Source organism: Mesorhizobium sp. WSM4884 (assembly GCF_029625675.1).
GTDB lineage: Bacteria > Pseudomonadota > Alphaproteobacteria > Rhizobiales > Rhizobiaceae > Mesorhizobium.
On record NZ_JARTVO010000007.1, the window covers coordinates 1 to 56,514 of the forward strand.

General features: G+C 64.5%; 55 protein-coding genes (1 of these 55 only partly in view). 38 read left to right on the forward strand and 17 right to left on the reverse strand.

Annotated elements, in window-relative coordinates; all coding sequences use genetic code 11:
* The first annotated feature begins 395 nt into the window (after positions 1-395).
* Positions 396-845 (forward strand): universal stress protein, encoded by a 450-nt coding sequence (locus P9236_RS12920; RefSeq protein WP_278075011.1) that lies wholly within the window; start codon positions 396-398, stop codon positions 843-845.
* Positions 846-913: 68 nt separating this feature from the next.
* On the opposite strand, the gene P9236_RS12925 is transcribed toward P9236_RS12920, so the two are convergent.
* Positions 914-1,969: a D-alanyl-D-alanine carboxypeptidase family protein gene (locus P9236_RS12925; protein ID WP_278075012.1), complete on the reverse strand. Its 1,056-nt coding sequence runs from the start codon at positions 1,967-1,969 to the stop codon at positions 914-916.
* Between the two features lie 410 nt (positions 1,970-2,379).
* On the opposite strand from P9236_RS12925, the gene P9236_RS12930 reads away from it, so the two are divergent.
* From P9236_RS12930 to P9236_RS12945, 4 genes are all read left to right on the forward strand, one after another.
* Positions 2,380-4,188, forward strand: coding sequence for a methyl-accepting chemotaxis protein (locus P9236_RS12930; protein ID WP_278075013.1), 1,809 nt, complete (start codon positions 2,380-2,382; stop codon positions 4,186-4,188).
* 227 nt (positions 4,189-4,415) lie between these two features.
* Positions 4,416-5,525: a hypothetical protein gene (locus P9236_RS12935; RefSeq protein WP_278075014.1), complete on the forward strand. Its 1,110-nt coding sequence runs from the start codon at positions 4,416-4,418 to the stop codon at positions 5,523-5,525.
* Positions 5,526-5,862: 337 nt separating this feature from the next.
* Positions 5,863-6,474, forward strand: coding sequence for a nucleoside triphosphate hydrolase (locus P9236_RS12940; RefSeq protein ID WP_278075015.1), 612 nt, complete (start codon positions 5,863-5,865; stop codon positions 6,472-6,474).
* Positions 6,475-6,624: 150 nt separating this feature from the next.
* The gene (locus P9236_RS12945) at positions 6,625-6,948 is read left to right on the forward strand and encodes a hypothetical protein (RefSeq protein WP_278075016.1); all 324 of its coding nucleotides are present in this window, start codon (positions 6,625-6,627) and stop codon (positions 6,946-6,948) included.
* Positions 6,949-6,964: 16 nt separating this feature from the next.
* On the opposite strand, the gene P9236_RS12950 is transcribed toward P9236_RS12945, so the two are convergent.
* The 3 genes from P9236_RS12950 to P9236_RS12960 all read right to left on the reverse strand — a co-directional run bounded on the left by P9236_RS12950 (position 6,965) and on the right by P9236_RS12960 (position 9,305).
* Positions 6,965-7,669 (reverse strand): glutathione binding-like protein, encoded by a 705-nt coding sequence (locus P9236_RS12950; RefSeq protein ID WP_278075017.1) that lies wholly within the window; start codon positions 7,667-7,669, stop codon positions 6,965-6,967.
* Positions 7,670-7,837: 168 nt separating this feature from the next.
* Positions 7,838-9,046 (reverse strand): beta-ketoacyl-[acyl-carrier-protein] synthase family protein, encoded by a 1,209-nt coding sequence (locus P9236_RS12955; RefSeq protein WP_278075018.1) that lies wholly within the window; start codon positions 9,044-9,046, stop codon positions 7,838-7,840.
* A gap of 4 nt (positions 9,047-9,050) precedes the next feature.
* Positions 9,051-9,305: an acyl carrier protein gene (locus tag P9236_RS12960; protein ID WP_278075019.1), complete on the reverse strand. Its 255-nt coding sequence runs from the start codon at positions 9,303-9,305 to the stop codon at positions 9,051-9,053.
* 195 nt (positions 9,306-9,500) lie between these two features.
* Between P9236_RS12960 and P9236_RS12965 the strand changes: the two genes are divergently transcribed.
* The 4 genes from P9236_RS12965 to P9236_RS12980 all read left to right on the forward strand — a co-directional run bounded on the left by P9236_RS12965 (position 9,501) and on the right by P9236_RS12980 (position 11,451).
* Positions 9,501-10,358, forward strand: coding sequence for an urease accessory protein UreD (locus P9236_RS12965; RefSeq protein WP_278075020.1), 858 nt, complete (start codon positions 9,501-9,503; stop codon positions 10,356-10,358).
* A 27-nt stretch (positions 10,359-10,385) separates the two neighbouring features.
* Entirely contained in the window at positions 10,386-10,688 is a 303-nt protein-coding gene (locus P9236_RS12970) for an urease subunit gamma (RefSeq protein WP_059188709.1), read from the forward strand.
* Between the two features lie 10 nt (positions 10,689-10,698).
* Positions 10,699-10,953: a DUF1272 domain-containing protein gene (locus tag P9236_RS12975; protein WP_278075021.1), complete on the forward strand. Its 255-nt coding sequence runs from the start codon at positions 10,699-10,701 to the stop codon at positions 10,951-10,953.
* 192 nt (positions 10,954-11,145) lie between these two features.
* Entirely contained in the window at positions 11,146-11,451 is a 306-nt protein-coding gene (locus P9236_RS12980) for an urease subunit beta (protein ID WP_278075022.1), read from the forward strand.
* A gap of 20 nt (positions 11,452-11,471) precedes the next feature.
* Here P9236_RS12980 and P9236_RS12985 read toward each other — a convergent pair whose 3' ends face one another.
* Both P9236_RS12985 and P9236_RS12990 read right to left on the reverse strand, forming a co-directional pair.
* Positions 11,472-11,915 carry a hypothetical protein gene (locus P9236_RS12985; protein ID WP_278075023.1) on the reverse strand — a complete coding sequence of 148 codons (444 nt, stop codon included), beginning with the start codon at positions 11,913-11,915 and terminating at the stop codon, positions 11,472-11,474.
* A gap of 240 nt (positions 11,916-12,155) precedes the next feature.
* Positions 12,156-12,521 carry a hypothetical protein gene (locus tag P9236_RS12990; RefSeq protein ID WP_278075024.1) on the reverse strand — a complete coding sequence of 122 codons (366 nt, stop codon included), beginning with the start codon at positions 12,519-12,521 and terminating at the stop codon, positions 12,156-12,158.
* 188 nt (positions 12,522-12,709) lie between these two features.
* Between P9236_RS12990 and ureC the strand changes: the two genes are divergently transcribed.
* From ureC to P9236_RS13030, 8 genes are all read left to right on the forward strand, one after another.
* A complete protein-coding gene (gene ureC, locus P9236_RS12995; protein WP_278075294.1) occupies positions 12,710-14,425 on the forward strand; it encodes an urease subunit alpha in 1,716 nt (571 codons plus the stop codon).
* A 93-nt stretch (positions 14,426-14,518) separates the two neighbouring features.
* On the forward strand, positions 14,519-15,112 hold the full coding sequence (locus P9236_RS13000; protein ID WP_278075025.1) for a hypothetical protein: 594 nt from the start codon (positions 14,519-14,521) through the stop codon (positions 15,110-15,112).
* A 59-nt stretch (positions 15,113-15,171) separates the two neighbouring features.
* Positions 15,172-15,801 (forward strand): glutathione S-transferase family protein, encoded by a 630-nt coding sequence (locus P9236_RS13005; RefSeq protein ID WP_278075026.1) that lies wholly within the window; start codon positions 15,172-15,174, stop codon positions 15,799-15,801.
* Positions 15,770-16,345: an urease accessory protein UreE gene (locus P9236_RS13010; RefSeq protein WP_278075027.1), complete on the forward strand. Its 576-nt coding sequence runs from the start codon at positions 15,770-15,772 to the stop codon at positions 16,343-16,345. The genes P9236_RS13005 and P9236_RS13010 overlap by 32 nt, the downstream gene beginning before the upstream one ends.
* Complete coding sequence (locus tag P9236_RS13015) at positions 16,338-17,009, forward strand: urease accessory protein UreF (RefSeq protein ID WP_278075295.1); 672 nt, start codon at positions 16,338-16,340, stop codon at positions 17,007-17,009. The genes P9236_RS13010 and P9236_RS13015 overlap by 8 nt, the downstream gene beginning before the upstream one ends.
* Positions 17,006-17,446 (forward strand): DUF3995 domain-containing protein, encoded by a 441-nt coding sequence (locus P9236_RS13020; protein WP_278075028.1) that lies wholly within the window; start codon positions 17,006-17,008, stop codon positions 17,444-17,446. The genes P9236_RS13015 and P9236_RS13020 overlap by 4 nt, the downstream gene beginning before the upstream one ends.
* A complete protein-coding gene (gene ureG, locus P9236_RS13025) occupies positions 17,443-18,075 on the forward strand; it encodes an urease accessory protein UreG (RefSeq protein WP_278075029.1) in 633 nt (210 codons plus the stop codon). The genes P9236_RS13020 and ureG overlap by 4 nt, the downstream gene beginning before the upstream one ends.
* A gap of 142 nt (positions 18,076-18,217) precedes the next feature.
* Positions 18,218-18,985 carry a class II aldolase and adducin N-terminal domain-containing protein gene (locus P9236_RS13030; RefSeq protein ID WP_278075030.1) on the forward strand — a complete coding sequence of 256 codons (768 nt, stop codon included), beginning with the start codon at positions 18,218-18,220 and terminating at the stop codon, positions 18,983-18,985.
* Between the two features lie 361 nt (positions 18,986-19,346).
* Here P9236_RS13030 and P9236_RS13035 read toward each other — a convergent pair whose 3' ends face one another.
* Complete coding sequence (locus tag P9236_RS13035) at positions 19,347-19,979, reverse strand: HAD family phosphatase (protein ID WP_278075031.1); 633 nt, start codon at positions 19,977-19,979, stop codon at positions 19,347-19,349.
* 203 nt (positions 19,980-20,182) lie between these two features.
* Between P9236_RS13035 and P9236_RS13040 the strand changes: the two genes are divergently transcribed.
* Entirely contained in the window at positions 20,183-21,142 is a 960-nt protein-coding gene (locus P9236_RS13040) for a sugar-binding transcriptional regulator (RefSeq protein WP_278075032.1), read from the forward strand.
* A gap of 66 nt (positions 21,143-21,208) precedes the next feature.
* On the opposite strand, the gene P9236_RS13045 is transcribed toward P9236_RS13040, so the two are convergent.
* On the reverse strand, positions 21,209-21,394 hold the full coding sequence (locus P9236_RS13045; protein WP_278075033.1) for a hypothetical protein: 186 nt from the start codon (positions 21,392-21,394) through the stop codon (positions 21,209-21,211).
* A 110-nt stretch (positions 21,395-21,504) separates the two neighbouring features.
* On the opposite strand from P9236_RS13045, the gene gcvA reads away from it, so the two are divergent.
* The 9 genes from gcvA (at position 21,505) to P9236_RS13090 (ending at position 31,476) form a co-directional block, all read left to right on the forward strand.
* Positions 21,505-22,413, forward strand: coding sequence for a transcriptional regulator GcvA (gene gcvA, locus P9236_RS13050; protein WP_278075034.1), 909 nt, complete (start codon positions 21,505-21,507; stop codon positions 22,411-22,413).
* A 169-nt stretch (positions 22,414-22,582) separates the two neighbouring features.
* Positions 22,583-23,893, forward strand: coding sequence for a sugar ABC transporter substrate-binding protein (locus P9236_RS13055; RefSeq protein WP_278075035.1), 1,311 nt, complete (start codon positions 22,583-22,585; stop codon positions 23,891-23,893).
* 139 nt (positions 23,894-24,032) lie between these two features.
* On the forward strand, positions 24,033-24,905 hold the full coding sequence (locus P9236_RS13060) for a sugar ABC transporter permease (protein WP_278075036.1): 873 nt from the start codon (positions 24,033-24,035) through the stop codon (positions 24,903-24,905).
* 10 nt (positions 24,906-24,915) lie between these two features.
* Positions 24,916-25,740 (forward strand): carbohydrate ABC transporter permease, encoded by an 825-nt coding sequence (locus P9236_RS13065; RefSeq protein WP_278075037.1) that lies wholly within the window; start codon positions 24,916-24,918, stop codon positions 25,738-25,740.
* 40 nt (positions 25,741-25,780) lie between these two features.
* Positions 25,781-26,785, forward strand: coding sequence for an ABC transporter ATP-binding protein (locus P9236_RS13070; RefSeq protein ID WP_278075038.1), 1,005 nt, complete (start codon positions 25,781-25,783; stop codon positions 26,783-26,785).
* A complete protein-coding gene (locus tag P9236_RS13075) occupies positions 26,782-27,552 on the forward strand; it encodes an L-iditol 2-dehydrogenase (protein ID WP_278075039.1) in 771 nt (256 codons plus the stop codon). The genes P9236_RS13070 and P9236_RS13075 overlap by 4 nt, the downstream gene beginning before the upstream one ends.
* A gap of 158 nt (positions 27,553-27,710) precedes the next feature.
* Positions 27,711-29,189 (forward strand): mannitol dehydrogenase family protein, encoded by a 1,479-nt coding sequence (locus P9236_RS13080; protein WP_278075040.1) that lies wholly within the window; start codon positions 27,711-27,713, stop codon positions 29,187-29,189.
* Positions 29,190-29,209: 20 nt separating this feature from the next.
* Positions 29,210-29,893 carry an HAD-IA family hydrolase gene (locus P9236_RS13085; protein ID WP_278075041.1) on the forward strand — a complete coding sequence of 228 codons (684 nt, stop codon included), beginning with the start codon at positions 29,210-29,212 and terminating at the stop codon, positions 29,891-29,893.
* Positions 29,890-31,476 (forward strand): FGGY-family carbohydrate kinase, encoded by a 1,587-nt coding sequence (locus P9236_RS13090; RefSeq protein ID WP_278075042.1) that lies wholly within the window; start codon positions 29,890-29,892, stop codon positions 31,474-31,476. Before P9236_RS13085 ends, P9236_RS13090 begins: the two co-directional genes overlap by 4 nt.
* Positions 31,477-31,488: 12 nt before the next feature.
* On the opposite strand, the gene ugpC is transcribed toward P9236_RS13090, so the two are convergent.
* The 6 genes from ugpC to P9236_RS13120 form a co-directional block, all read right to left on the reverse strand.
* Positions 31,489-32,577 (reverse strand): sn-glycerol-3-phosphate ABC transporter ATP-binding protein UgpC, encoded by a 1,089-nt coding sequence (gene ugpC / locus P9236_RS13095; protein ID WP_278075043.1) that lies wholly within the window; start codon positions 32,575-32,577, stop codon positions 31,489-31,491.
* Between the two features lie 3 nt (positions 32,578-32,580).
* Positions 32,581-33,627 (reverse strand): NAD(P)-dependent alcohol dehydrogenase, encoded by a 1,047-nt coding sequence (locus P9236_RS13100; RefSeq protein ID WP_278075044.1) that lies wholly within the window; start codon positions 33,625-33,627, stop codon positions 32,581-32,583.
* Positions 33,628-33,641: 14 nt separating this feature from the next.
* The gene (locus P9236_RS13105; RefSeq protein ID WP_278075045.1) at positions 33,642-34,469 is read right to left on the reverse strand and encodes a carbohydrate ABC transporter permease; all 828 of its coding nucleotides are present in this window, start codon (positions 34,467-34,469) and stop codon (positions 33,642-33,644) included.
* Positions 34,466-35,332, reverse strand: coding sequence for a sugar ABC transporter permease (locus P9236_RS13110; RefSeq protein WP_278075046.1), 867 nt, complete (start codon positions 35,330-35,332; stop codon positions 34,466-34,468). Before P9236_RS13110 ends, P9236_RS13105 begins: the two co-directional genes overlap by 4 nt.
* 113 nt (positions 35,333-35,445) lie before the next feature.
* A complete protein-coding gene (locus P9236_RS13115) occupies positions 35,446-36,720 on the reverse strand; it encodes an extracellular solute-binding protein (protein ID WP_278075047.1) in 1,275 nt (424 codons plus the stop codon).
* A 241-nt stretch (positions 36,721-36,961) separates the two neighbouring features.
* A complete protein-coding gene (locus tag P9236_RS13120) occupies positions 36,962-37,879 on the reverse strand; it encodes an AraC family transcriptional regulator (RefSeq protein WP_278075048.1) in 918 nt (305 codons plus the stop codon).
* A 237-nt stretch (positions 37,880-38,116) separates the two neighbouring features.
* Here P9236_RS13120 and P9236_RS13125 point away from each other — a divergent pair, with 237 nt between their 5' ends.
* Entirely contained in the window at positions 38,117-39,520 is a 1,404-nt protein-coding gene (locus P9236_RS13125) for an MATE family efflux transporter (RefSeq protein WP_278075049.1), read from the forward strand.
* A 51-nt stretch (positions 39,521-39,571) separates the two neighbouring features.
* Here P9236_RS13125 and speB read toward each other — a convergent pair whose 3' ends face one another.
* The gene (gene speB / locus P9236_RS13130; protein ID WP_278075050.1) at positions 39,572-40,627 is read right to left on the reverse strand and encodes an agmatinase; all 1,056 of its coding nucleotides are present in this window, start codon (positions 40,625-40,627) and stop codon (positions 39,572-39,574) included.
* Positions 40,628-40,873: 246 nt separating this feature from the next.
* Here speB and pncB point away from each other — a divergent pair, with 246 nt between their 5' ends.
* The 7 genes from pncB (at position 40,874) to P9236_RS13165 (ending at position 48,823) form a co-directional block, all read left to right on the forward strand.
* Positions 40,874-42,178: a nicotinate phosphoribosyltransferase gene (pncB, locus tag P9236_RS13135; protein ID WP_278075051.1), complete on the forward strand. Its 1,305-nt coding sequence runs from the start codon at positions 40,874-40,876 to the stop codon at positions 42,176-42,178.
* Positions 42,179-42,361: 183 nt separating this feature from the next.
* Complete coding sequence (locus P9236_RS13140) at positions 42,362-43,822, forward strand: hypothetical protein (RefSeq protein ID WP_278075052.1); 1,461 nt, start codon at positions 42,362-42,364, stop codon at positions 43,820-43,822.
* A 207-nt stretch (positions 43,823-44,029) separates the two neighbouring features.
* A complete protein-coding gene (locus P9236_RS13145) occupies positions 44,030-45,334 on the forward strand; it encodes an ABC transporter substrate-binding protein (protein ID WP_278075053.1) in 1,305 nt (434 codons plus the stop codon).
* A 214-nt stretch (positions 45,335-45,548) separates the two neighbouring features.
* Complete coding sequence (locus P9236_RS13150) at positions 45,549-46,430, forward strand: branched-chain amino acid ABC transporter permease (RefSeq protein WP_278075054.1); 882 nt, start codon at positions 45,549-45,551, stop codon at positions 46,428-46,430.
* Entirely contained in the window at positions 46,427-47,389 is a 963-nt protein-coding gene (locus tag P9236_RS13155) for a branched-chain amino acid ABC transporter permease (protein ID WP_278075055.1), read from the forward strand. Before P9236_RS13150 ends, P9236_RS13155 begins: the two co-directional genes overlap by 4 nt.
* The gene (locus P9236_RS13160) at positions 47,386-48,114 is read left to right on the forward strand and encodes an ABC transporter ATP-binding protein (protein WP_278075056.1); all 729 of its coding nucleotides are present in this window, start codon (positions 47,386-47,388) and stop codon (positions 48,112-48,114) included. The genes P9236_RS13155 and P9236_RS13160 overlap by 4 nt, the downstream gene beginning before the upstream one ends.
* Positions 48,107-48,823, forward strand: coding sequence for an ABC transporter ATP-binding protein (locus tag P9236_RS13165; protein WP_278075057.1), 717 nt, complete (start codon positions 48,107-48,109; stop codon positions 48,821-48,823). Before P9236_RS13160 ends, P9236_RS13165 begins: the two co-directional genes overlap by 8 nt.
* A gap of 31 nt (positions 48,824-48,854) precedes the next feature.
* On the opposite strand, the gene P9236_RS13170 is transcribed toward P9236_RS13165, so the two are convergent.
* A complete protein-coding gene (locus tag P9236_RS13170; RefSeq protein ID WP_278075058.1) occupies positions 48,855-50,276 on the reverse strand; it encodes a sodium:proton antiporter in 1,422 nt (473 codons plus the stop codon).
* A 261-nt stretch (positions 50,277-50,537) separates the two neighbouring features.
* Positions 50,538-51,152, reverse strand: coding sequence for a bifunctional nicotinamidase/pyrazinamidase (pncA, locus tag P9236_RS13175; RefSeq protein WP_278075059.1), 615 nt, complete (start codon positions 51,150-51,152; stop codon positions 50,538-50,540).
* A gap of 232 nt (positions 51,153-51,384) precedes the next feature.
* On the opposite strand from pncA, the gene P9236_RS13180 reads away from it, so the two are divergent.
* The 3 genes in view from P9236_RS13180 to P9236_RS13190 are tightly spaced (each overlapping or abutting the next) and all read left to right on the forward strand, a layout consistent with a single transcriptional unit that may run on beyond the window.
* Positions 51,385-52,242: a xanthine dehydrogenase family protein subunit M gene (locus P9236_RS13180; protein WP_278075060.1), complete on the forward strand. Its 858-nt coding sequence runs from the start codon at positions 51,385-51,387 to the stop codon at positions 52,240-52,242.
* A complete protein-coding gene (locus P9236_RS13185) occupies positions 52,239-55,124 on the forward strand; it encodes a molybdopterin-dependent oxidoreductase (protein ID WP_278075061.1) in 2,886 nt (961 codons plus the stop codon). Before P9236_RS13180 ends, P9236_RS13185 begins: the two co-directional genes overlap by 4 nt.
* Positions 55,121-56,514, forward strand: partial view of a 6-hydroxynicotinate reductase gene (locus tag P9236_RS13190; RefSeq protein ID WP_278075062.1) — the 5' portion only. 151 nt of this gene lie beyond the right edge of the window; the window shows 1,394 of its 1,545 coding nt (coding positions 1-1,394); the start codon lies at positions 55,121-55,123; the stop codon falls past the right edge of the window. Before P9236_RS13185 ends, P9236_RS13190 begins: the two co-directional genes overlap by 4 nt.

The window sequence follows — 56,514 nt, forward strand, 5'->3', positions numbered from 1 at the left end:
AAGAACAACACAGCCGCCAACCACGCCATACTTCGGCGCCTCGCCCTCAATGTTCTTAGAGCCGATCCCGAAACCATCCCTCTCAGCCACAAACGTCTCAAAGCACGATGGGCTGACCAAGATCTGCTCCGCCTCTTCACTCATATGCGATAGCCCTACCTCGGGGAGAGGTCAGCCGAGCGAAGCGGAGGCTTGGGTGAGGGCGAGCGCCGTCGGCGATTGTCCGATCCCCATGCTGGAGCAATTGTCTCCGCCGGCTGGCCTTGATGCGGATCAAGTTGGCCCCTGTGGCGTGCCTGATAGGCAAACTATATCGAGGTAAGCCTGACGCCTCCATGCCCAATCAGGCTCCCGCCACCAGGGGCGCGTCGCCCCGCAGAAGAGGGACCGCCATCATGTACAAGCACATTCTGATCGCCACCGACGGCTCGGAGCTCGCCGGCAAGGGCGTCGCCCACGGCCTGGAGCTGGCCAAGGGCCTCGGCGCCGCCGTTACCTTCGTCACCGTCTCCGAGCCGTTCCCTGCCCTTGCCTGGGGCGGCGCCATGGCCGGATACGTCGCCGCCGACGAGCTCACCAATTACGAGGAAGGCGCGCGCAAATATGCCCGCGAGGTGCTGGACAAGTGCAAGGCCGATGCCGATGCGGCCGGCGTGCGCGCGAAGGTCCTGCATATCGAGAACAAGGCGCCCGCCGAGGCGATCCTCGACACGGCGCGCGCGCAAGCATCCGACCTCATCGTCATGGCCTCGCACGGCCGCCGCGGCATCGGCCGGCTGGTGCTCGGCAGTCAGACGGCGGAAGTGGTGTCGCTGACGGAGATCCCGGTGCTGGTGGTTAGGTAACCATCTCGAAAAGCGCGTTAGCGACGTGTTCGCGCCGGCGCCTCGGACGTTCCGTCCGCCGCGACTTTCTATTGCGCCGGCAGCAGCGGCGAAGTGGGCGACGCCAAATCCGGCGATGGCAAATCGGACGCCGGCTGGCCCGGCAGCGGCGACGCAGGCGCGGTCGGCGGCGACAGGCCAGGCAGCGCCGAGTCTGGCTGCGGCAAACCGGGAAGCGCGGCAGCAGCCGGCTGCTGCCCGGCATACATCAGCCTTGGCTGCGCATCCGCCGTCATCGGCCCCAGACTCCGCTGGATCAGCGCTTCGACATGGTCGTTGCGCTGGCGCGCGCTTTGAGCGCCCATCACCACCACGATCAGATGCCGGCCGTCGGCATTGTAGGAAGTGACGATGTTGTAGCCGGAGGCGCGGATATAACCGGTCTTGATGCCGTCGACGCCGTGCACTCGTCCCAGCATGTCGTTATGGCCGCGCACCAGCCGGCCGCGGAACATGAAGTCGCTTTCGGAGAAATAGTGGAAATGCTGCGGGAAGCGGTGCTCGAGCGCTATTCCCAGCACCGCCATGTCGCGCGCGCTCGTCACCTGGCCGTCGTCGGGCAGGCCGCAGGCGTTGCGGAAATTGGTGCTGGTCATGCCGAGCTGGTGCGCCTTGGCGGTCATCATGGCGGCGAACTGGTCCTCGCTGCCGCCGCCGAGATATTCGCCGACAGCTACCGCCACGTCGTTCGCCGACTTCACCACCATGGCGCGGATGGCGGAATCGACGTCGATCGTTTCGCCGCGCCTGAAGCGCAGTTTCGTCGGCGGCTGCGAGGCGGCGTGCGGAGAAACGGTGATCTGCGTCTCCTTGGTCACCCGGCCGCTCTCCAGCGCCTCGAACAGCATGTAGAGCGTCATCATCTTGGTGAGCGAGGCCGGATAGCGCTGCGCCGTCGAATTCACCTCGAACAGCGTCTTGCCGGTCGAAGCGTCGACCACGATCGCCGCGTATTTCTGCGGCTGCGCCGGGACGGCGAGCACGCTTTCCGGCGGCGCCGCGGTGGTGCAGCCGGCGACCAGCACCAGAAAGGCAAGCGCGGCGATCAGTTTCTGGAGGAGGAGAAAGGGACGCGGACTGGACAAAATTGTTCTTAAGCTGTTGCTGAGATGCGGCGAAGCTACCGTACCGCGTCCACCGCGTCCATTTGGTTAACGGCGGCATTAAGGCATTTGCCCAGGTTTCACATCCCTTCGCGCTGGGTTGCCTTGTTTTCGAAGTTGGCGCTGCCCCTCACCTGCCTGCCGGCATCCTCTCCCCGTATAGCGACAAAGAGAGGGCCGTTCTCATCGGCAATTTCGCCAAACTCAAACCTTGCAGCAAGAAAGCCGGCGTTGCGGCCAGCCCCCCTTCTCTCCGCCTCGATACGGGAGAAGTGCCCGGCAGGGCGATAAGAGGCAGCGCCCAACTGGGCCATTGGCAAATCAGACTGCTGCCTTTTGCATCCCCACCCCCTTGTCGCTATGATGCGCCGGCTTGGATTTGGGGGATCGGCATGTCGGAAATCGCCACGGGCACGACCTCGCTGCTCAGGGCCTCGCTCAGCCGCACCGGCAAATGGGCGGGCAGCGTCGCCTTCGTCAGCGGCGCGGTGTCGGACGTGCTCAATCCGCTCGGGCCCTTCGCCGCCTATATCGCGCTGATCGCGGCGGTCGCGGCGGCGATCATCGCCGTCGCCATGGTGCTGAGGCTCGTGCTGGCGGCCAAGGCCATGCCGGCGCTGATCTTCGCAACAAGCGCCGCGGCGATCGCCGGCGGCGTCTACGGTATCCAGCAGGAGACCAATTCCCAGAACGGCGTCATCGCTACCCTGGTGCCGGCGGTGGCCGAGCTCCAGCAGTCGCTCGGCATCGTCTCTGAGAAGGTGGCGAGGATCGAGCAGACAGTCACCGAAACGCAGAAGAGCGTCGAACAGGTCAAGAAATCCACCGACACGGTGGCGCAGAAGACCGACCAGATCGCGCAGGCTGAGAAACAGCAGACCGCGCAGGGCGCCGAGACGCAGAAGACCGTGGAAGCGGTGAAGCAGACCGCGGATACGCTTGCCGCCGGCCAGCAACAGCAGCAGGTTCAGGCCGAAAAGCTGCAGGCGACGACCGAGCAGATTGCCGCCTCCATCGACACGATCGCCAGGGGCTTTGCCCAATTGGCCGCGCAAGGCGGCGCGATTGCCGATCCCAAGCGTCCCGACGAGTTCTACCACAACGCCCGCGTCTATGAGCTGGCGGGCGACATGCTCAACGCCAGGCGTTCCTATCTCGCCTTTGCCGGCTTCGATGTCGACGCCATCGATCCCTATACGCGCTTCGCCACGCTGCTGAGAGTTGAGGACGGCAAGGCCGGCGCCCGCGAAGTGTTCGGCCAGCTTGCCGAAAAGGCCAAGGCGCCGGCGATCACGCTCGTCCATCTCCTGCAGTTCGACGACGCCCAGCGGCTCGACAAGCTCAATGCCTTCATCACGGCCAATCCCGACTATGCGCCGGCTTACTTCCTCCTGGCGCAGGAGTTTTCGGAGGATCGGCTCGGCAGCCAGGCGCTCGCCGACAAGCGCAGCGAGGCTCAGGCGCTGACCAAGTTCGTCTCCTATGAGAAGGATGGCGGGCTGCTCAAATATTTCGTCGACCAAAGGGAGCTCGCCGACTGGCTCGACCGCAGCCGCAGCCGGCTGGCGGCACTCGGCGACGTGCTCGACCCGGCGCGCTTCGTGCCGACGCTGACGCCGACGCGCTCCAACGCCGGCTGGTCTATGACGATCTCGCTGCCCGAACCGGCGACCGCGATCTCCTGGCGGCTCGGCGACAGCGGCCCGTTCACCGATACCGGCCTGATGGCGATGAACGACCAGCGCACCGGCAAGCCGATGCCAAATCCGAGCTTCGAGTTGCCCGACAGCGCCGCCGCCACCAATATCGGCATAAAATATCTCGACATCAGGGGCCGCGAGACCGGCCCATTCGATATCCGCTTCGATCCGGATTCGGCACTCCAGCAGGGCAACAAGCAGATCCTCGACCAGTTCTGGACGTCATGGATCGCCTTCGACGCCGGCGGCAACCATGGCCTGGTCTATTTCACCCAGATGCTGTCCTTCCGCTGCGCCATCAAGGAGGTGCGTTACAGCCTGAACGGCACCGCGCTCGACAATCAGATCAGGATGCCGCCCTGCGACGCCAAGGATCCTTACGCCATCCCATCGGACTACCAGCCCTATTTCAAGGTGAAGGACGACGTGAAGTCGATGGCGGTGCAGGTGACTTATACCGACGGCACGAAGTCGCCGGTCAGGGAGTATAAGAGGCAGTAGGGGGCTCCTCCCACCCTCCCCCTGTTTGGACCGGGGACATCCCGAACCCCTTCGCGCAAAACGCGCAAAACTGTTCGCGATGTCCTCGCACACCCTGTTCGCGATGTCCCCGGTCCAAACAGGGGGAGGGGGTGGGGAGCTGATGCAAATTGCCTATGGCCCCGCTTGCGCGAACGGCACCGGACAGGCTTTGCTGCCGCCTCGAAGATTCGGGGGAGGCAGGATCAATGGAAACAGTCACCATCACCGCAAAGGGCATTTCCGTCTCGCTCGATCTCGCCGTCGGCCATATCGCCGCCATGGAGATCGAAGCCGAAGGCGGCCGCGTCCTGAAGCCGCTCCACCGCGCGCCCTGGGTCGGCTCGTCGCGCGAGAGCATGCCGCAGAATCTCCCCGCAGGCACGGTTCGTCTGTCGGGCGATTTCCTCTGCGCGCCGTTTTCCACCAGCGATGTCGAGGAAGCGCCCCTGCATGGCTGGACGGCGAACAGCGAATGGGATGTCGTCGACAACGGCGCCATTGCCGGCGGCCGGCGCGCCGTCTTCCGGCTGCGCCGCAAGGTGATGGGCGCCGCCGTCGACAAGATCTTCACGCTGCGCGACGGCCATCCCTTCCTCTACCAGGAACACGTCTTTTCCGGCGGCTCCGGCGCGATTTCCGTCGCCCATCATCCGATGACGGCGATGCGGGGCGGCGGACGGCTCGCCTTCTCGCCGAAGCGCCTGGCTGTCACCCCGCCCACACCGCTGGAGCCCGATCCGGCGCGCGGCCGGTTTCGCATGGCCTATCCCGCCCGCGCCACCGATCTCGCGCATTTTCCCCTGGCCGCTGGCGGCACCGCCGATCTCGCCGACTACCGCATGGAGGACCGGCGCGAGGATTTCATCACCCTGGTCGAGGCCGATCACGGCGGGCTGGGCTGGACGGCGCTGGCCCGCCGCGCCGAGCAGGATCTGGTGCTGGTGCTGAAGAATCCGGCCGAACTGCCGGTCACCATGCTGTGGGTCAGCAATGGCGGGCGTGACTACGCGCCCTGGAGCGGCCGCCATGTCGGCGTGCTCGGCATCGAGGACGGCCGCGCCGCGGTCGGCCATGCCGCCTCGCTCGGCGACAACTGGCTGAAGCAAGAAGGCGTGGCGACGGCCTTCGAATTGACCGAAGGGCGGAGCGTCTCCTTCCGCCACGTCATAGGCTCGGTTCCGTTCGCCGATGCCGAGCCGCCAGTGGACCTCGAATCCGCGGATGGGCGCTTGCGTCTTGTGGCGACAGACGGTTCGGCGAGGGGTATCGCCTTTGACAGCGAATTCCTGCGTATCGGCCGCTCTGTGCCAGCCTGAGTGTTCGGGACAGCCCCGAGTTCGTCATTCCAGGGCGAAGCAGGAGCGAAGCTCCGTCGCGGAGACCCTGGAATCCATGCCATGACATTGCCGAAGAGCCCAACGGCGCAGAATTCTGAACCGCTGCAACGCTTGGGAGTCACGGAATGATCCTATGGTCTGCGCCGCGTCGCTTCGCTCCTTGCTCCGCCATAGGACAATGGAACGGGCGCTGCGGCTAATCTCGAAGGTGCGCACTGACCTCATGAGCGTTTGACCCGTCACAAAAGAAGCGGGTTTGAAATTTCCGCCGGCAGCCGCCAAGATGCAGCCCGCAGTCGCTAACGAAGAGGCGCCGATGTCTGACCTGGCCCATATCACTGCCGCCATCTTCAAGCGCGCCGGCAAAGCCAAGCGTTTTGTCGTCGCCATTGCCGGCCCACCGGGAGCCGGCAAGTCGACCATATCGGGCCGGCTGCATGAGCTGCTGCCCGAGGGCACGTCCGAAGTCGTGCCGATGGACGGCTTCCACTATGACGACATCGTGCTCAACCGCCGCGGTTTGCGTTCGCGCAAGGGCGCGCCGGAAACCTTCGATTTTGCCGGCTTCGAGACGCTTTTGAAGCGTATCCGCTCCGGCGAGCCGGACATTGCCATTCCGGTCTTCGACCGCAGCATGGAATTGTCGCGCGCGGCGGCCGAGATCATTTCCGCGGACACCAAGTTCATCTTGGTGGAGGGGAATTATCTCCTCCTTGATGAGGAGCCGTGGTCGCGACTGGCGCCCCTGTTCGACTTCACCATCTTCGTCGATGTGCCGCGGGGCGAGCTCGAGCGCCGCCTGATGGAGCGTTGGCGCGGCCATGGCAAGTCCGACGAGGACGCCCGCGCCTGGATCGCCTCCAACGACATGCCCAACATCGAGCGCGTGCTGGCCAGGCGCCGGGAAGCCGATCTGGTAATTGGTTAACCTGCTCAATTTTCACTATATTTTGGCGGGAACCTTAAGACTTACAAGTCGTTATGGCCGTACTCCCAATTGTCCGGCGCCGAGGCAATTCCAGGAAAAGTGTATAACGGTTTTCCGGCCGGACTTGCGCGAATAACAGGGAACCGTGCCATGGCAACCAAGACCAGAAAACCCGCGCCTGCCAGAAACAGGGCCAATCAATCCAGGGCAACGCAAGCCAAGGGCGGTGCTGCCCCGGCGACGAGCGAGCGCTCCAGGGATGCCAAGCCGACATTCGGCAAGGCAGCGCCCAAGCAAGTCGTGCCCGGCGTGGCGCACAAGACCGCCGCAAAGGCCGTGAAGCCGCATAAGCCGGCGGCGAAGTCAGGTCCGATCCGTACCGTCGCAAGCGTCGCGACCGGCGCGGTGGTGGCCACCGCCCGGCTTGCCGCTTCCGTGCTCGGCCGGGGCGGAGCCAAAGCCAAGAACAAATAAGGCCAATAGAACGCGTTCAGCCCCTCGCCGGGATGGTGAGGCCCCTTTGCACCGCTGGTCGCGCAAGGCCGCGCTCCAGCCATGCCGCGACGGTCGGGAAATCGTCGAAGCCGACGAGCTCGCGCGCTTCGTAGAAGCCGATCAGGTTGCGCACCCAGCCAAGCATCGAGACGTCGGCGATGGTGTATTCGTCACCCATGATCCATTGCCGGCCCTTCAGCCGCGTTTCCAAAACGCCGATCAGTCGCCGCGACTCGTCGCGGTAACGTTCCAACGGCCGCTTGTCGGCGATCTCGCGCCCGGCGAATTTGTTGAAGAAGCCGACCTGCCCGAAGATCGGGCCGATCGCCGCCATCTGGAAGAACACCCACTGGATCGTCTCATAGCGCAGGATGGGGTCGGCCGGGATGAGCTTGCCGGTCTTGTCGCTGAGGTAGAGCAGGATGGCGCCGGATTCGAACAGCCCGATCGGCTTTCCGTCGGGCCCGTTCGGGTCGATGATCGCCGGTATCTTGCCGTTCGGGTTGAGCGACAGGAATTCCGGCGTCCAGCTCTCGTTCTTGCCGATGTCGACATAGTGCGGCTCGTAGGACAGGCCGATCTCCTCCAGCGCGATCGAGATCTTCACGCCGTTGGGCGTGGTCGAGGAGTAGAGCTGCAGAAGGTCCGGATGCCTGGCCGGCCAGCGCTTGGTGATCGGAAAGGCGGACAGGTCGGTCATCGTGGCTCCGGATGCGGATTGGCGCCGAATGGCTGCTTGGCAGGTCGGCAAGAATTAGGACCCTGACCCGTCGGGATCAATATGCCGGCAATCGACTCGCCGTGCACGGGAGCATCAAAGCATTCCCGTGAGGCCAGAAGCGTTTCCGGCGGATGGCGGGTATTCGTGTCAGATCGCCTTGAACGCCAGCACCGCATTGGTCCCGCCGAAGGCGAAACTGTTGCTCAGCGCCGTGCGCACCTTGCGCTCCCGCGCCACGTTCGGCGTCACGTCGAGATCGCATTCGGGGTCGGGCTCGCGGAAATTCGCTGTCGGCGGCACGACGCCGTCGCGGATCGCCATGACGCAGGCGATCATCTCCAGCCCGCCCGACGCACCGAGGCAATGCGCATGCATCGACTTGGTCGAGGAGACCGAGAGCGCGCTCGCATGCTCGCCGAAGACGCGCTTGATCGCCGCGGTCTCGATCTGGTCGTTGGCCTTGGTGCCGGTGCCATGCGCGTTGAGATAGTCGACATCCTCGGGGTTGAGCCCCGCATCCACCAGGCAGAAGCGCATCGCCGCTTCCGGCCCCTCGACCGTCGGCGCTACGATATCGGAGGCATCGGCCGAGAGGCCCGCGCCGGCGATCTCGGCGAGGATGGTGGCGCCGCGCGCCGTGGCGTGGTCATAGCTTTCCAGCACCGCCATGCCGGCGCCTTCGCCGAGCGACAGGCCCTGGCGGTCGGCCGAGAACGGCCGGCAGGTGTCGGGCGAAAGCACCCTCAGCGCTTCCCAGCCCTTGAGCACGCCCCATACCAGCGGCGCTTCGGTGCCGCCGGCGACCATGACGTCGGCGCGCCCGAGCCGGATGTGGTCGACGGCCGAGGCGATCGCATGGTTGGCCGAAGAGCAGGCGGAGGTGACGCCGAACACCGGGCCGCGCAGGCCGAGATTCATGCTGACCTGGCCGGCTGCGGCGCCCGGCATGACTTTCGGCACGGTGAAGATGGCGGCGCGGTTGCGCCCTTCGAGAAGGATGGCGCGGTAATTTTCCTCGATCGTTTCGAAGCCGCAGACGCCGATGCCCACGGTTGCGCCCATCCGGTAGGTGTTGTCGGCATGCGCGGTGAGCCCGGACTGCCGCATCGCCTCCCGCGCCGCGATCACCGCCAGCAGGCTGAAGCGGTCCATCGACACCACTTGCCTGCGGTCGATGCCGTGATCGGGCAACTCCTTGATTTCGCAGCCGACCTTGACCTTGAGGTCATGCAGGGACGGGTTCTCGATCGGGCCGATTGCCGAGCGGCCGGCGCGCATGGCGTCCCAGATCGCCGGCACATCGTTGCCGAGCCCGCATATTCCGCCAATGCCGGTGATGACGACGCGCTTCAGCATGCAATCAGGCTTTTTTCGCGATCAATTCGCGAACCGCCTCGACCATGTCGCCGACGTTCTTGAGATTGCTCCAGGCGTCGACCGTGTTCATCTCGATCTCGATGCCGTACTTCTCCTCGAGGTCGAAGATGATCTCGGTCAGCTCCAGCGAGTGGATACCAAGCGTGTTGAGATCGGTGCTGGTGGTGATTTCCTCACCGCCAGTCTCGGCATGCGCCTTGATCTTTTCGATGATTTCGCTCGTCAGTTGGTCAGCCATTCGGTTCCTTCCCCTGTCGTTTTCCGACGCCAACTGATCAGCGCCCCTTCGTCCCCGGATTCACAAACGCCGTCGCCCCTACCTCGCCAGGCATCGCGTGACCGCTCCAAGGTGGCTCCCTCTATAGAAACCGAAACGATGTCAAGCAACAAGCTATATATCGACAAAGCCACCGGAGTGCTTAACGTTGGGGCCGTGGACACGATCGACGATACCCTGGTTTCCCCGCCCGCCGCGCAACGTGTTGCCGGGCGAGGCAGGCTTTTCTGCGGCAAGAGCGGCGGCCGGACCCGCCTTCAACGCCTCTACCAGGACGGATCGGCCAAGATTCGCATGCCGGCGGTGCAAGGCGACCCGCTCGAGGCCGTGCTGATCAATACGGCCGGCGGATTGACCGGCGGCGATCGGCTTGGCTGGTCTATCGAGGTCGGCGAGGGCGCCGCGGCCTCCATCACCACACAGGCCTGCGAGAAGATCTATCGCGCCGCATCGGATCGCGCCGAGACGACAGTCAGGCTCGATGTCGGCGCCGGCGGCCAAATCGCCTGGCTGCCGCAGGAAACGATCGTTTTCGACCAGGCGGCTTTTGCAAGGACGCTCGATGTGAAGCTTGCGGCGGATGCCGAAGCGCTGCTTTTGGAGGCGACGCTGTTCGGCCGTCTGGCGATGGGCGAACGGACGCTTCTGGGCAATTTCCACGATCGCTGGCGCGTCCACCAGAACGGCCGGCTCATCCATGCCGAGGATTTTCGCATCGGCCCGGATATCGCGGCCAGGCTCCAGCATCGGGCGGTGGCCGGCGGCGCGCGCGCGATTGCAACGGTGCTTCTCGTGGCCCCGCGTGCGGAAACCCTGCTGGAGCCGGCGCGCGCGATCATCGGGGATCCCCACGTCGGTGGCTGGAGCGGCGCCAGCTTCTGGAGCGTCGGGCAATCTGGCAAGCTTCTTGCGAGGCTCACCGCCGGCGACGGCTACCAGCTCCGCCAGCGGCTGGTTCCGCTCGTCGAATTGCTCAACGGACGAGCGGGCCTGCCCAAATTATGGTCACTCTGAGTTTGATCTCGAATACTGGGAAGACGCATGAATCTCACGCCGCGTGAAAAGGACAAGCTGCTGATCGCCATGGCGGCGATAGTGGCGCGCAAGCGGCTGGAGCGCGGCGTCAAGCTCAACCACCCCGAGGCGATCGCGCTGATCACCGACTTCGTCGTCGAGGGCGCCCGCGACGGCCGCTCGGTGGCCGAGCTGATGGAGGCCGGTGCGCATGTCGTCACCCGCGCCCAGGTCATGGACGGCATTGCCGAGATGATCCACGACGTCCAGGTCGAGGCGACGTTTCCCGACGGCACCAAGCTGGTGACCGTGCACGAGCCGATCAGGTGAGGAGGAACCGATGCTGGAACTGAGGCCTAATTGCGAATGCTGCGATAAGGACCTGCCGCCGGAGGCTGTCGATGCGCGGATTTGCACCTTCGAATGCACCTTCTGCGCCGACTGCGCGGAAGATGTGCTCGGCGGCGTCTGCCCGAACTGCGGCGGCAATTTTGCGCCGCGGCCGATCCGGCCGGCGGCAATGCTGAAGAAGTATCCGGCCTCGACCAAACGTGTGCTCAAGACCGAGGGCTGCGGCCCCCGCAAGGCGGCGTGACCCCTTGCTGCTCAAAAGTGTGCAGCGATTATTGGGTAAACGACATGCAAGAAAACATATTAGAAGGCAAACCCATGATCTCGGCTTCGACGAAACGCGCCACGCTCGCCGCCCTCCTGTTCCTGGCCGCCGCAATGCCCGCCCATGCCCATGTCGGCGTCGGCCTTGCCCTCGGCATGCTGTGAGGGCGCGATGATCCCCGGCGAAGTGATCACGGCAAAAGACGAGATCGAGCTGAACAAAGGTCTGCCGACGGTGACGCTCAAGGTCGCCAACAGCGGCGATCGTCCGATCCAGGTCGGCAGCCACTATCATTTCTTCGAGACCAACGAAGGGCTGAAATTCGAACGCGAACGCGCCCGCGGCATGCGTCTGGACATCGCCGCCGGCACCGCCATGCGCTTCGAGCCCGGACAGGAGCGCGACGTCACGCTGGTGCCGCTCGGCGGCAAGCGCGAGGTCTATGGGTTCCAGCAGAAGGTGATGGGCAAGCTGTGAGGTCCGGCGGCGCGCTCAACTCACTTCGGCGGAGGCTTGGCGGCCGCGTAGATGACGATCTTGCCGGGATTGTCGAATTCCACGGCGAGCACGTCGTCGGCGAGCACGCGTCGCGAATCGATGGCATTGAAGAGCAGCGCGTTCGCTTCGATCTCCTGCCGCAGCTCCGTCACGTCGTCCTGATGCTGCTTCACCTTGTTCTCGATCGCCGGCGGCGGTCCGCCCTCGCTGCGAGCGGCATCCGTCAGGAAGACGATATCGACGGTGTCGAGCTTGGTCGTTTTGCGCACCGTGCCGATGTTCTCACGTGTGCGGTCTATGGCGGTGATGACCTTGCCGGCTTCCGTCTTCGACAGCGTCTCTTCCTGCCGAATGTCGGAATCGACGATCGCCGCGCCCGGCTTGGTGTTGTCCAGCGGCTGCGCCGGGAAAGCGGCGCGCGGCATGGCGGCTGTGAGAAGCATGGCCGCCGCCATAGCTGGAAACGCTATTTGGACGCGGCCCTTCATCGCTCGCTCCTGACTGAATTTCCGGTGAGGCGAAAAGAGCGAAACGACTCTTGCTGGCCACAGGTTCCCTCGGACCTTGCGCCGGCAAGCCTGAAACCGGCCCGCCAGCGTTTGCCAGACGACTTTTCCAGGACCCTGCTTTTACGCGATTCTGGACGGAGGACCGCTACACACTTTTCCTGGAATCGCTCTCGGTCAGCTTGCCTTTTTGGTGATCAGGGTCAGCGCGCCATTGGGCTGCAGGCTGGCGGCAATCACCTGCGCCGAACTCATGCCCTTGGCTTCGAGCGCGGATTTCACCTTCGGCGTCGCGTCGATCGATTTGCGCAATGTCTGCAGGCCGGCGTCGCCACGTTGCGCCACGATCTGGTTGACCTGCGTCTGCGTGTCCTTGGGCAGTTCGGTGATGTCGACGATGCTGACGCTCTCGATCGTCGGTGGCTTGGCGGGTGCAGGCGCGGCCGGCGCCGGGCTCGGCTGCGGCGCGGGCTGCTGCTGAGCACTGGCCGCACCCGCCAGCATCAAGGTGGCGGCGGCGGCGAAAACGATCGTCTTGCGCATGGATATTCCTTCCATCGGTTTGGCAAACGGCTTCGGAGTGGTCCCGCCCACCTCGACCGCCAGATGGGAGCGCCCAAATGGGAACGCAAAGTGTCGCTGAGTGGGTCATTGCGTGACCATTGGATGGCGACAATGTGCGCACCAGGCCCGATCAACTTTTTCGGCAACCTCACTTTCGGGAGCAATCGCTGATGGCCAAAATCACCCGTGCCGCCTATGCGCAGATGTATGGCCCGACGGTCGGCGACAAGGTGCGGCTGGCCGACACCGAGCTCTTCATCGAGGTCGAGAAGGATTTCACCGTCCATGGCGAGGAGGTGAAGTTCGGCGGCGGCAAGGTGATTCGCGACGGCATGGGCCAGAGCCAGGTCCCGAGGGCGCAGGGCGCGGTAGACACCGTGATCACCAATGCGCTGGTGGTTGACGCGCTTGCAGGCATCATCAAGGCCGATATCGGCCTGAAGGACGGCCGCATCGCTGCGGTCGGCAAGGCCGGCAACCCGGATACGCAAGACGGCGTCACCATCATCATCGGACCGGGGACCGAGATCATCGCCGGCGAAGGCAAGATCCTGACGGCCGGCGGCTTCGACGCGCATATCCATTTCATTTGCCCGCAGCAGATCGAGGAAGCGCTGATGAGCGGCATCACCACGATGCTGGGCGGCGGCACCGGTCCGGCGCATGGCACCTTGGCCACTACGTGCACTCCCGGCCCCTGGCACATGGCGCGCATGATCCAGTCCTTCGATGCTTTTCCGATGAATATCGGCCTGTCCGGCAAGGGCAATGCGTCGCGGCCCGCCGCGCTGGAAGAGATGGTGCTCGCCGGCGCCTGCTCGCTGAAGCTGCATGAGGATTGGGGCACGACGCCGGCCGCGATCGACTGCTGCCTGTCGGTCGCCGACGCCTACGACGTGCAGGTGATGATCCACACCGACACGCTGAACGAATCGGGCTTCGTCGAGAACACGGTCGCCGCGATCAAGGGTCGCACGATACACGCCTTCCACACCGAAGGCGCCGGCGGCGGCCACGCGCCCGACATCATCAAGGTCTGCGGCCTGCCCAACGTCATCCCGTCCTCAACCAATCCGACCAGGCCCTACACCGTCAACACGCTGGCCGAGCATCTCGACATGCTGATGGTCTGCCATCATCTGTCGCCGTCGATCCCCGAGGACATCGCCTTTGCCGAAAGCCGCATCCGCAAGGAGACGATCGCGGCCGAGGACATCCTGCACGATATCGGCGCCTTCTCGATCATCTCCTCCGACAGCCAGGCCATGGGCCGCGTCGGCGAGGTCGCGATCCGCTGCTGGCAGACCGCCGACAAGATGAAGCGACAGCGCGGATCATTGCCGCAGGAGACCGGCGACAACGACAATTTCCGCGTCCGCCGCTACATCGCCAAATACACGATCAACCCGGCGATCGCGCATGGCCTGTCGAAAGAGATCGGCTCGGTGACGGTGGGAAAGCGCGCCGATCTGGTGCTGTGGAACCCGGCCTTCTTCGGCGTCAAGCCGGAGATGGTGCTGGTCGGCGGCACTATCGCCGCCGCCCCGATGGGCGATCCCAACGCCTCGATCCCGACGCCGCAGCCGATGCACTACCGGCCGATGTTCGGCGCCTATGGCAAGGCGCTGACCAACTCGTCGGTGACCTTCGTCTCCAAGGCCGCCTTCGAGGCCGGCCTGCAGGAGAAACTCGGTGTCGACAAGGCGATGGTCGCGGTGGAAAACACGCGCGGCGGCATCGGCAAGCACTCCATGGTGCTCAACGACGCCACGCCGCATGTCGAGGTCGATCCGGAGACCTATGAGGTGCGCGCCGATGGCGAGCTCCTGACCTGCGAGCCTGCGACGGTGCTGCCGATGGCGCAGCGGTATTTTCTGTTTTAGGCCGATTGCGCTTTCCGGTGAGCGGGCAAATTCCGTTGCGGCTGGAGTGTGGACCCTGCACTATGCGGTTGAGCAACTGCATAGCGGACAACCATGCCCACCGAAATCGCCTCTCCCCACGACATTTTTCCGCACATCCGTATCGTCATGGGCATGGTGATCGGCCTCGGCGTCACCAGATTGCTGTCGGGGGTCGCCCGCATCGTCCAGCATCCCGGCCAGTACCGGCTCTATGCGGTGCATCTCGCCTGGGTCGGCTCGGTGCTGTTGATGCTGGTGCATTTCTGGTGGTGGGAGTTCGGCCTCTACGCCATCCAGTCGTGGACCTTCGGCAAGTACCTTTTCATCATCTTCTACGCCATCACGCTCTTCCTGCTTTGCGCGCTGCTGTTTCCGGATTCGATGCTCGATTACACCAGCTACGAGGACTATTTCTATTCGCGGCGCGCCTGGTTCTTCGGCCTGCTCGGCGCAACTTATCTGCTCGATATCATCGACACGCTGCTCAAGGGCCCGGAGCATTTCGCCCGGTTCGGCAACGAATATCTGATCCGCACGCCGGTATTCGCGGCGCTTTGCCTTGTCGCGATCCTGGTGCGCGACCGCCGCTTCCACATCGCCTTCGTCGCGGCGGCCCTGATCTACCAGATATCCTTCATCCTGCGGCTCTTCGACACCATCGTCTGAGGCGGCATTGGGCCAACGGGTGGGATAGTTTAGGGTCGAGGAAAAGGCAGGGCTCAACCATGTACAAGGCCGTAGGATCGCGAGGTTCCCGCGTCAGCCGCGTGCTCTGGATGCTCGAGGAGCTCGGGCAGCCCTACGAATTCATCGAGGTCAAGCTGCGCTCGCCCGAGGCTTATGCGCTGAACCCCTCCGGCAAGGTGCCGATCCTGATTGACGGCGAGGTGATGATCACGGATTCCGCGGCGATCTGCGTCTATCTGGCGGACAAGCATGCCGACAGGGGCATGGGCGCCGGTCCCGGGCTCGCCGGCCGCGCGGAGATCGATTCCTGGATGCATTTCGCCCAGAGCGAGCTGGAAGCGCCGCTGTGGAACAAGCTGCGCCATCGTTTCCTGCTGCCGAAGGAGGTGCGCGTCGATGTCGGCCCTGCAACCGCGCATGACTTTGCATCCGAAGTGAAGGCGCTCGACCGCCGGCTCGGCGACAGGCCGTTCGCGCTCGGTGACCGCTTTTCGGCCGTCGACGTGCTGCTCGGTGACATCGGCGGTTGGGCCCGCGCCGGCCGGTTCCCGATCGACTCCGATCGGGTTAATGCCTATTTCGTGTTCTGCAGCGCCCGGCCCGCGCTCGCGCGCAAGCCAATGGAGGAGCCTTCAAATGAAGCTCGATATCCGCACCGATTTCACTAAGTTTCCGCGTGCCGTCTCGGTGGTTCCGGCCCGCGAGGCGGGCGCGGCCGTGGTCTATGACAAGGCGGTGCTTGCCCATGACGAGCGGCATCTGCGCCGCCGCGCCATCGAGACGGCGGGCGGCGGCAAGGTTCTGGTCGACCTGCCGGAGCCGGTGGCTTTGAACAATGGCGACCGGCTGGTGCTGGAGGACGGCCGTCAGCTGGAGATCGTCGCCGCGCCGGAAGAGGTCTACGACATCCGCGCTCGCGATGCGGTGCATCTCACCGAACTTGCCTGGCACATCGGCAATCGTCATCTCGCAGCAAGTATCGAGGCGGATCGCATCCTCATCCTGCGCGACCACGTCATCAAGGCGATGCTGGAGGGGCTAGGCGCCGCTGTCAACGAGGTGCTGGAACCGTTCAATCCGGTGCGCGGCGCCTACTCCGGCCATGGCCACGACCATGATCATCATGGTCACGGCCATCACGATCACGACCATCACGATCATGATCACTCGCATGAACATCATGACCATGGCCATCACCATCACCATGGCTGAGCGGCCTGCCGGCGCCGCGCTGCTGCGGCTGATGGCATGGCTGTCGCCGTCCTTTCCGGTTGGTGGTTTTTCCTACAGCCATGGCCTCGAACGTGCCGTGCATGACGGGCTGATCGCCGACAGCAAAGATCTTGCCGCCTGGTTGGAAACGCTGGTCGAGATGGGCTCGGGCTGGAACGATGCCGTGCTCTTCGCCGAAAGCTGGCGGCGCGCGCGTGACGGCGGCGATCTGACCGAAGCGGCCGCGCTTGCCGAGGCGCTCGCCGGCTCGCGGGAGCGGCACCTGGAAACTATGCTGCAGGGCACGGCTTTCCTCAAGGCGGCCTCGGCCTGGCCGTGTCGCGCGTTGGAGCGCTTGCCCGCCGATTGCCCCTATTGCGTCGCCGTCGGCGCGGTTGCCGGCAGCCACGGCATCGGCTTGGCGGAGGCGCTGTCGGCTTTCCTGCAAGCCTTTTTCTCCAACCTCGTGCAGGCCGCCATTAGGCTCGGCGTTGCTGGGCAGGCCGATGCCGTCGCTTTATTAGCCGGCTTTGAATCCTTGGCATTGTCGGCGGCCGCTCGTGCCGCCAATTCTTCGCTCGACGATCTCGGTGGCTCCGCCTTCATCTCCGATATCATGGCGATGAAGCACGAAACCCAATATTCGCGTCTGTTCCGCTCATGACAATTCTCGCCTTCGCCCTTTCTGTCGTCCTGCTCCTGATCACCACGCTGCATGTCTATTGGGGCATAGGCGGCATCTGGCCGGGAACGGATACAAAATCCTGCGCCCGCGCCGTCGTCGGCTTTCGCGGCGTCGACGAAATGCCGTCGTCGTTGGCGAGCTTCGCCGTCGCCGCTTGCCTGGCGCTTGCCACGCTCTGGCCGCTCGCGCTCGAAGGCGTCTTTGCCTCGCCGTTTCCGAAGCAGGGGCTTGCCGCCACCGCGCTGCTGATCGGTCTCGTTTTCCTTGGCCGCGGCATCGCCGGTTTCACGCCTTGGTGGCGCCGGCTGGCGCCGGAGCAGCCTTTCGCGAGGCTCGATCGGCGCCTCTATTCGCCGCTCTGCCTGCTGATCGGGCTGGGCTTCGCCATCCTCGCCGTCACGGAGTTTCCGGCATGACACAAGCCAACGGCCCCCTTCGCATCGGCATCGGCGGCCCCGTCGGTTCCGGCAAGACGACGCTCACCGAAAAACTCTGCAAGGCGCTGCGAGACCGGTTCTCCATCGCCGTCGTCACCAACGACATCTACACCAAGGAAGACGCCATGATGCTGGCTCGCCTGCAGGCGCTGCCGGAGGAGCGCATCGTCGGCGTCGAGACCGGCGGCTGCCCGCACACCGCCATCCGCGAAGACGCCTCGATCAACCTGCGGGCGATCGCCGAGCTGAACAAAAAATTCCCCGACCTCGACGTCATCTTCATCGAATCCGGCGGCGACAATCTTGCCGCCACCTTCTCGCCGGACCTTGCCGATCTGACCCTCTATGTCATCTCGGTCTGCCAGGGCGAGGACATTCCTCGCAAAGGCGGTCCAGCCATCACGCGCTCGGATTTCCTCGTCATCAACAAGAGCGATCTGGCGCCCTATGTGAACGTCAACCTCGACGTCATGGAAGGCGACGCCGCCCGCATGCGCGGCAAGCGGCCCTTCGGCTTCACCGATCTGTCGCGCGGCAAGGGCTTGCAGGAGGTGATCGACTTCATCGTCGAGCAGGGCGGGCTGCGATCGGCGCGGCCAGCGGCCTGATCTACCGGTCGTCTGCCCCACTAGTTTGCGGTTGCTGGCTGCGGTTGGGCGCGGCATTCTCCAGCAATTCCAGGAAAAGTGCGTAGCGGTTTTCCGTCCGGAATTGCGTAAAAGCAGAACCGCCAGAACCGGAGGATTTTCGATGAGCCTTGCCCGTTTGCAGAAAGAACCGCTGACCAACCTGCCGTATTATGAGGAGCGCGTCGATCTCGCCGCCGCCTTCCGCTGGACGGCGCGGCTCAACATGCATGAGGCGGTGGCCAATCATTTCTCGCTGTCGGTCAACCAGGACGGCACGAAATTCCTGATGAATCCCAACCAGGTGCATTTCTCGCGCATCAAGGCGAGCGACCTGCTTCTGATCGACGCCAACGATCCCGACACGCTGTCAGGCCCGAATGCGCCCGATCCGACCGCCTGGGGCCTGCACGGCGCCATCCATCGCAACGTGCCGCATGCGCGCTGCGCCATGCATGTGCATTCGATCCACGCCACCGTGCTCGCTTCGCTGGCCGACTCGACGCTGCCGCCGATCGACCAGAACTCGGCCATGTTCTTCAACCGCCATGTCGTCGACGCCCACTATGGCGGGCTGGCCTTCGAGGAGGAGGGCGAGCGCTGCTCCAAGCTTCTGACCGACCCTAAGATCAAGGTCATGGTCATGGGCAATCACGGCGTGATGGTCATCGGCGACACTGTCGCCGACACCTTCAACCGCATGTTCTATTTCGAGCGCGCCGCCGAGACCTACATCAAGGCGCTGTGGACCGGCCGTCCGCTGCGCACGCTCTCCGACGAGATCGCGGAAAAGACGGCGCGCGAGGTGGACGACTATCCCGGCCAGGCCGAGCGCCATCTTTCCGAGCTGAAGGCTATCCTCGACGAGGAAGAGCCTGTTTACCGGAACTGAAGCTTTTGTCCTGCTCCCCCGGTTACGCCACGCAATGCACACATCTTCTGTGACTGGCGTGACTGATAAGGCCGCGGCTTGATTGCCACGTGGTTCCCCCAATCCGTCGCTGCTTCGCAGCGCCACCTTTCCCCCTCTGGAGGGAAAGGAAGGGAGCGTCGCTGGAAGAGCGTTGACGGCAAAAGGCTTGGCGCCTTTCCTCTACCCGTCGATCGGGGGAGAGGTGGCTCGGCGTAGCCGAGACGGAGTGGGGTCGACCAGCGCAACATTGGACAATGCATGCGCCAAGCTGCCATGCACGCTATCGCCAAAGACCAGCCGGCAGGCGGATGAGGGGCAGCGCTGACGCTCGGAAGTTTGTTCAGAACCCCAATTGCGCCCGCAATTCATCCGCGCTGTTGATGACGATAGCGCCGGGCGGTCCTTCCATCGGCGCCTCCGGCCAGAAGATCGTCTTCATGCCGGCCGCCAGTCCGGCCATGGCGCCGGTCCGGCTGTCGTCGACCGCGACAGCGTCCGCCGGGTCGACGCCCGCAAGATAGGCGGCGCGCAGGAACGGTTCCGCATGCGGCTTGCCCAGGCGCACGTCATTGCGGCTCACCGTGTGCATGCCGGGATAGACGAGACCGACCGCGCCGAGATTGGCGTCGACGATCAGCCGGTCGGAATTGGACACCACGGCCTGCTCGACGCCCAACGCGCGCAATTCGTTGAACACCTCGATCGCGCCGGGGCGCGGCTTCAGCGTCTCGGCCATTGGCAGATAGTGGTCGTATTTGCGCACGATCCAGTCGTCGAATGGCAGGTCGAGGCCGAACTGGTCGCGCAGCATTTCGTAGACCGGCCATGCCGCGATACCGAGCACCCGTTCGTGCAGATCGGTCGGCGGTGCGATGCCGACGCTGCGCAGCGCGGCCACGAGGGCGGCCTCGTGCAGCGGCTCGCTGTCGACCAGCGTGCCGTCCATGTCCCAGAAAACCGCTTTCGGCGTCATGCGAGGCTCCTTTTGCCGATTCCCTTAATGGGTTTGTCCTCCGAGATAAACCGCTCTCCCGGCAAATGGTTGAGGCAAGGTCGGATTGGCCCATCCTTAGCCTCTACCTGTGCAAGCAATTGCCCTTTCAATTGACAATTGCGCATAGCCGCTTTCGCTGTAATCTATAGCGCCCGCCCACGTGCGGGCTGGGGAGGCAGGATGTGAACTCGCGACAGGAAACCGGCAACACCAGATTGGACGACGCTGCGCGCGCCGGCTGGCTCTACTACGTCGCCGGCAACACGCAGGATCAGATCGCCGCCAAGCTCGGCATTTCCAGGCAGACGGCGCAGCGGCTCGTGTCGCTGGCGATGTCGGAAGGCCTGATCAAGGTGCGCGTCGATCATCCGATCGCCAATTGCCTCGACCTTGCCGCGCGTCTGAAATCGCGCTTCGCGCTCGATCTGGTCGAAGTGGTGCCGAGCGATCCGACCTCGTCCTCGACGACGATCGGCGTCGCCGAGGCGGCGGCGGCCGAGATCGAGCGGCGGCTGCGTTCGGCTGCGCCCATCGTCATGGCGATCGGCACCGGGCGCACGCTGAAGGCTGCGATCGAGCAGCTTCCGCCGATGGAGTGCCCGCAGCACAAGGTCGTATCCTTGACCGGCAACATCTCGCCCGACGGCTCGGCCGCCTTCTACAACGTCATCTTCACCATGGCCGACCGGGTCAAGGCGCGCTCCTTCCCGATGCCGCTGCCGGTCATCGCCTCCTCGCCGGAAGAGCGCGACATGCTGCTCAGCCAGCCGATGATCCAGCCGACGCTGGCGCTCGCCGCGGAAGCCGACGTCACTTTCGTCGGCATCGGCGATCTCGGCCCGAAGGCACCGCTTTATGAGGACGGCTTCATTTCGGAAGGGGAACTCAAGGCGCTGCAGAAGGCGGGCGGCGTCGCCGAGATCGTCGGCTGGGTGTTCGACCGCGAAGGCCGCATGATCGAAGGCATCACCAACGATCGGGTGTCGTCCGCCGCCTTGCCGTCGCGCGAGAGATCGCTGGTCATTGCGCTGGCCATGGGCGAGCGCAAGCTGCCGGGCATCCTCGCCGCCGTGAACCGGCGGTTGGTCAACGGCCTCATCACCGATGAACGGACGGCCGCCGCACTTCTCGGCGGCGCGTGACCGGAGCCTCAGGCCCAGAAGGGCCATGCATCGTGATCAGCCGCTCGCCGATAAAAGGGAGCCCGGCTATTCGTAGCGTTCGCGCGGATCGTTGCCGTCGAGAAACCCCATGTCCCGCTGCAGATGCGGCGACAATTCCCGGATATCGACATAACCGCGCCTCCGGCTGGCGAACCATGAAAATTCCCGCGCCAGCAGCGAAATCCAACTGCGAGCCGGGGTCGAAACGATTTTTTCCTGCATCGTGGTCATGATCGTCAGCCTTCGCCATGCTTGAACTGGATTGATCGTCGACCCCAAATATCGGGTTGGCAGCTTCGCGCTTCCAATTAAACCTCGATCATGACCCATAAGGAGGTTTTATGCCCGATCTGAGCCCCCCACAGCTCGCGCCGCTACCGCCACTGCAGGCGATTCGGGTGTTCGAAGCGGTGGCCCGGCATCTCTCCTTCACCAGGGCAGCGCAGGAACTCGGCATGACTCAGGCCGCCGCGAGCTACCAGATCAAGCTGCTCGAGGAGCGCATCGGCGCGCCGTTGTTCCTGCGCCGTCCCAGGCAGATCGAACTCACCGAGCCAGGCCGGCGCCTGGCGCCCGCCGTCAGCGAGGCCTTTGCCATTCTTGGTCAGGCCTACGCCGCCGCGCGTGGCGGCGCCGACGGCTTGCTGTGCGTAACCACCGTGCTGACTTTTGCCTCGAACTGGCTGGCGCAGCATCTGGGCTCGTTCCAGCTTGCCCATCCCGCACTTGCCGTGCGGCTCGATACGTCGAGCCGCCTGACCGATTTCGCACGCGAGGATGTCGATCTCGCCATCCGCTCGGGCGGCGGCAAATGGCCGGGCCTGGAGGCACACAAACTGCTCGACGCCGATTTCACGCCGATGCTGAGCCCGAAGCTTGCGGCGAGCATCGGCGGCGTCAAGGAGCCGGCGGACCTTTTGCGGCTGCCGATCCTCGATCCCGGCGATGTCTGGTGGACGCAATGGTTCGAGGCCGCCGGTGTCGCCGTGCACGACCTCGCCAAGCGGCCGGGCTCCAGCATGGGCGCGCAGGCCTACGAGGCGAATGCCGCCATGGCCGGCCACGGCGTGGCGATCCTGACCAGGGCGCTGTTCAAGAACGAACTCGCCGATGGCCGGCTGGTCCAGCCCTTCGACCTAGTCGGCGACGACGGCCATGCCTATTGGCTGGTCTATCCCACCGCCCGGCGCAACGTGCCGAAAATCCGCGCCTTCCGCGACTGGATCCTCGCCGAGATCGCCTGCCAATAGCTGGACACGGCAACAGCCTCCAAGCCGAACCTTCGCCGCGCTGCTCCGACAGGGGCGGCTTCGATTTGTGCTGCGCTGCAGCATCGATTCCGGCTTGACATAATTCACGCTTAGTGAGTAATTGCCCACAGCCAAGGCAAATGCTCATCTTGGTTTATGGGAGGAATTGATGAAACTTCGCACGCTCACCCTGGGCCTGTTGTCGGCCAGCGCTCTCGCTTTCGCCGCGCATGCCGAATCCATCACCATCGCCACCGTCAACAACGGCGACATGGTCCGCATGCAGAAGCTGACGGACGACTTCACGAAGGCCAACCCCGACATCAAGCTCAACTGGGTCACGCTTGAGGAGAACGTGCTGCGCGAGCGCGTCACCACCGATATCGCCACCAAGGGCGGCCAGTACGATGTCATGACCATCGGCACCTACGAGGTCCCGATCTGGGCAAAGCAGAGCTGGCTTCTGCCGCTCGACAAGCTCGGCGACGACTACGACACCAAGGACATCATCCCGGCCATCGCCGGCGGCCTTTCGGTTGACGGCAAGCTCTATGCAGCGCCATTCTACGGCGAGAGCTCCTTCGTCATGTACCGCAAGGACCTGATGGAGAAGGCCGGGCTCAAGATGCCCGATGCGCCGACCTGGGACTTCATCAAACAGGCGGCCGACAAGATGACCGACCGCGCCAACGGCGTGAACGGCGTGTGCCTGCGCGGCAAGGCCGGCTGGGGCGAGAACATGGCCTTCCTCACCGCCATGTCGAACTCCTTCGGCGCCCGCTGGTTCGACGAGAACTGGAAGCCGCAATTCGACCAGCCGGAATGGAAGAACACGCTGCAGTTCTATGTCGACCTGATGAAGGCCGACGGCCCGGAAGGTGCTTCCTCCAACGGCTTCAACGAGAACCTGGCGCTGTTCCAGCAGGGCAAGTGCGGCATGTGGATCGACGCCACCGTCGCCGCTTCCTTCGTCTCCGATCCGAAGGCTTCGCAAGTCGCCGACAAGGTCGGCTATGCGCTGGCGCCCGACAACGGCCTCGGCAAGCGCGGCAACTGGCTGTGGGCCTGGTCGCTGGCGATCCCCGCCGGCACGCAAAAGGCCGACGCCGCCGAGAAGTTCGTGTCGTGGGCTACCAGCAAGCACTATGCTGAGCTGGTCGCCTCGAAGGAGGGCTGGGCCAACGTTCCTCCGGGCACGCGCTCCTCGCTCTACGCCAATCCGGAGTACCAGAAGGCGGCGCCCTTCGCCAAGATGACGCTGGACTCCATCAACGCCGCCGATCCGACGCATCCGACCGTCAAGCCGGTGCCCTATGTCGGCGTGCAGTTCGTCGCCATCCCTGAATTCCAGGGTCTCGGCACCACGGTCGGCCAGCTCTTCTCCGCCGCTCTTGCCGGCCAGTCGAGCGTCGACGACGCGCTGAAGCAGGCCCAGGACGCGGCGACCGCCGCGATGACCGAAGGCGGCTACATCAAGTAAGGCTCCTCCCGGTGCCGAGCGCCGGTAGCGCATCATGACCGGCAATGGCCGCCCGAAACCCAGTTCGGGCGGCCACCTTCACCATCAGGAAAATTGTGGCACGACTATAAGATCGGCTGACATTTGGAGGGTGACCGTCATGGCTACTCAGCAAACCCGTTCGCTTGCCCGTCTCATGATGGCGCCATCGGTGATCCTGCTGTTCATCTGGATGATCGTGCCGCTGGTCTTCACGGTCTGGTTCTCGTTCCTCCAGTACAACCCGCTTAACCCGATCCGTGACGGGTTCGTCTGGTTCTCCAATTACAAGCTCTTCTACTCCAACCCGGCCTTCCTGCAGTCGATCCTCAACACGCTCACCATCGTGGTCAGCGTGCTGATCATCACTGTGATCGGCGGCATCCTCTTGGCCATGCTCCTCGACCAGCCGATCTGGGGTCAGGGGATCGTGCGCATCCTCGTGATCTCGCCCTTCTTCGTCATGCCGCCGGTGGCCGCCCTTGTCTGGAAGAACATGATCATGCACCCGCAATACGGCGTCTTCGCCGATATTGCCCGTTTCTTCGGCGCCAACCCCATCGACTGGTTCGGCCAGCACCCGCTGACGGCGGTCATCCTCATCGTCGCCTGGCAGTGGCTGCCCTTCGCGACGCTGATCCTGCTCACCTCCCTGCAATCGCTCGACGGCGAGCAGAAGGAGGCGGCCGAGATGGACGGCGCCGGCTTCCTCAGCCGCTTCTGGTATCTGACGCTGCCGCACATGTCGCGCGCCATCACCGTCGTCATCCTGATCCAGACGATCTTCCTGCTCTCGGTCTATGCCGAGATCCTGGTCACCACCAATGGCGGTCCCGGCTACGCTTCCACCAACCTGCCCTTCCTCGTTTATCAGAAGGCGCTTTTGGAATTCAAAATCGGCCAGGCCTCCGCGGGTGGCGTCATCGCTGTCATTCTCGCCAACATCGTCGCCTTCTTCGTCATGCGCGCCGTCGGCAAGAACCTGGACAAGTAAGGAGGATAAAATGGCACGCGCAGTCACTACCCAGCACAAGACGATCGCCACCGCCGCGGCCTGGATCGTCGCGCTGCTGATCTTCTTCCCGATCCTTTACACGATCATTACCTCCTTCAAGTCGGAGCAGGAGGCGATCCAGGGCTTCGCCCTGATCCCGTCCGGCACCACGGAAAGCTATGCGGAAGTGCAGGCGCAGAGCGGCTACTTCAAGTTCTTCCTGAATTCGGTGATCCTGTCGGTCGGCTCGACGGTCCTTGCGCTCATCATCGCCATCCCGGCGGCATGGTCGATGGCCTTCTCGCCGACCAAGCGCACCAAGGACATCCTGATGTGGATGCTCTCCACCAAGATGATGCCGGCCGTCGCGGTGCTGTTCCCGATCTACCTGATCTTCCGCGACAGCGGGCTGCTCGACAGCCGCATCGGCCTCACCGTCATGCTGATGCTGATCAACCTGCCGATCGTGATCTGGATGCTCTACACCTACTTCCGCGAGATTCCGGGCGAGATCCTCGAAGCGGCGCGCATGGATGGCGCCTCGCTGTGGAACGAGATCATCTACGTGCTGACGCCGATGGCGGTGCCGGGTATCGCCTCGACCATGCTGTTGAACATCATCCTGGCCTGGAACGAGGCGTTCTGGACGATCCGTTTGACCACCACCGACGCCGCGCCACTTACCGCCTTCATCAGCTCTTTCTCAAGCCCGCAAGGCCTGTTCTGGGCCAAGCTCTCGGCGGCCTCGACACTGGCGATCGCCCCGATCCTGATCATGGGCTGGTTCAGCCAGAAGCAGCTGGTGCGCGGCCTGACCTTTGGCGCCGTGAAGTAAGAGCCGCAGCGGCGGACGACGAAATCCCCGGGAGGAAACCATGGGAAACATCACGCTCAAGAACGTCTCCAAGTCCTTCGGGTCGACGACGATCATTCCGAACATCGACCTCAATATCGAGGACGGCGAGTTCGTCGTGTTCGTCGGCCCGTCGGGTTGCGGCAAGTCCACGCTGCTCAGACTGATCGCCGGGCTGGAGGACACCAGCGGCGGCACCATCAGCATCGACGGCCGCGACGTGACCCAGGAGGCGCCGGCCAAGCGCAAGCTTGCCATGGTCTTCCAGTCCTATGCGCTCTACCCGCATATGACGGTCGCCAAGAACATCGCCTTCCCGCTGAAGATGGCGGGCGAGGACCAGGCGACCATCGACAAGAAGGTGAAGGACGCAGCGCGTGTGCTGAACCTCACCAACTATCTCGAGCGTCGTCCGGGCCAGCTCTCCGGCGGCCAGCGCCAGCGCGTCGCCATCGGCCGCGCCATCGTGCGCCAGCCTTCGGCCTTCCTGTTCGACGAGCCGCTGTCCAATCTCGACGCAGCACTCCGCGGCACCATGCGGCTGGAGATCAGCGAGCTGCACCATCAGCTCAAGACGACGATGATCTACGTCACCCACGACCAGGTCGAGGCCATGACCATGGCCGACAAGATCGTCGTGCTCAACGCCGGCAATATCGAGCAGGTCGGCTCGCCCATGGAGCTCTACCGCACGCCGAAGAACCTCTTCGTTGCCGGCTTCATCGGCTCGCCCAAGATGAACCTCATCGAAGGCGCGCCGGCCGACAAATACGGCGCCAAGACCATCGGCATCCGGCCTGAGCACATCAACATCTCGACCACGACCGGCGACTGGAAGGCGACGGTGGGCGTTGCCGAGCATCTCGGCTCCGACACCTTCCTGCATGTCCAGACGGACGGCATCGGCACGATCAATGTGCGCGCCGACGGCGAGGTCGCGGTCAAGCATGGCGACACCGTCTATCTGACGCCAGACAAGACCAAGCTGCATCGCTTCGGCGCCGACGGCAGGGCGCTGGCGCAGTGAGGCTGAAGAGCAAATCGGCGCTGATCACCGGATCGGCGCGCGGCATCGGCCGGGCCTTCGCCGAAGCCTATGCGCGCGAAGGTGCCACGGTAGCGATCGCCGACATCAACCTCGAAGCGGCCGAAGCGACCGCGAAGGATATCGGCTCTGCTGCTTACGCGATCCGGCTTGACGTCACCGACCCGTCCTCGATCGAGGCCGCCGTGAAGGCGGTCGAGGCTAAGGCCGGCGGTCTCGACATCCTGATCAACAATGCCGCGCTGTTCGACTTGGCACCTATCGTCGAGATCAGCCGCGCGAGCTACGACAGACTGTTCTCTGTCAACGTCGCCGGCACGCTGTTCATGCTGCAGGCGGCCGCCCGCTCGATGATCGCGCGTGGCAAAGGCGGCAGGATCATCAATATGGCGAGCCAAGCCGGGCGTCGCGGCGAGCCGCTGGTCGCGGTCTATTGCGCCACCAAGGCCGCCGTCATTTCGCTCACCCAGTCGGCCGGGCTCGACCTGATCAAGCACCGCATCAACGTCAACGCCATCGCGCCGGGCGTCGTCGACGGCGAGCACTGGGATCACGTCGATTCGCTGTTCGCCAAATACGAGAACAGGCCGAAAGGCGAGAAGAAGCGGCTGGTCGGCGAAGGCGTGCCCTACGGCCGCATGGGCCGGGCCGAAGACCTCACCGGCATGGCGGTTTTCCTCGCCAGCGACGAGGCCGAATACATTGTCGCCCAGACCTACAACGTCGACGGCGGTCAATGGATGAGTTGATGGGGATGAGTTGAGGGGGAAGGCGCGCCTCCCTTCCTCCGGGGAGAACGCGCCGAGGGGCAGGTGAGGGGCAGAACCGCAAAACAAGCGCTGCCCCTCACCGCTCTCCCACAGGAGGCGGAATTGTTGGGCTGCATATCGGCCGAAGGGTAAGTAAGATGACCGTGAAACTCTCGTCCTCGAACCTCGCAAAGCTTCCCTCGAAGGTTTCCGGCCCGAAATACGATCGCTCTTCCCTGAAAGCCGGCATCGTTCATTTCGGCGTCGGCAACTTTCACCGATCGCACCAGGCCGTCTATCTCGACGACCTGTTCAATTCCGGGCTCGGTCATGACTGGGCGCTGATCGGCGCCGGCGTGTTCGAGGGCGAGAAGGCCGGCCGCGCCAAGCTTCAGGAGCAGGATTGGCTGACCACAGTCGTCGAGCAGGATCAGGGCCATATGAGTGCCCGCGTCACCGGCGCGATGGTCGATTTCCTGATGCCGGGCGATGCTACCGCGATCATCGAGCAGCTCGCCGACCCGGCGATCAAGATCGTGTCGCTGACCATCACCGAAGGCGGCTATTTCATCGACCCGGCCTCGGGCAAGTTCAACCCGGCGCATCCCGATATCGTCGCCGACGCTCAGCCGGGCGCCGCGCCGAAAACGGTCTTCGGCATCATCCTTGCCGGGCTGGTGCGCAGGCGCGCCGACGGCATCGTGCCGTTCACCGTCATGTCCTGCGACAACATCCCCCACAATGGCCGCGTCACCTCCGACGGCGTCATCGGCCTTGCCCGGCTGATCGACGAGGATCTGGCCAACTGGGTGAGAGACAATGTCGCGTTCCCGAACGGCATGGTCGACCGCATCACGCCGGCCACCACCGACCGCGAGCGCGGCATACTGGCGAGCGATTTCGGGCTGGAAGACAACTGGCCGGTCTTCTGCGAACCGTTCAAGCAATGGGTGCTGGAGGATCATTTCACCGCCGGCCGCCCGCCGCTCGAAAAGGCCGGCGTGCAGTTCGTCAAGGATGTCTCGCCTTACGAGCTGATGAAAATCCGCATCCTCAACGGCGGCCACGCCACCATTGCCTATCCGGCAGGCCTGATGGACATCCATTTCGTGCATGAGGCGATGCAGGAGCCGCTGGTGCGCGGCTTCCTCGCCAAGCTGGAGCGCGACGAGATCATCCCGACCGTGCCGCCGGTGCCGGACACGGTGCTGGAGGATTACTATCAGCTCATCGAGCGCCGCTTCTCCAACCCCAAGATCGGCGACACCATTCGCAGGCTCTGCCTCGACGGCTCCAACCGGCAGCCGAAATTCATCATCCCGACCATCGCCGACCGGCTGAAGGCGGGCAAAAATGTCGCCGGCCTGGCGCTGGAATCCGCACTCTGGTGCCGCTACTGCTTCGGCGCCACCGACAGCGGCGCGGTCATCGAGCCGAACGATCCGAACTGGGACCGGATGCAGGCAACCGCGAAGGCCGCGAAGGACACGCCCGGCGCCTGGCTCGCCATGGACGACATCTATGGCGATGTCGGCCGCTCGCCCGTTTTCGCCCAAGCCTTTGCCCATGCGCTCAACGTGCTGTGGGCGAACGGTGCGCGCGAAACCTTGACGCGCTACCTCGCCGGCAAGCTCTGAGGGCACTGGAAGCAACTGACATGACGCCCGAGCTGGTCATCTTCGACTGTGACGGCGTCCTGGTCGACAGCGAGGCGCTCTCGGTTTCCGCGTTGCTCGGCATGATCGAGCTTGCCGGCGGCACGGTCAGCGAGGATGCCGCCTACGAACACTTCCTCGGCAAGAGCATGAAGAGCGTGCGCGAGATCCTCGGCCGCGATTTCGGCCTGGATATCAGCGACCAGCATCTCACCGCCATGCGCGCCGACCTGATGCGCAAGTTCCGCGAGGAACTGAAGCCGATCCCCGGCATCAAGGAGATCCTGCCGAGCCTGGGATTGCCTTATTGTGTAGCCTCTTCCGGCACGCTGGAGCGCATCCGCTACGCGCTCGACGTCACCGGCCTTCTGGCGCTGCTGGAGCCGCATCTCTTCAGCGCCGCCATGGTGAAGCGCGGCAAGCCGGCGCCGGACCTGTTCCTCCACGCAGCCGCCACGATGCGCGCTGATCCGCGCGAATGCCTGGTCATCGAGGACAGCCCGGCCGGCGTCGCCGCGGCGCGGGCGGCGGGAATGCGCGTCTTTGCCTTCACCGGTGGATCGCACGCGGACAACCCCGCGCTGAAGGCGCGGCTTGCGTCGACCGAACCGGACTTTATATTCGCTGACATGCTGCAATTGCCCGATCTGATTGCAGGCCTGGGAGCGAGAGTAAAAGCATCTTGACGACGAGTTTCGTTTGCGCGGTCGATGTCGGCACCGGGAGCGCTCGCGCGGGCATTCTCGACTCTCGCGGCAATCTGCTCGGCCGCGCCGAGCGGCCGATCGCCATGCACCAGCCCAGGCCCGATCACGCCGAGCATGATTCGGAAAATATCTGGTCGGCCGTGTGTGCCGCCGTGCGCGCCGCGCGTGAAAAGGCGGGGGTCGCGGCCTCGGATATCGTCGGCATTTCCTTCGACGCCACCTGTTCGCTTGTCGTGCGCGACAGGCAAGGCGGCCAGCTCAGCGTCTCGGTCACCGGCGAGAAGCGCTGGGACACCATCGTCTGGCTCGATCATCGCGCCATCGCCGAGGCCGACGAATGCACCAGAAGCGGCCATGCCGTGCTCGACTATATCGGCGGTGTGATGTCGCCGGAAATGGAAACGCCGAAGCTGATGTGGCTGAAACGCTACCTGCCCGGAGCGTGGAACGAAGCCGGATATCTGTTCGATCTCGCCGATTTCCTGACCTGGAAGGCGACCGGCTCGCTCGCCCGCTCGCAATGCACGCTGACGGCCAAATGGACCTATCTGGCGCATGAGGAGACAAGCTGGCGGCGCGATTTCTTCAAGCTCGTCGGCCTCGGCGATCTCTTCGAGCATGGCAGCCTGCCGGAAAAGGCAAGCCCGGTCGGCGCCGATATAGGCCCGCTAACAGCGCAAGCGGCTGCCGATCTCGGCCTGACCGAAAAATGCCGGGTCGGCGCGGGCGTGATCGACGCCTATGCCGGCGCGCTCGGCGTTCTCGGCGGCTTTGCCGGCGACGAGAAAGATATCAGCCGGCACCTCGCGCTGATTGCGGGCACTTCGTCCTGCGTCATGGCCATGTCGCAGGATCCGCAGCCTTTCGCAGGTGTCTGGGGTCCCTATTACGGCGCGGCGCTGCCGAAGCTGTGGCTGTCGGAAGGCGGCCAGTCGGCCACCGGCGCGCTGCTCGACCATATCATACGCTGGCATGGCGCCGGCGGCGAGCCGGATGCGGCCATGCATGCCAGGATCGCCAGGCGCGTCGCCGAACTGCGCGCCGCGGAAGGCGACGCGCTGGCGGCGCGGCTGCATGTCCTGCCGGATTTTCACGGCAACCGCTCGCCGCTCGCCGACCCGCACGCGGTAGGCGTGGTCAGCGGGCTGACGCTCGATTCCTCCTTCGACAGCCTGTGCAAGCTCTACTGGCGCACCGCCGTCGGCATCGCGCTCGGTGTGCGCCATGTGCTGGAGGCGCTGAACGAGAACGGCTACCTGATCGACACGCTGCATGTCACCGGCGGCCACACGAAGAACCCGCTCTTGATGGAGCTCTATGCCGACGCCACCGGCTGCACGGTCATCGAACCGCTGGCCGACGAGGCGGTGCTGCTCGGCACCGGCATGGTGGCGGCGACCGCCGCCGGGCTTTACCCCGACCTCAACGCCGCCTGCGTGGCCATGCAGCAGGGCGGCCGGACGCGTCCCTCGAACCCCGCCGCCGGCGCCCGCTTCGACCGCGACTACCGGATCTTCCTCGAAATGCACCGGCAGCGGCAGGCGCTCGATGCGATAGCGTAGGCTGGCATCGATCTATTTCTTTCGCAGCGACAAGCCCGTCGTCGCATCGAACAGATGGATGCTTTCCTCGTCGAATGTGTAGCGCACCGCCGCGCGCAGCTCCGGGCATTCGCGAGCCGGAACCAGCGCGCTGATCTCCTTGCCGCCGGAGCCGAACGTCACCAGCGCGTCATTGCCGTGGAATTCGATGAGATCGGCCGTACCTAGCAGCAGGTTGCTGCCCGCGTCGGCATTCGCCGTCTTCAGATCCGGAGGCCGGATGCCTAGCACCGCACGATCGCCCTGCTGTAGATGAAAATCCGAGCCGTTCACGACCAGAACCGTTCCGGCACCGTTCAGAGTCCACCCGCTCTTTGCCCGGCCGACCGTCACCTCGACGAAATTCATGTTGGGCGTTCCGATGAAGCCGGCCACGAACATGTTGCCCGGCCGGCGATAGATTTCCGCCGGCGATCCGATCTGCTCGATCACGCCGTCCTTGAGCAGCACGATGCGGTCGGCAAGCGTCATCGCTTCGAGCTGGTCGTGGGTGACGTAAACGGTCGTGGTCTTAAGCGACTGGTGCAGCCTGGCGATCTCGACGCGCATATGGTTGCGCAGCTTGGCGTCGAGGTTGGACAGCGGTTCGTCGAACAGGAACACTTTCGGCGTCTTGATCATGGCGCGCGCGATCGCCACGCGCTGCTGCTGGCCGCCGGAAAGCTCGGTCGGCTTGCGGCCGAGATAAGGTTCCAGCCCGAGTGTTCGCGAAACCGCCTCGACCCGCTTCTTGATCTCGGCCGACGGCACCTTCTGCCGCTTTAGTCCGAAGGCGATGTTGTCGAAGATCGTCATATGCGGATAGAGCGCGTAGTTCTGGAACACCATGGCGATGCCGCGGTCGCCGGGCTCGAGGTCGTTCACCACCTTGCCGCCGATCGACACTTCGCCGCCGCTGATGTCTTCCAGGCCGGCCAGCATCCGCAGCAGAGTGGACTTGCCGCAGCCGGAAGGCCCCAGGAACACGACGAATTCGTGCTCCTCGATCGCAAGGTTGAGGTTGCGGATGACGGTCGTGGCGCCATAGGCCTTGTCGACATGGGAGCAGGTAATCGCGGACATGGGTCAGCCCTTCTCGCCGGTGAGCAGGATCTGCAGCTTGACGTCCTGCGGGTTGCCCTGCGCCGCCCGTTCGAATGCCTTGATGCTGTCTGGAAAATCATAAGTGCCGGTGATCAGCGGCTTGAGGTCGACCTTGCCGGAGGCGATGAGCTGCAGGGCGCGATCGAAGATGTTGGCATAGCGGAACACCGTCTCGATGCGCACTTCCTTGGAAATCGCCGCCGGCACGTCGAGGCTGACCGGCTCGACCGGCAGTCCGACCAGCACCAGTGCGCCGCCGGGCCTCACCAGATCGAACAGATTGGCGAAGGCCTTCGGGCTGCCGCTCGCCTCGAACACGATGTCGGCCCCCCAGCCGTCGGTGGCTGTCCGCACCGCATCGACCAGCGACTGCTCGCCGATATTGACCGGCACGATGCCCGGGTACTGGCCGGCGATCTTGAGCTTGGGCGCGGAGAAGTCGGAGATGAGCACTTTCGAGCAGCCGCCCGCCAAGGCAGCCAGCGCGATCATGATGCCGATGGGGCCGCAGCCGACGACGACGGCGACATCGCCCGGAACGATGCGTGCCCGTGCGGCCGCCTGCATGCCGATGGCGAAGGGCTCGACCATCGCACCCTCGGCGAAGGACACATTGTCGGGCAGTTTGTAGGTGAAGGCGGCCGGGTGAACGGCGTAAGGCGCTAGCACGCCATGCACCGGCGGCGTCGCCCAGAAGCGGACATCCGGATCGACATTGTAGATGCCGAGCTTCGTCGCGCGCGACGACAGGTTCGGCACGCCGGGCTCCATGCAGACACGGTCGCCGACCTTCAGGTTCGTGACATTGGCGCCGATCTCGACGATCGTTCCCGACGCCTCGTGGCCGAGCACCATCGGCTGGCGCACGATATAACTGCCGATGGCGCCGTGCGTGTAGTAGTGCACGTCGCTGCCGCAGACGCCGACGGTGTGGATGGCGATCCTGACGTCGTCCGGTCCAACCTCGAGCGGTAGCGCGATCTCGCGCAGCGACAGTTCGCCTTTTTTCTCAAGCACCAGTGCCCGCATCGGGTATCCTCGCATCAACTTTTCTTTTGCCGGAAAATGGAATTCAGGAAGCCGCTCAGCACGCCGAGGAACAGCAGCGGCGGCAGCGACAGAAGCACGACCGAAGCGTTGAGGATGCCCCACGGCACGTTCATGCCTTGCTGCGACAACTCCGAGGCGACGATCGGCAGGGTCTTGGCGTTGGAACTCGACAGCATCAGCGCGATCAGGAACTCGTTCCACACCAGCACGAAGCTGAACGCGATGGCGCCGGCGAGCGAGCGCGCCGCGACGGGAAGCGCAATCCGCCAGAACACCGAGTAGGCGCCATAGCCGTCCACGAAAGCCGCTTCCTCGATCTCTCTCGGCACGCCCTGGAAGGCGGGGATCGCCAGCCACATGATCACCGAGATGGTGAGCAGCGAATAGGTGACGATGAGCGCCGGCAAAGTGTCGTAGAGACCGACCTGAAGCCAGATCACCATCAGCGGGATGGCCACCGCCACCGGGGGCAGGAAGCGCAGCGACAGCACGAAGAACTGAATGTCGCCGGCGAAGCGGTTCGGATAGCGCGCCACCGCGTACGCCGCCGGCAGGCCGAGCCCGACGCCGATCAGCACGGCGGAGCCACAGGCGACGACCGAGTTGTAGAGCCCGGTCAGCACACTGTCGCGGTCGAGGATGTAGCTGATGTTGGCAAGCGTCGGCGTGAACACCAGGCGCGGCACGCGCGTGATGATGTCGACGTTGTTCTTCAACGCATTGAGCGCCGTCCAGACAAGCGGGAAAACGGCCAGGAATCCGGCTAGCGCCAGTACGGCCTTGGCGATCAGGCGGCCCAGGCTTATCGGATATGGCCTCATGCCTGCACCCGCTTCCAAAGCATGGTGAAGGTGATGACCGTCGCAATCATCATCAGCACGGCCATCGCCGAGGCATAGGAGACTTTGCCGGACTCGATGAAGCCCTGCGAGAAGGCATACATGTCGAGCGTCTCGGCCGCGACGCCCGGCCCGCCGCGCGTCATCACGTAGATGAGGTCGAAGGAGCGCAGCGATTCGATCATCTTGACGAACATCAGGCTGATCAACGGCGCCTTGAGCATCGGCAAGGTCACGTAGGCATGGATCTGCCAGCGCTTCGCATGGTCGAGCCGCGCCGCCTCGATCGGCTGCGGCGGCAAGGTCTCGAGCAGCTTCAGCACGATGACGGCGAAGAACAGGCCCCATTGCCAGACGTCGACCGAGGCGACGGCGAACAGCGCCGTCGAGGCCTTGGAGAGCGGGTCGAAGATCAGCCCGCCGGTGATCAGCCGGTAGGGATAGGTGGCGATGCCGTAAAGCGGGTGATAGGCGAACTTCCACACGAAAGCCGCCGAGACACGCGGCAACAGCACCGGAATGATGAACAGCAGGCAGTAGACATTGCGCAGGCGCGGCGAGGCAACTTCGAACATCAGCACGCCGAGCCCGATCGCCACCGCCATCGTCGCCACCACGGTGACGATCTCCCACTTCACCGAGACCCAGACGGCGTTGAGGAAGCGGCGGTCGAGAAAGAGGTCGGCGAAGTTCGAGAACCAGACCCAGGAATAGCCAGTCGCGCTCAATTCGCGGTTCTGCAGGGCAATCACGATGGCATAGAGCGTCGGCACCATCGACAGCACGAGCAGGATGACGAGTGTGGGAACAAGAAAGGTGACGGGCAGGGAAGAGCGTCGGCGCATTGCCTATCCTCGGGAATATCGCGGATACATTGGAATCGCTGGCGTGAACCCGTGGCGCACGGGCTCCCGGCATTCCGACGAATGCCGGCGACCGCGCGCCACGGGCGGGAGGATTACTTCTTCTTCACCAGCTCGTCGGCATAGGCTTCGAGCTCATTGAGGCCGCCCTTGATGTCGGTGCGGGTGCCGGTGACCAGCTCCTCAAGGATGATGCCCCAGCGGTCGCCGAGATCGGGCCAGCGCGGATCCTGCCAGAAGTTCACCGCCGTGACCTTGCCGGTGTCGGCCAGCGCCTGGCCGAGATCGGCGCCGTAGATGTCGGCGAATTCCTTGCTGGAGAGGATGCTGGTGCGGTTGAGCTCGCCGAACTGGTGCGCGTCGAGCCGGCGCTTCTCGTTCTCCTTCGACGTCGCCCAGGCGATGAAAAGGCCGGCGCACTTCTTCGAGGCGTCGTCTTGATTGGCCTTGGTGCCGATGGCGAGCCCATGGCCGTAGCCACCGCCGGGCAGCGGCGAAGGCGGCGGCAGGAAGCCGACCTTGCCGACCACCTGCGAGGTCTTCGGATCGACCGCCATGCCCGACAGCGGCGTCGATTCGACGAGGATGGCGACCTGGCCGGAGAGGAAGGCGCCGGTCGATTCATCCCAGCTGCCGGTCTGCGTGCCGGGGGCCGAGTCCTTGAACAGCTTGAGATAGGTCTCGGTCGCCTTCACAGCCGCGTCCGAATTGAAAGCCGGCTTGTCGCCGTCGAACCATTTGCCGCCATAGGCTTTGAAGAAAGGCATCCAGCGCCAGACATTGGCGCCCGAGCCGCGCGCGCCGCGCAGCGCGATGCCGTACATGCCCTTGTCCGGATCGTTCAGCTTCGCCACATCGGCGATGAGTTCATCGAGCGTCTTCGGCGGCTGGATGCCGGCGGCCTCCAGCACGTCCTTGCGGTAGACCATCAGGTCGCCGCCGCCGGTCAGCGGCGCGAACCAGACCTTGCCGTCATAGGTGGCCACCTTTTGGCGGCCCGGATCGAAGTCGGCGAAGTCGTACTCGGGCGGATAATAATCGGCCAGCGGCGCGATCCAGCCGGACGAGGCGAACAGCGCGACATTGGCCTCGTCGACGTAGTAGACGTTGTAGTTGCCAACCGTGGAGGCGTCGGCGCGCGACTTGGCCCGCCGGTCGTTCTCGTTGAGGTAATCGATCTGGAACGAAGCGCCGGAGAGTTTCTTGAACTCGTCCTTCGAGTCCTCCAGAAGCGTCAGTCCGTCGCGAGGCTGCGCCAGCACCTTGACCGGCGCCGAGCAGACGGGCGCCTGAGCAAGTGCCGCTGTTGACACGGATGCGGTAAGCACGAACGCTGCGCCGAGGCTGGCAGCGAGCCGATTTGATTTCATTGATTTTTTCTCCTCCAGGAACATTCGCGGGAAGCGGAGGTCCTCGGGCCAAGCAACCCTCACCGTCGCCCGGGCGACCTGCCACCCGTCGCCAAAATGAGGAGTTGGATGGGACGAGGCTAGAAGCCTTGTTGCGGCAAATCTGTACTTTTATGCATTGTGCGACGCAAAAAATGCTGCAGGAAAAGTCTGCCTGTCACACGAGTATCAGTGTTGTCGGGAGTAGCTGATTTCGAGCTGGTCAGGCCCGTAGCGCCAGCCGCTGCCGCGACAGCTTGCGGTAGGATGACGGCGTCATCTTGTGCTTGCGCAGGAAGGCGCGGTTGAAATTGGAGATGTTCATATAACCGACCTGGAAACAGATGTCGGTGATCGGGATGTCGGTATCGGCGAGCAGCTTGCAGGCCTGCCAGAGTCTCAGCTTGGCGACATGGTCACTGAAGCTGTTGCCGGTGTTCTTCTGGAAGAAGCGCGAGAATGTGCTTTCACTCATTTCGGCAAGTGCGGCCACTTCCGGCAGCTTCAAATCTTCGGCGAAGTGCTGGAAGAGATAGGTCAGCGTGCGCTGGATGATGTCCAGCGAGGTGGCGTCGAGTACCGGCGAGAAATCCGGTGACGACAAGAGCTCGTATTCATCGGACTTGGCCAGCAAATCCACCAGTTCAAGGAACAAGCGGAAGCGGGTGAGCCCGTGCACGGTGCCCATCCGCTCCATCAGTTCAGCCCCGGCGACTGCGGTGCGGCTATGGAAGGCCATGCCGCGCAGCGACCGCTCCAGGAATGGCTCCAGCTCGCGCAACTCCGGCAGCAGCTCGGCCGAGCCGCGCAGCCGCTCCGGGTCGAACTGCAGCACGATATCGCGGCCCTCGATCAGCTCACCCGGCTGCACCGCCGTCACCCAGTCATGTGGCAGCCCGCCGCCGACGATTGTCAGATAGCCAGGCCCGAACTCGCCGATATGGTCGCCGACCAGCACCACGCCTGACGATTTCCTGAGCAGATGGATCTCGTATTCGGGGTGAAAATTCCAGACGTTGCGTTCCCACGGATAGTCATCGAGCCGCCACAGGAAAGTCTCGCTCGACTCGGTGACGATGTGCTCGAAGGCGGGCACAGTTCGCGGGATCGCGGCCGTGTTCTTTCTGCGCCTGAACGGCATCCATTCCTCCCGGCATCTCTCGCCGGCTGTGTGTCTTCGGACATCCGTAGCAGTCCCCGGCCGGCAAGTGAACGTGCCGCTGGTCCGGCCTCCTGCTGGATCAAAGACTGGCTGCTCCTCCTCCCTTGCCAATATGTCGCATTTCGTTCACAAGACGGCGCAAACGGCGCCATTTTGCGCCGTTGCGTGCGGCTTCCGGGATTGGTCCCGACGCGCCGCGATCTGAAAGAGCGGAAAATGTCTGCGATCGAAGCCGGCGCTGGTGCGCCGGAAAAACTTTGGCGTCAGGAAATCAGGGCGACGCTGGCGCTCGCCTGGCCGATGGTGCTCACCAATCTCGGCCAGACCGCCACGACCGCGACCGACGTCATGATGATGGGCCGGCTTGGGCCGGACATGCTCGCCGCTGGCGCGCTCGGTTCCAACCTCTATTTCATGCCGTTGATCTTCGGTCTAGGGCTGATGCTGGCGACCTCGCCGATGATGGCGACCGAGCTCGGCCGTCGCCGCCATTCCGTGCGCGACCTGCGCCGCACCGTGCGCCAGGGCCTATGGCTTGCGGTCCTCGTCTCTGTCCCGATCTGGCTGTTCCTCTGGCATGGCGAGGAAGTGCTTTTGGCCATGGGTCAGAAGCCGGATCTCGCGCACCAGGCTGGCATCTACCTGCACTGGCTGCAATGGGCGGTGCTGCCCTTCTATGGCTATATCGTGCTGCGCTCCTTCATCTCGGCGCTGGAGCGGCCGGGCTGGGCATTGATCATCGTCTTCGTGGCGGTTGCCTGCAACGCGTTCTTCAACTGGGTGTTCATGTTCGGCAATCTCGGCGTGTCGGCCATGGGCATCGCCGGATCGGGCCTCGCCACCTCGCTTTCCAGCACGCTGATGTTTGCCGGCTTGGCGGCCGTGGTGCTGCTGGAGAAGAAGTTCCGCCGCTATCGCCTGTTCGGCCGCTTCTGGCGCTCCGACTGGCCGCGCTTTCGCGGCCTGCTGAGGCTCGGCCTGCCGATCGCCGGCATCCTTGCCTTCGAGGTGACGATCTTCAACGCGGCGGCGCTGCTGATGGGCCTGATCGACGCGGATTCGCTGGCAGCGCATGCGATTGCCATCCAGATCGCCTCGATCTCCTTCATGGTGCCGCTCGGCCTCAACCAGGCGGTCACGGTGCGTGTCGGCCTTGCGCATGGCGCCGGCAATCCGGAAGGCGTCTCGCGCGCCGGCTGGACCGCCTTTGTCATCGGCGTCTCCTTCATGGCGCTGATGGGGCTGGTGATGATCCTGTGGCCGCATCTTCTGATCAGCGCCTTCATCGATCTTGCCGATCCGGGCAACGCCAGAGTGATCACGCTTGCCGTGTCGTTCTTGGCGTTCGCCGCGCTATTCCAGATTTTCGACGGCGCGCAGGCGGTCGCCGCCGGCATGCTGCGCGGCCTGCACGACACCAAGGTGCCGATGATCTATGCCGCCATCGGCTATTGGGGCGTCGGCCTGCCGCTCGGCGTGCTGCTCGCCTTCCATTTCGGCTTCAACGGCGTCGGCATCTGGATCGGCCTGGCGTCGGGGCTGGCCGTGGTGGCGGCGCTTCTGCTCGCGCGCTGGCTGCGGCGCGACCGCATCGCGCCGGCGCTGTCGTTCAGTCATTGAGCAAAAGGCCGCCGGCTCTAGCTAGCGCGGCGGCCGTATTGGTTTGGCACGTCAGCCCTTCTTGAGAGCAGGGCTGAACACCATCAGGCTGAGAATCTCGAACAGCACCTGGGCGCCGACATGGGCGGTGTTGGTGGTCGTGTCATACTGCGGCGCGACTTCCACGACATCGCCGCCGACGATGTTGAGGCCTTTCAGGCCGCGCAACAACTCGAGCACCTCGCGCGTCGTCAGTCCGCCGACTTCCGGCGTGCCGGTGCCCGGTGCGAAGGCCGGATCGATGCTGTCGACGTCGAAGGAGATGTAGGTCGGGCCGTCGCCGACGATTTTCCGCGCCTTTTCGATGATGGCGGGGATGCCGAGGCCGGTCACCTCCTCGGCATGCACCACCGTCATGCCGGATTCGTAGGTGAACTCCCACAGATATTCGGCCGAGCCTCGAATGCCGATCTGGATGGTGCGGGTGGGATCGAGCACGCCATCCAGCACCGCGTTGCGGAACGGCCCGCCGTGGTGGAACTTGGTCATGTCGAAGAGCCCGCTTGTGTCGCAATGGGCGTCGATATGGATCATGCCCACCGGCGCCTTTTTGCCGACCGCCTTCAGGATCGGGTGGCTGATGGAGTGATCGCCGCCGACCGAGAGCGGCAGCACGCCGGCGTCGACGATCTGGTTGGTGCGCTTTTCGATGTCCTCGTGGCTGATTTCCAGCCGGTAGCGGCTGCGGAACGGCGTGTCGCCGATGTCGGCGACGCGAAGCTCGTGCGTCGGCGCGCATTCCAGCACATGGTTGTAGGGGCCGATGCGCTCGATGGCGCGCAACGCGCGTGGCCCAAAGCGCGCGCCGGGACGGTTGGTGACGCCGAGATCCATCGGCACGCCGATCATAGCCACCTGCAGGTCGCCGAAATCCGGATTGTCGGCGGCCACCTGCCGGTAGGGCGCCGCAAGGAAAGTCGGGATGCCGGAATAGGGCGCGAGCCGCGTGCCGCTCTTCGAAAAGATCTTGTCGGCGACCTTGCGGAATTTCGGGTCGAACATCTCGCCGCCATGGCTCTCGCCATATTTGCGGCGCAACGCTTCAAGCTTGCCGCGATCGTAGCCCATGTCCGGATACTCCTGTCTCTTGTCTGGCGGAAGTGTCCGGTAGCCCATCCGAAAAATCAATCGCGTTCGGGCCGCGACACTTGCCGCAGGCCGCTTCTTTTTGTCGGGCCAGCTTGCAAAGCGGGCAGCGCTTGCAAAAATTCAATGCTATGAGGCAGTCGGCTTAAAACGAAGGCCGGAAGAATGTCGCCTGAAGCGGGTTTCGGCGCGACCCTTTCGGAGCAAGCAGCGAAGGCGGCAGCAAGTATGGCAAAGACCGATATAGCGCGGCGCGTCTACAACCACACCTGGAAGCTCGACCCGATCGTCCGCAGCTTGCTTGACACCGATTTCTACAAGCTTCTGATGCTGCAGATGATCTGGGGCATGTACCCCAAGGTCGACGCCACTTTCACGCTGATCAACCGCACCGCCTCGGTGCGCCTGGCAGACGAGATCGACGAAGGCGAATTGCGCGAGCAGCTCGACCACGCCCGCACCTTGCGTTTCACCAAGAAGGAAATGATCTGGCTGGGCGGCAACACCTTCTATGGCCGCAAGCAGATCTTCGAGCCGGAATTCCTTGCCTGGCTCGAGGATTTCCGGCTGCCCGACTATGAGCTCACCAAGCGCGACGGCCAGTTCGAATTGTCCTTCCCCGGCCCCTGGATGTACACCACGCTCTGGGAGATCCCCGCGCTCGCCATCATCAACGAACTGCGCTCGCGCGCCGCGCTGCGCTCCTTCGGCCCGTTCGCGCTCGACGTGCTCTACGCCCGCGCCAAGGCCAAGATGTGGGACAAGACCGAGCGGCTGAAGGCGCTGCCCGGCATCCGCATTTCCGATTTCGGCACGCGCCGCCGGCATTCCTTCCTGTGGCAGCGCTGGTGCGTTGAGGCGCTGAAGGAAGGCATCGGCGAAGCCTTCACCGGTACTTCCAACGTGCTTCTGGCCATGGACAACGACCTCGAGGCGCTCGGCACCAACGCGCATGAACTGCCGATGGTGTTCGCGGCACTCGCCAATTCCGAGGAAGAGCTGCGGCGGGCGCCTTACAAGGTGCTGCAGGACTGGCAGCGCTACTATGGCGGCAATCTCTTGATCGTGCTGCCCGACACTTTCGGCACCGCTGCGTTCCTGCGCGATGCGCCGGACTGGATCGCCGACTGGACCGGCTTCCGCCCCGACAGCGCGCCGCCGATCGAAGGCGGCGAGAAGATCCTGTCCTGGTGGCGCGAGAAGGGCAAGGACCCGAAGCAGAAGCTGCTCATCTTCTCCGACGGGCTGGAAGTCGAGACGATCGAGGAGGCCTATCGTCACTTCAAGGGCAAGGTGCGCATGTCCTTCGGCTGGGGCACCAACCTCACCAACGATTTCGAAGGCTGCGCGCCGACCGAGACCAAGAGCCTCGACGCCATCTCGCTGGTCTGCAAGGTCAGCGAAGCCAATGGCCGCCCGGCGGTGAAGCTGTCCGACAACCCGGCCAAGGCGACGGGGGATGAGAAGGAGATCAAACGCTATTTGCGCATCTTCGGCGAGAAGGGGCGGGTGCAGCAGCTGGTGAAGGTGTGAGGACTGCTAAAACGGAATTTCGGATAATCGGATAACTTGAGTTCCCGCCAACCCCCCTCTGTCCTGCCGGACATCTCTCCCGCAAGGGGGGAGATCAGCAGTTCATCCGGGGCGCGCTTCTCCTGCGACGCCGGCGATTGGCGAAAGCGGCGGCGGCAGCCAATCTCCCCCCAAGTGGGGGAGATGTCCGGCAGGACAGAGGGGGGTGCGAAGGATCGCGACGCTGCAAATAATCCCCACGGGCCTCGATCCCTCGCAGTCGCCTTGGCGCTGACACCACTTCTCCCCACCCCAGCCTTCGCCCACGCGTCCGACCGTGGCCACGTGCTGCTTCTTCCGACGGGGTACTATATCGCCGGCGGCGCTCTTGCCGTGGCCGTCAGCTTCCTCGTGCTGGCGCTGCTGCCCCCCGCTGCCCTTGACCGCTTCTGGCGCAGGCGCCTATCCCTCTTCGCCTTCAGCGGCGGCCCGCGCACCATCGTCAGCCTATTTTCCTTTGCCGGCTTCGCCCTGCTGGTCGCCGCCGGCCTTTTCGGCAGCCGCGACCCGCTGTCCAACCCGCTGCCGCTCGTGATCTGGACCCTGCTCTGGGCCGGCTTCACCCTGCTGCAGGGCGTCTTCGGCGATCTCTGGTCTTGGCTCAACCCGTGGTACGGACCTTGGCGCGTCGTGAGCCGGCTTGCCGGCAAACGCGGGAGCGAAGCCCGGCCCTCGCGCCTGCCACGATGGCTCGGCTTCTGGTCGGCCTTCGTGCTGTTCTTCGCCTTTGCCTGGTTCGAACTGATCGACCCGGCGCCAGACGATCCCGCGCGATTGGCTGTGGCCGCCGGCCTCTACTGGCTGATCAGCTTCCTCGCCATGCTCCTTTTCGGCTACAGCGACTGGAGCCGGCGGGGCGAATTCCTGAGCGTCTTCTTCTCCATGATCGCCCGCTTCGCGGCGTTCCGGCGCGAAGAAAGCCGGTTCGGGCTCTGCTGGCCCGGAGCGAAACTGCTCTCTGCCGAGCCGTTGCCGCCAAGCGGAACAGCCTTCCTCTTGCTGGCGCTGTCCTCCGTATCCTTCGACGGTCTGTCGAAGACCTTCTTCTGGCTGGGCCTGTTCGGCATCAATCCGTTGGAATTTCCGGGCCGCACCGCACTGATCGGCATCGGCAGCCTCGGCCTCGTGCTCTCCTTCGTCCTGCTTGCGGCCGTGTTCGCCGTTGCCATCTTTCTCGGCCAGCGTCTTGTCGGCGACGAACATTCATTCCGGGAAACTGCCGGCCTGCTGGTGTGGTCGATCGTGCCGATCGCGCTCGCCTACCACATCGCGCATTACCTGACGGTGGTGCTCGTCGGCGGCCAGTACGCGCTGGTGGCCTTTTCCGATCCCTTCGCGCTCGGCTGGAACCTGTTCGGCACTGCGGACTGGATGGTCGAGGCCGGCGTCGTCGCCGGTGCGGAGTCGGCCTGGTGGCTGTGGAATGTCCAGGCCGGCGTCATCATCGCCGGCCATGTACTGGCCGTGCTCGTCGCGCATGGCCTTGCCTGGCGTCTTCACCCGCAACCGTCGCGAGCCGCGCTGAGCCAGCTCCCGCTGACGCTTCTGATGATCGCCTACACGATATTCGGCCTATGGCTGCTTGCCACGCCGACGGCTGGATGAGACAAGGGCGCCTCTTGCTGCGCAACTCCGGACGGAAACCGCTACACACTTTTCCTGGAATTGCTCCGAATGCCGTCGGGGAAGCTCGCTTGCCACGTCATGGCTTTGGTGATTTAGTTTGTACACATGCAATTTTCGCGTCCTCCGAGGGAGGAGGATCGAGCCGCCTTATCGCTGGTCAAAACTGAAAAAAACAGGGGAACGGACATGGCTGACAAGAACGGATTTTTCGACCTTTCAAAAACCACGCTTTCCCGCCGCGCCGCGCTGAAAGGCATGGCCGCCGGCGCCGGCCTTGCACTGGCGCCCGGCTTCGTCCGCTACAGCCAGGCGCAGAGCTCGGCACCGATCAGGATCGGCTTTCAGTCTCATCGCACCGGCATCGGCGCTGCCTATGGCCGCTGGTACGAGAGAACGAGCGCCGCCGCCGTCAAGGCGATCAACGACGCCGGCGGCATCGGCGGACGCAAGGTCGAGCTGGTCATCGAGGACGACGGCACCGATCCCGCCCGCGGTGCCGAGGTGGTCGGCAAGTTCGCCAAGCAGCATAAGACCGACATCGTCTTCGGCACGCTGTTCTCGCACGTCGTGATCGGCTCGGCGCCGGCCGCCGGCGAGAACAAGATCCCCTATTTCGTGGTCAGCGAAGGCCACCACGTCGCTTCGACCAAGCTCAACCGCTACATCTTCCAGCCCGGCATTACCGACGTGAAGAGTCAGATCCAGGCGATGGCGCCGTGGATCGCCGCCAACGCCGGCAAGAAGGTGACGCAGATCTTCCCCGACTTCGCCTTCGGCTACGACCATCGCGACTACCTGCCGCCTGCGCTCAAGGCGCAAGGCGCCGACGTGATCGCGCAGATCGCCATCCCGCCGACGGAGTCGTCCTTCACCAAATACTTCCCACAGATTCCGGCCGAGACGGAAGTCATCTACCACGTCATGGTCGGCCCGGCCGTGCTTACTTTCGTCAAGGAGCTCGGCGAGTTCTACGGCTCGCAACGGCCGCAGCTCTTCGGCTTCATGGATTCGCTCGAAGCCGTCGACATCAACAGCCCCGGCCTCGAATTCCTCGACGGCAGCCATTTCTGGGAAGGCTCGCCGCGCTATGCGCAGCCCGACGATTCCGCCGCGCAGAAGGCCTACCGCGCCGCCGTCGGCATCGACGACAACGGCGCCGCCGTCGGCGATCCCAAGGACGTCTCCACCGCTTCGCATATGTTCGGCTGCTGGGAAACGCTCTATGTCGTCAAGAAGGCGATGGAGGATGCCGGCTACAAGGGACCGGAAGACCGCGCCAAGCTGGTCGAGGCGACCGAGGCGCTGAAAGAATTCGCCGAGGGCCCGGAACATCCGCAAGGCCCCAAGACTTTCAACGGCAAGATCCACCAGTGCTTTGGTATCCAGAACATCTCCAAGGTCGAAGGCGGCAGGTTGAATGTCGTCCACAAGACCAAGATCGAGGACGGCCTCTACGAGCCGGAAGGGGACTACACGACGCAGGCGCTGTAGGTTTGCCTTACCAGCAACGCGTGGGCGCCAAGTCACCCCCCCTCTGCCTGCCGGGCATCTCCCCCTCAAGGGGGGAGATCGGTAGTTCGTGCGCCGGCACCTATTTGCCGGCGTTGGTGATTGGCGCAATCCAAGGTGACATCCAATCTCCCCCCTTGAGGGGGAGATGGCCGGCAGGCCAGAGGGGGGTGCCTCGCGCATCCGTTCATGCCTAATGCACTTCGGACCCCACCTCCTGCTTGCTGCCCTCGAAGGCCTCGTAACCTCGGCCGTGCTGGCGCTGACGGCGCTCGGCCTGTCGCTGGTGTTCGGCGTTATGCGCGTCGTCAATGTCGCGCATGGCGAGTTCTTCATGCTGGGCGCGGTCCTTGCCTGGGCGATCTCGACGGCGATCTCGGGCCACCCGGCGATCGGCTTTGTCGCCGCGCTGGTGATCGCGCCCTTGCTGGTCGGGCTGGTCGCGTTTCTTTCTGAATGGCTGGTGCTGCGCCGGCTGAACTACAATCCCGAAAGCACCATCGTCGCCACCATCGGCATGCTTTACATCATCCAGCAGCTGGCGCTGACCTTCTACGGACCGGAAGCGCGCCCGGTGGAACCGCCCTTCAGCTACCGCATTCTTTTGCCGTGGTTCGGCTACTCCGGCTATAAGCTCTCGGTGGTCGCGGCCTCCGCCGTTCTGCTGGTGATCACCTGGCTGGTGCTGACGCGCACCAAGATCGGGCTGATCATGCGGGCGACTCAATATGACCGCGAAACGGCCCAGGCCTTCGGCATTCCGGTCGAGCGCGTCTATGCCGGCGTCTTCGCCGTCGGCGCCATGCTGGCGGCGATCGCCGCGGTGCTGATCGTGCCGATCAGCCAGGCGCATTACCTGATGGGGCAGGACCCGCTGTTGTTGTCATTCATCGTCGTCATCATCGGCGGCCTCGGCTCGCTGCGCGGCACCGTCGTCGCCGCCATCCTGATCGGCCTCTCCGACGGCATCGTCTCGGTGTTCTTCTCGCCGACTTTGGCTAAGATCATCGCCACGTTGGTGGTCGCCATGGTGCTGGTGTTCAGGCCGCAGGGGTTGTTCGGGACGACGCAGCGATGAGGGATGCTTCGCCGGCAAAGACCTACGCCCTGCATGTCCGCGTCATCGCGCTTCTGTTTGTGCTGAACTTCGTCTTGCCGGACTACCACCAGGGCCTCTTCGCCCGCATCATGGCGCTCGCCGTCTTCGCCATGGGCTACAATCTACTCTTTGGCTATGTCGGCCTGCTCAGCCTCGGCCATGCCATGTTCTTTTCGGCCGGCCTCTATGGCGCCGGGCTGACCGTCTACCATCTCGGCTGGGGTGTGCCGGAAGCTTTCCTTGTCGGGATCGTCTGCGGCGCGCTGCTTGCTCTGGTCACCGGCCTGCTGGCCCTGCGCACATCGGGTGTGGCGTTCATGATCGTCACCATGATGTTCGCGCAGGTGTTTTATCTGCTCATCCTGTATTTCGCTGCCTGGACCGGCGGCGACCAGGGCCTGGTTATCCAGCAGGCGTCGCGCACACTCAATCTCGGTAGTGCCTCGTTCGACCTGACCAATCCGACCATGCGCTATATGGCCGCGCTGGCGCTGTTCTCGGTCGTCCTGCTCATCACCCTTGCCATCGTCCGCTCCCGCTTCGGCCGCGTTCTGGTCGCAATTCGCGAGAATGAGGAGCGCACCAAAATGCTCGGCTACGATACCGTCTCCAACAAGCTCGCCGCCGTCGTCGCCTCCGGCGCCATCTGCGCGGCGTCGGGCGCGGCCTATGCGCTGCTGTTCGGCTATATCGGCTCGAGCTTCGCCTCGGTGCAGTATTCGATCCTGCCGCTGCTCTGGGTGCTGCTCGGCGGCGCCGCCACCACGCTCGGGCCGCTCGTCGGCACGCTGTTCATGTATTATGTCATCGACATCACCAGCGGCTTCACCTCCGCCTATCTCTTGATCGTCGGCATAGCGCTGATCCTGCTGGTGTTGTTTGCCCCGAAGGGTATTCTGGGCTCCATCCGCCAGCGCTGGTTACGGTGGCTGCCATGACGCCGCTGCTCACCACCAAGGGCCTGTCGCGTCATTTTGGCGGCCTGCGCGCCGTCGACGGCGTCGACTTCGCGCTCATCCCGGGCGAAATCCGCGCCATCATCGGCCCCAACGGCGCCGGCAAGACCACCTTCGTCAGCCTGCTCAGCGGCCGCATCCGGCCGTCGGCGGGCATGATTGTCTTCGACGGCGCCGATATCACGACCATGCCGGCTTACAAAAGGGTTCGCCTCGGCGTCGCCTATACCTTCCAGATCACCAGCGTCTTTGCCAACCTCACGGCATTCGACAATGTCGCGCTGCCGGTGCAGCGCACGCTGACCGACGGCCGCTCGAAGGGACAGGTGCGGGCCGGCGTCATGGCGGCGCTGGAGCGCACCGGCCTCGCCGACCGGGCAGGCACACTGGCCGCGCACCTTTCCTACGGCCACCAGCGTCTGCTCGAAGTTGCGATGGGCTTGGCGCTGAAGCCGCGTCTGCTCATCCTCGACGAGCCGACGCAAGGCCTGGCCGACAGCGAGATCGACAATTTCACCGCGCTGGTGCGCGAGATCGCCAAGGACGCAACGGTCCTGCTCATCGAGCACAACATGCCGGTGGTCATGCAGCTCGCCGACCGCATCACCGTCTTCAATTCGGGAAAGATCCTCGCCGAAGGCACGCCGGAGCAGATCCGCGCCAATACCGCGGTCCAGGATGCCTATCTCGGAGCGACGCATGGCTGAGACACCGCGAGCCCTAGCCATTTCCGGCCTCGACTGCTTCTACGGCGAGGTCCAGGTGCTTCACGGCCTCGACCTCGCGCTTAACAAGGGCGAGGTGCTTTGCCTGTTCGGCCGCAACGGCGCCGGCAAGACGACGACGCTGAAGGCGATCATGGGGCTGGTGCCGGCGGCGGCCGGCTCGATCAAACTGGACGGCAAGGAATTGACAGGGCTCGTCGCGCATGACGTGCCGAAGGCCGGCGTCGCCTATGTGCCGCAGGGCAGGCGATTGTTTGCCGACATGACGGTGGCGGAAAACATCGAGATCGGCCTGATGGCGCGGGGCAGGGGCAAGCAGACGCGCGAGAATGTCCTCGACCTCTTCCCGCTGCTGCGAGAGCGGCTGAAGCAGCGCTCAGGCACGCTTTCCGGCGGCGAGCAGCAGATGCTGGCCATGGCGCGTGCGCTCTGCCTCGAGCCGCAGGTGCTGCTGCTCGACGAGCCGACGGAAGGGCTTATGCCGTCGATGATCGCCAAGATTCGCGAGACGGTGGCGAAGCTGCGCGACCTCGGCGTCTCGACCATTCTGGTCGAGCAGCGCGTTGACGCCGTGCTTTCGGTCGCCGACCGCGTCTCATTCATCGAGAACGGCCGCAACCGCGAGACAGTCGATGTCGAGGAACTGCGTGTGGATCCGTCGGCGGTGCGGCGATATGTGGGCGTGGGCTGAGGGGCAGCGCCGACGCGGATAGTGTTTCGCTTCACCCGAAGAACAAAAATCCCGCGATCAAAAAAGTCGGGATCAGCACCAGGCCCGACCATGCCATGTAGCCGAAGAAGCCTGGCATCTTGAAGCCGCGATGCCTGGCGATGGCAAAGACCATGAAGTTCGGCGCATTGCCGATATAGGTGTTGGCGCCCATGAACACGGCGCCCGCCGAGATCGCGGCAAGCGTCGACGCCGCTTCCGTCATCAGGTGCTTCGCATCGCCGCCGGCAAGCTCGAAGAACACCAGATAGGTCGGCGCGTTGTCGAGGAAGGACGACAGCGCCCCGGTCAGCCAGAAATAGGCGAGGTCGTTGGGCTTGCCGTCGGCTGAGGTGACCAGCGTGACCAGCGGCGCCATCGCCCCGTCGTGCCCGGCCCTCAGGATGGCGACGACCGGCACGATGCAGATGAAAATGCCAGCAAAGAGTTTCGCCACTTCGGCGATGGGGTCCCAACTGAACCCGTTCGCTTCGCGGTGGCTCTTGTACGAGACTTTGAGCGATAGGAAGGCCAGCGCCAGGATGATCGCGTCGCGCATCAGGTTCTGCAGTTCCAGACCGACGCCGAAGACGGAAAAGCTCACGCCGGGCTTCCAGCTCGCCGAAAGCAGGATCGCGCCGATCACGCCGGCAAGCAGCGGCAGGTTGGCCAGCCCGCGCAGGCGCACCTTCGTGTCCGGCGTCGGGTCCTTGATTTTCGGCATGCCGGCCTCGCGGCGATGGAGGACGATGTCGAGCATGAGGAAGATGAGCAGCACCAGTCCGCCAACGAAGAGCGTGTCGGGCAGGATGTGCACCGTGGTCCAGAAGAAGTCGACGCCGAGCAGGAAGCCGACGAACAGCGGCGGATCGCCGAGCGGTGTCAGCGAGCCGCCGATGTTGGAGACCAGGAAGATGAAGAAGATCACCACATGGGCATTGAAAGGCCGATTGTCGTTGGCGCGCAGGACCGGCCGGATCAGGACCATCGAGGCGCCGGTCGTGCCGATGATCGAGGCAAGGATCGCGCCGATCAGCAGCAGGCCAGCATTGACTAGCGGCGTGCCATGGATGTTGCCGGCAACGAGGATGCCGCCGGAAATGGTGAACAGCGCGAACAGAAGGATGATGAAGGAGAGATATTCGGTGAGCAGCGTGTGCAGCACCGCCTGGCTTGCCGACGAGATGCCGAAAGCGATCGCCAGCGGAACCACGGCAAGTGCTGCCCAGGCGGCGGCGATCTTGCCGTAGTGATGTTCCCACAAATGCGGAAAGAGCAGCGGCCCTGTCGCGATCGACAACAACAAGCCCGCAAAGGGCAGCGCCCACCAGAGCGACATCGCGGCGCCGGGCAGCGCGTGAGCCTCGGCTGCCAGAGCTTGTGCTGGAAGCAGCACTGCCATGGCAAGCGCGGCGAATGAAAAAAGCCGCCTCATCTGGCCGCCCCGCGCCTTCCCTTCTCCCCTTGTGGGGGAAGGTGGATCGGCGCGCAGCGCCGAGACGGATGAGGGGTGCTCCAGCGGAGTGAGACGTCGGCTTTCCCTGGAACACCCCTCATCCGTCGCCTTCGGCGACACCTTCTCCCACAAGGGGAGAAGGGGGAGCCCGCATCCCGGCGCCGCAAGTTGGCAATCCCGGTGAGGAGGTCCCCCCACAAGGAAGACACGAAAGGAGCCTTCGCCTGCCTCAAGGTCTGGTCAGTCCGCCAAATGGTCTTCGAGCGTCACGCCAGCCTCGCGCATGAGCGCGATCATCGTGTCGAGCGAGCCGTTGAGGTCGATGCCGCGGCAGGCGTCGAGCCGCACGGTCGTCCTGAAGCCCTGCTTCACTGCGTCGAGTGCCGAATAGGCGACGCAGTAATCGGTAGCGAGCCCAACCAGCGTGACGGCGTCGATGCCGCGTTCCTTGAGATAGCCGGCGAGTCCGGTCGGCGTCGTATGATCGTTCTCGAAGAAGGCCGAATAGGAGTCGATGGCCGTGCGGAAACCCTTGCGGATCACCAGTTCCGCCTTGGTCCATGCGAGCCCCGAATGGAAATCGGAACCGAGGCTGCCCTGGATGCAGTGATCCGGCCAAAGCGTCTGCCGCCCGTAGGGCATCTCGATCGTTTCGAAGGGCTGCTTGCCGGGATGGCTGGAAGCGAAGCTCGAATGGCCGGCGGGATGCCAGTCCTGCGTCAGCACGACATGCTCGGTCCGCCGGATCAAGTCGTTGACCAGCGGCACGATCTCGTCGCCGCCGGAAACCGCCAGCGCGCCGCCAGGGCAAAAATCGTTCTGCAGATCGATGACGATGAGCGCTTCGTCGGCCATGGGCTCCCCTTCGGTTCGGCTCGGGCTCCAATCAGATGCCGCTGACGCGACCGGAGGCAGACCCTCGACCAGATGGCTGGCCGCGTCAACCTCTACAGGCATAACAAAGCCGTGGCGAGAGCCTCCGCTTTGACAATTGCGGCGAAGTTGATATCATTTGCATACGAATGAATTTGCCCGCGCCCGGCGCCGGCAGGTTCCCTCGGAAAGGCCCTTTTCGGGAAGGCAAGGCGTGATCCGTTACGCGAAACCCACCACGGTCGACGAGGCGCTCGCTCTTCTTGGCGAGGACCGCTGGCGCATTCTTGCGGGCGGTACGGATTTCTATCCGGCGCAGGGCGCTAAACCTTTGCGCGACAATGTCCTCGACATCAATAGCCTGGCCGCGCTGCGCGGCATCGTCGAGACGGATGATCATTGGCGGATCGGCGCCCGCACCACCTGGACCGACATCGTGCGCCACCCGCTGCCGGCGGCGTTCGATGCGCTGAAGGCGGCCGCGCGCGAGGTCGGCTCCGTTCAGATCCAGAATGTCGCGTCCGTAGCGGGCAATCTCTGCAATGCCTCGCCCGCCGCCGATGGCGTGCCGGCGCTGCTGGTGCTCGAGGCGGAAGTCGAATTGCGCTCGGCGAAGGCGACCCGCTACCTGCCGCTCGGCGAATTCATCCTTGGCAATCGCCGCACGGCGCTGCGGCCCGGCGAGATGGTCACCGCCATCCGTGTCCCGAAGCCTTCCGCCGCCGGCGCGTCGGCCTTCGTCAAGCTCGGCGCGCGGCGCTATCTCGTCATCTCGATCGCCATGGTGGCGGCTCGCCTCGTGATCGCGGATGGCGCGGTCGCCGACGCGGCGATCGCCGTCGGCGCCTGCTCGGCCGTTGCCCGCCGTCTTGCCGGCGTCGAGGCGGTCCTTCGCGGCCAGCCTGCGACCTCTACGCTTGCCGATGCGGTGCTGTCCGCGCCGATCGATGAACTGTCGCCGATCGCCGATGTGCGCGGCAGCGCCGAATACCGGCATGACGCTGCGCGCGAGATCGTTGCGCGTGCCGTGCGCGCCGCCATCGGCCTCGGCGAAAGCAAGGTGGCGGCATGAGCATGGCCCAGTCCGGCATTGCCCAGCCTGCTATGCAGCGCGCCGACATCACCTTCGAAGTCAACGGCGCAGCCGTCAGCGTCTCGGTGCCGCCGGTGCGACGGCTGTCGCAGGTTTTGCGCGACGAATTGCGATTGACCGGCACCAAGGTCGGCTGCGACGCCGGCGATTGCGGCGCCTGCACCGTGCTGGTCGACGGCGATCCCGTCTGCGCCTGCCTCGTGCCGGCGGCCTCCGTCTCCGGAGCATCCGTCACCACGGTCGAGGGCCTCGCCAATGGCAGGCTGTCCGCCTTGCAGGCCTCGTTCCTGGAGCACGGCGCCGCGCAGTGCGGTATCTGCACGCCGGGCCTGCTGATGGCGGCCACCGCGCTTTTGGAGCGCAATCCGACGCCGAGCGAGGCCGAGACACAGGATGCGCTGGGCGGCGTGCTCTGCCGCTGCACGGGGTACCGAAAGATCATTGCCGCGATCATGGATGCGGGGCGGTTTGCGGACGGGGGGAAGGATGAAGCTCCAGCGCTGACGCCCCCCTCTCCCCGTCCTTCACGGGGAGAGGGTAGGGGTGAGGGGCAGCACCAGCCTTGCCAGTTAGGCCACGACTTTGATCATCGCATGCCGGCCTGTGGTCACGCCGTCGGCGCTTCGCCGATCCGCCTCGACGGCGTGCCGAAGGTCACTGGTGGCGAACAGTTTGGCGGCGACTCTTTTCCGGCCGATGCGTTGTCGGTGCTGGTGATCCGCTCGCCGCATTATCACGCCCGCTTCAGTTTCGGCGATCTGGAGGCGTGGACAAAAGCGCATCCCGGCATCGTCGGCGTCTTCACCGCCGCCGATATTCCGGGCAAGAACTGCTTCGGTGTCATCGGGCCCTTTGCCGACCAGCCGGCGCTTGCCGAAGGCGTCGCGCGGCTGCGCGGCGAGGCGGTGGCTTTGGTGGCGGGCGAGCGCGAAGCGATCCTCGATCTCGACCTGACGGATTTCCCCATCGCCTGGACGGAGCTGCCGCATCTGCTGCATCCTCGCGAGGCGAGGGCTGACGGCGCCGCGCTGATCCACAAGTACCGCCCGGCGAACCTGCTCACCTCCGGATATGTCGAACGCGGCGATCCAGACGGCGCGCTCGCCGGCGCCGCCGTGACCGCGTCCGCCAGCATTGAAACGTCCTTCGTCGAGCACGCTTATATCGAGCCCGAAGCCGGCTATGCTTACATGGACGGCGACACGCTCGTTGTCGTCGCCTGTACCCAGGCGCCCTATATGGACCGCGACGATACGGCCAAGGTGCTCGGCCTTCCCACCGATAAGGTGCGCATCGTGCCCACGGCCACCGGCGGCGGCTTTGGCTCCAAGCTTGACGTTTCGCTGCAGCCCCTCATCGGTCTGGTAGCGATGAAGACGGGACGGCCGGCCGCACTCGCCTATACGCGTAACGAATCGATGATGTCGACCACCAAGCGCCATCCCGCAGAGATGAAGGCGACGATCGGTGCCGATGCCGAGGGCCGTATCACCGGCATGATCTTTGCCGGCGACTTCAACACCGGCGCCTATGCAAGCTGGGGTCCGACCGTCGCCAATCGCGTGCCGGTGCATGCCTCCGGCCCCTACGCCACGCCGAACTATCGCGCCGAGGGTCGCGCGATCCACACCAACGGCCCGATCGCCGGCGCCTTCCGCGGCTTCGGCGTGCCGCAGGCGACGATCATGCAGGAGACGCTGTATGACGAGCTCGCCGGCAAGCTGGGCATGGACCGGCTCGATTTCCGGCTGAAGAACTGTCTGCGCGATGGTTGCGAGACGGTCACTGGCCAGCGACTGGAGTCGGGCGTCGGCATTGGCGAATGCCTGGAAGCGCTCCAACCGCACTGGTCGCGCGCGCTTGCCGAGGCGGAAGCTTTCAATGCGGTCAACACGGCAAGCAAACGCGGCGTCGGCGTCGCCTCCTGCTGGTATGGCTGTGGCAACACCTCGCTGCCCAATCCATCGACCATCAAGGTCGGTATCTCGGGCTCCGGTGAGGTCATCCTGCACCAGGGCGCCGTCGACATCGGCCAGGGCTCCAACACGGTCATCACCCAGATCTGCGCCGACGCGCTCGGCCTGCCGCTGGAGAAATTCCGGCTGAAGAGCGCCGACACCGCCATCACGCCCGACGCCGGCAAAACATCCGCCTCGCGCCAGACTTTTGTGACCGGCAAGGCCGCCGAAAAGGCAGGCCGCGCGCTGCGCGAAAAGATCCTGCGCTTTGCCAATGTGTCCGATCAGGCGACGATCGCGCTCGATGGCGCGAATATCTCCATCCACGAGGGCGACGCGGCGCGGCGGATCGATCTGTCGGCGCTTAAGGCCGATGCCGACGGTCTCGTCTTCGTAGCGGAAGAAACCTATGATCCGCCGACCCTGCCGCTCGACGCCAAGGGCCAGGGCAAGCCTTACGCCGTCTATGGCTATGGCGCGCAGATCGCCGAGCTCGAGGTTGATCTCAGGCTGGGCACCGTGAGGCTGATCAAGGTCACCGCCGCGCACGACGTCGGCAGGGCGATCAACCCGCTGCTGGTCGAAGGTCAGATCGAGGGCGGCATCGCGCAAGGCATCGGCATGGCGCTGATGGAGGAATACATCCCCGGTCGCACCGAAAACCTGCACGACTATCTGATCCCGACCATCGGCGACGTGCCGCCGGTCGAGCATATTCTGGTCGAGGTTCCGGACCCGGAAGGTCCCTTCGGCGCCAAGGGCCTGGGCGAGCATGTGCTGATCCCGACCGCGCCGGCGATCCTCAATGCCATCCGCCATGCCACCGGTGTCCTAGTCACCAAGGTGCCGGCAACGCCGAGCCGCATCCTGGCGGCGATCCGTGAAAAGGAGGCGCGCCGATGAGCGAGCTTGCCGAACGCTTCGAAACCCACGATCCCGGCGAGAAGCAAGTGGCGGAGAAGATCCGTTGCGATGCCTGCCCGGTCATGTGCTACATCGCCGACGGTCGCACCGGCGCCTGCGACCGCTACGGCAATGTCGGCGGCCGCATCGTGCGCATGGACCCGCTGACCATCCTCGATCACGCGGCCGAGACCGGCGGCGCCGTCGTGCCGTTCGTCGCCGAGGGCGAGGAGTGGGACGGCGAGTTGGTCAACACCGGGCGCCGCTTCGTCACCGCGATCGGCGCCGGCACTACCTATCCCGACTACAAGCCGGCGCCCTTCATCGTCAGCCAGGAGGTCGAGGGCGTCGATCTCGTCACCGTCGTCACCGAAGGCATCTTCTCCTACTGCGGCGTCAAGGTGAAGATCGACACCGACCGCCATATCGGCGATGAGACGGCGACCGTGCGCTCCGAAGGCGAGGCGATCGGCCATGTGACGACGGGCGAGTACGGCTCGCAGATGCTGTCGCTCGGTGGCGTCCATCACCTGACCGGCGGCTCGAAGGCAGAGGGGCGCGCCACTTGCGATGCGCTGCTCAACCTATGCAACCGCAAGCCGGTCGAGCTCACCATCGACGGCGGCGCCACCGTCATCGTCGAGGCCGGCAAGGCGCCGGTCATCGACGGCAAGGTCGAGCATCGCATGCGTGTCGGCTGCGGCTCGGCCACCATTGGCATGTTCGCCACGCAATGGCGTGGGCTGGTCGACGAGGTGGTGGTGGTCGACGACCACATCACCGGCGTCGTCTCCGAGCATCAGGCCGGCAAGGTCCTCGGCTGGGAAGACACGGGGATAAAAATCATCGGTCGCCGCTCAACTCCCGGCCGCTATTTCAAGGTGTCGGAGCCGGGCCTTGGCTGGGGCGGCACCACGATCTCCGATCCGCTGTCGATCCTCGGCGACTGGAATGCCAAGAAAGGTGCCCGTCCCGGCCTGTCGCTCATGATGGTTTCGACGACCGGTGAGCAATTCGCTTATTACGAGCTCGACGACGATCTGAAGCCGGTTGAAAAGCCGTTCCCGCAGCGGCTGCAAAAATCCGTCGGCCTGATCGAGGACAATTGCGAGCCGGCGCTGTGCACCGTGCTCTTCGTTGGCGGCGCTGGTGGCTCGCTGCGCGCCGGGGTCACCGAAAACCCGGTCAATCTCACGCGCTCGGTACAGGGCCTGAGGACCTACGTGACGGTGGGCGGCGCGCCGGTCTATGTCTGGCCGGGCGGCGGCATCACGCTGATGGTCGACGTCACCCGCGTGCCGGAAGGCGCCTTCGGTTATGTGCCGACGCCGGCGCTGGTCGCGCCGATCGAGTTCACCATGCGCCGCGACGACTATGTCCGGCTCGGCGG

Bases quoted from the DNA above. Each gene is read 5' to 3' on its own strand.
- P9236_RS12920 (WP_278075011.1), top strand. From the start codon at position 396: ATGTACAAGCACATTCTGATCGCCACCGACGGCTCGGAGCTCGCCGGC.
- P9236_RS12930 (WP_278075013.1), top strand. From the start codon at position 2,380: ATGTCGGAAATCGCCACGGGCACGACCTCGCTGCTCAGGGCCTCGCTC.
- P9236_RS12935 (WP_278075014.1), top strand. From the start codon at position 4,416: ATGGAAACAGTCACCATCACCGCAAAGGGCATTTCCGTCTCGCTCGAT.
- P9236_RS12940 (WP_278075015.1), top strand. From the start codon at position 5,863: ATGTCTGACCTGGCCCATATCACTGCCGCCATCTTCAAGCGCGCCGGC.
- P9236_RS12945 (WP_278075016.1), top strand. From the start codon at position 6,625: ATGGCAACCAAGACCAGAAAACCCGCGCCTGCCAGAAACAGGGCCAAT.
- P9236_RS12950 (WP_278075017.1), bottom strand. From the start codon at position 7,669: ATGACCGACCTGTCCGCCTTTCCGATCACCAAGCGCTGGCCGGCCAGG.
- P9236_RS12955 (WP_278075018.1), bottom strand. From the start codon at position 9,046: ATGCTGAAGCGCGTCGTCATCACCGGCATTGGCGGAATATGCGGGCTC.
- P9236_RS12960 (WP_278075019.1), bottom strand. From the start codon at position 9,305: ATGGCTGACCAACTGACGAGCGAAATCATCGAAAAGATCAAGGCGCAT.
- P9236_RS12970 (WP_059188709.1), top strand. From the start codon at position 10,386: ATGAATCTCACGCCGCGTGAAAAGGACAAGCTGCTGATCGCCATGGCG.
- P9236_RS12975 (WP_278075021.1), top strand. From the start codon at position 10,699: ATGCTGGAACTGAGGCCTAATTGCGAATGCTGCGATAAGGACCTGCCG.
- P9236_RS12980 (WP_278075022.1), top strand. From the start codon at position 11,146: ATGATCCCCGGCGAAGTGATCACGGCAAAAGACGAGATCGAGCTGAAC.
- P9236_RS12985 (WP_278075023.1), bottom strand. From the start codon at position 11,915: ATGCTTCTCACAGCCGCCATGCCGCGCGCCGCTTTCCCGGCGCAGCCG.
- P9236_RS12990 (WP_278075024.1), bottom strand. From the start codon at position 12,521: ATGCGCAAGACGATCGTTTTCGCCGCCGCCGCCACCTTGATGCTGGCG.
- P9236_RS13000 (WP_278075025.1), top strand. From the start codon at position 14,519: ATGCCCACCGAAATCGCCTCTCCCCACGACATTTTTCCGCACATCCGT.
- P9236_RS13005 (WP_278075026.1), top strand. From the start codon at position 15,172: ATGTACAAGGCCGTAGGATCGCGAGGTTCCCGCGTCAGCCGCGTGCTC.
- P9236_RS13010 (WP_278075027.1), top strand. From the start codon at position 15,770: ATGAAGCTCGATATCCGCACCGATTTCACTAAGTTTCCGCGTGCCGTC.
- P9236_RS13015 (WP_278075295.1), top strand. From the start codon at position 16,338: ATGGCTGAGCGGCCTGCCGGCGCCGCGCTGCTGCGGCTGATGGCATGG.
- P9236_RS13020 (WP_278075028.1), top strand. From the start codon at position 17,006: ATGACAATTCTCGCCTTCGCCCTTTCTGTCGTCCTGCTCCTGATCACC.
- ureG (WP_278075029.1), top strand. From the start codon at position 17,443: ATGACACAAGCCAACGGCCCCCTTCGCATCGGCATCGGCGGCCCCGTC.
- P9236_RS13030 (WP_278075030.1), top strand. From the start codon at position 18,218: ATGAGCCTTGCCCGTTTGCAGAAAGAACCGCTGACCAACCTGCCGTAT.
- P9236_RS13035 (WP_278075031.1), bottom strand. From the start codon at position 19,979: ATGACGCCGAAAGCGGTTTTCTGGGACATGGACGGCACGCTGGTCGAC.
- P9236_RS13045 (WP_278075033.1), bottom strand. From the start codon at position 21,394: ATGACCACGATGCAGGAAAAAATCGTTTCGACCCCGGCTCGCAGTTGG.
- gcvA (WP_278075034.1), top strand. From the start codon at position 21,505: ATGCCCGATCTGAGCCCCCCACAGCTCGCGCCGCTACCGCCACTGCAG.
- P9236_RS13055 (WP_278075035.1), top strand. From the start codon at position 22,583: ATGAAACTTCGCACGCTCACCCTGGGCCTGTTGTCGGCCAGCGCTCTC.
- P9236_RS13060 (WP_278075036.1), top strand. From the start codon at position 24,033: ATGGCTACTCAGCAAACCCGTTCGCTTGCCCGTCTCATGATGGCGCCA.
- P9236_RS13065 (WP_278075037.1), top strand. From the start codon at position 24,916: ATGGCACGCGCAGTCACTACCCAGCACAAGACGATCGCCACCGCCGCG.
- P9236_RS13070 (WP_278075038.1), top strand. From the start codon at position 25,781: ATGGGAAACATCACGCTCAAGAACGTCTCCAAGTCCTTCGGGTCGACG.
- P9236_RS13080 (WP_278075040.1), top strand. From the start codon at position 27,711: ATGACCGTGAAACTCTCGTCCTCGAACCTCGCAAAGCTTCCCTCGAAG.
- P9236_RS13085 (WP_278075041.1), top strand. From the start codon at position 29,210: ATGACGCCCGAGCTGGTCATCTTCGACTGTGACGGCGTCCTGGTCGAC.
- ugpC (WP_278075043.1), bottom strand. From the start codon at position 32,577: ATGTCCGCGATTACCTGCTCCCATGTCGACAAGGCCTATGGCGCCACG.
- P9236_RS13100 (WP_278075044.1), bottom strand. From the start codon at position 33,627: ATGCGGGCACTGGTGCTTGAGAAAAAAGGCGAACTGTCGCTGCGCGAG.
- P9236_RS13105 (WP_278075045.1), bottom strand. From the start codon at position 34,469: ATGAGGCCATATCCGATAAGCCTGGGCCGCCTGATCGCCAAGGCCGTA.
- P9236_RS13110 (WP_278075046.1), bottom strand. From the start codon at position 35,332: ATGCGCCGACGCTCTTCCCTGCCCGTCACCTTTCTTGTTCCCACACTC.
- P9236_RS13115 (WP_278075047.1), bottom strand. From the start codon at position 36,720: ATGAAATCAAATCGGCTCGCTGCCAGCCTCGGCGCAGCGTTCGTGCTT.
- P9236_RS13120 (WP_278075048.1), bottom strand. From the start codon at position 37,879: ATGCCGTTCAGGCGCAGAAAGAACACGGCCGCGATCCCGCGAACTGTG.
- P9236_RS13125 (WP_278075049.1), top strand. From the start codon at position 38,117: ATGTCTGCGATCGAAGCCGGCGCTGGTGCGCCGGAAAAACTTTGGCGT.
- speB (WP_278075050.1), bottom strand. From the start codon at position 40,627: ATGGGCTACGATCGCGGCAAGCTTGAAGCGTTGCGCCGCAAATATGGC.
- pncB (WP_278075051.1), top strand. From the start codon at position 40,874: ATGGCAAAGACCGATATAGCGCGGCGCGTCTACAACCACACCTGGAAG.
- P9236_RS13140 (WP_278075052.1), top strand. From the start codon at position 42,362: ATGTCCGGCAGGACAGAGGGGGGTGCGAAGGATCGCGACGCTGCAAAT.
- P9236_RS13145 (WP_278075053.1), top strand. From the start codon at position 44,030: ATGGCTGACAAGAACGGATTTTTCGACCTTTCAAAAACCACGCTTTCC.
- P9236_RS13150 (WP_278075054.1), top strand. From the start codon at position 45,549: ATGCACTTCGGACCCCACCTCCTGCTTGCTGCCCTCGAAGGCCTCGTA.
- P9236_RS13155 (WP_278075055.1), top strand. From the start codon at position 46,427: ATGAGGGATGCTTCGCCGGCAAAGACCTACGCCCTGCATGTCCGCGTC.
- P9236_RS13160 (WP_278075056.1), top strand. From the start codon at position 47,386: ATGACGCCGCTGCTCACCACCAAGGGCCTGTCGCGTCATTTTGGCGGC.
- P9236_RS13165 (WP_278075057.1), top strand. From the start codon at position 48,107: ATGGCTGAGACACCGCGAGCCCTAGCCATTTCCGGCCTCGACTGCTTC.
- P9236_RS13170 (WP_278075058.1), bottom strand. From the start codon at position 50,276: ATGAGGCGGCTTTTTTCATTCGCCGCGCTTGCCATGGCAGTGCTGCTT.
- pncA (WP_278075059.1), bottom strand. From the start codon at position 51,152: ATGGCCGACGAAGCGCTCATCGTCATCGATCTGCAGAACGATTTTTGC.
- P9236_RS13185 (WP_278075061.1), top strand. From the start codon at position 52,239: ATGAGCATGGCCCAGTCCGGCATTGCCCAGCCTGCTATGCAGCGCGCC.